At 33.3% G+C, this 57,671-nt stretch carries 53 protein-coding genes and 3 tRNA genes (1 of these 56 running past the window's edge); 19 read left to right on the forward strand and 37 right to left on the reverse strand.

Features of this window, described 5'->3' with window-relative positions:
* Positions 1 to 119 precede the first annotated feature (119 nt).
* Positions 120 to 201: transfer RNA gene (locus tag OIU80_RS15115), tRNA-Leu, on the reverse strand.
* A 109-nt stretch (positions 202 to 310) separates the two neighbouring features.
* On the opposite strand from OIU80_RS15115, the gene OIU80_RS15120 reads away from it, so the two are divergent.
* The 4 genes from OIU80_RS15120 (at position 311) to OIU80_RS15135 (ending at position 3,949) form a co-directional block, all read left to right on the forward strand.
* Positions 311 to 1,699 carry a dipeptidase gene (locus OIU80_RS15120; protein WP_264287826.1) on the forward strand — a complete coding sequence of 463 codons (1,389 nt, stop codon included), beginning with the start codon at positions 311 to 313 and terminating at the stop codon, positions 1,697 to 1,699.
* Positions 1,700 to 1,906: 207 nt separating this feature from the next.
* Entirely contained in the window at positions 1,907 to 2,329 is a 423-nt protein-coding gene (locus tag OIU80_RS15125) for a hypothetical protein (protein WP_264287827.1), read from the forward strand.
* A 25-nt stretch (positions 2,330 to 2,354) separates the two neighbouring features.
* Positions 2,355 to 2,726, forward strand: a complete 372-nt coding sequence (locus tag OIU80_RS15130) for a BlaI/MecI/CopY family transcriptional regulator (protein WP_264287828.1) — start codon at positions 2,355 to 2,357, stop codon at positions 2,724 to 2,726.
* Positions 2,723 to 3,949, forward strand: coding sequence for a M56 family metallopeptidase (locus OIU80_RS15135; protein WP_264287829.1), 1,227 nt, complete (start codon positions 2,723 to 2,725; stop codon positions 3,947 to 3,949). The genes OIU80_RS15130 and OIU80_RS15135 overlap by 4 nt, the downstream gene beginning before the upstream one ends.
* 182 nt (positions 3,950 to 4,131) lie before the next feature.
* Here OIU80_RS15135 and OIU80_RS15140 read toward each other — a convergent pair whose 3' ends face one another.
* The gene (locus OIU80_RS15140) at positions 4,132 to 5,502 is read right to left on the reverse strand and encodes a saccharopine dehydrogenase family protein (protein WP_264287830.1); all 1,371 of its coding nucleotides are present in this window, start codon (positions 5,500 to 5,502) and stop codon (positions 4,132 to 4,134) included.
* 208 nt (positions 5,503 to 5,710) lie between these two features.
* Between OIU80_RS15140 and OIU80_RS15145 the strand changes: the two genes are divergently transcribed.
* Entirely contained in the window at positions 5,711 to 6,097 is a 387-nt protein-coding gene (locus OIU80_RS15145) for a DUF423 domain-containing protein (protein ID WP_264287831.1), read from the forward strand.
* A gap of 80 nt (positions 6,098 to 6,177) precedes the next feature.
* Positions 6,178 to 7,779, forward strand: coding sequence for a phosphoenolpyruvate carboxykinase (ATP) (gene pckA / locus OIU80_RS15150; protein WP_264287832.1), 1,602 nt, complete (start codon positions 6,178 to 6,180; stop codon positions 7,777 to 7,779).
* A 182-nt stretch (positions 7,780 to 7,961) separates the two neighbouring features.
* On the opposite strand, the gene OIU80_RS15155 is transcribed toward pckA, so the two are convergent.
* Together OIU80_RS15155 and OIU80_RS15160 are read right to left on the reverse strand one after the other, a co-directional pair.
* A complete protein-coding gene (locus OIU80_RS15155) occupies positions 7,962 to 9,020 on the reverse strand; it encodes a phytase (protein WP_264287833.1) in 1,059 nt (352 codons plus the stop codon).
* Between the two features lie 77 nt (positions 9,021 to 9,097).
* Positions 9,098 to 11,905, reverse strand: coding sequence for a TonB-dependent receptor (locus tag OIU80_RS15160; RefSeq protein WP_264287834.1), 2,808 nt, complete (start codon positions 11,903 to 11,905; stop codon positions 9,098 to 9,100).
* Between the two features lie 299 nt (positions 11,906 to 12,204).
* Between OIU80_RS15160 and OIU80_RS15165 the strand changes: the two genes are divergently transcribed.
* Complete coding sequence (locus OIU80_RS15165; RefSeq protein ID WP_264287835.1) at positions 12,205 to 13,305, forward strand: DUF4407 domain-containing protein; 1,101 nt, start codon at positions 12,205 to 12,207, stop codon at positions 13,303 to 13,305.
* Positions 13,306 to 13,428: 123 nt separating this feature from the next.
* Here OIU80_RS15165 and OIU80_RS15170 read toward each other — a convergent pair whose 3' ends face one another.
* The 9 genes from OIU80_RS15170 to ruvC all read right to left on the reverse strand — a co-directional run bounded on the left by OIU80_RS15170 (position 13,429) and on the right by ruvC (position 19,950).
* Positions 13,429 to 14,133, reverse strand: a complete 705-nt coding sequence (locus tag OIU80_RS15170; RefSeq protein ID WP_264287836.1) for a PH domain-containing protein — start codon at positions 14,131 to 14,133, stop codon at positions 13,429 to 13,431.
* A gap of 70 nt (positions 14,134 to 14,203) precedes the next feature.
* Entirely contained in the window at positions 14,204 to 14,575 is a 372-nt protein-coding gene (locus OIU80_RS15175) for an MmcQ/YjbR family DNA-binding protein (RefSeq protein WP_264287837.1), read from the reverse strand.
* Between the two features lie 8 nt (positions 14,576 to 14,583).
* Positions 14,584 to 14,934 carry a DUF4260 domain-containing protein gene (locus OIU80_RS15180; RefSeq protein WP_264287838.1) on the reverse strand — a complete coding sequence of 117 codons (351 nt, stop codon included), beginning with the start codon at positions 14,932 to 14,934 and terminating at the stop codon, positions 14,584 to 14,586.
* Positions 14,931 to 15,332 carry a GNAT family N-acetyltransferase gene (locus tag OIU80_RS15185; RefSeq protein ID WP_264287839.1) on the reverse strand — a complete coding sequence of 134 codons (402 nt, stop codon included), beginning with the start codon at positions 15,330 to 15,332 and terminating at the stop codon, positions 14,931 to 14,933. Before OIU80_RS15185 ends, OIU80_RS15180 begins: the two co-directional genes overlap by 4 nt.
* A 241-nt stretch (positions 15,333 to 15,573) precedes the next feature.
* Positions 15,574 to 16,338 (reverse strand): cyclase family protein, encoded by a 765-nt coding sequence (locus OIU80_RS15190; RefSeq protein WP_264287840.1) that lies wholly within the window; start codon positions 16,336 to 16,338, stop codon positions 15,574 to 15,576.
* 115 nt (positions 16,339 to 16,453) lie between these two features.
* Entirely contained in the window at positions 16,454 to 17,419 is a 966-nt protein-coding gene (locus tag OIU80_RS15195) for a D-2-hydroxyacid dehydrogenase family protein (RefSeq protein WP_264287841.1), read from the reverse strand.
* Positions 17,420 to 17,597: 178 nt separating this feature from the next.
* A complete protein-coding gene (locus OIU80_RS15200) occupies positions 17,598 to 17,975 on the reverse strand; it encodes a GxxExxY protein (RefSeq protein WP_264287842.1) in 378 nt (125 codons plus the stop codon).
* Between the two features lie 181 nt (positions 17,976 to 18,156).
* Positions 18,157 to 19,311, reverse strand: a complete 1,155-nt coding sequence (gene hemW, locus OIU80_RS15205; RefSeq protein ID WP_264287843.1) for a radical SAM family heme chaperone HemW — start codon at positions 19,309 to 19,311, stop codon at positions 18,157 to 18,159.
* An 84-nt stretch (positions 19,312 to 19,395) separates the two neighbouring features.
* Positions 19,396 to 19,950: a crossover junction endodeoxyribonuclease RuvC gene (ruvC, locus tag OIU80_RS15210; protein WP_039116297.1), complete on the reverse strand. Its 555-nt coding sequence runs from the start codon at positions 19,948 to 19,950 to the stop codon at positions 19,396 to 19,398.
* A gap of 148 nt (positions 19,951 to 20,098) precedes the next feature.
* Between ruvC and OIU80_RS15215 the strand changes: the two genes are divergently transcribed.
* Positions 20,099 to 21,043, forward strand: a complete 945-nt coding sequence (locus OIU80_RS15215) for a hypothetical protein (protein WP_264287844.1) — start codon at positions 20,099 to 20,101, stop codon at positions 21,041 to 21,043.
* Positions 21,040 to 22,143, forward strand: a complete 1,104-nt coding sequence (locus OIU80_RS15220; RefSeq protein ID WP_264287954.1) for a glycosyltransferase family 2 protein — start codon at positions 21,040 to 21,042, stop codon at positions 22,141 to 22,143. Before OIU80_RS15215 ends, OIU80_RS15220 begins: the two co-directional genes overlap by 4 nt.
* Here OIU80_RS15220 and OIU80_RS15225 read toward each other — a convergent pair.
* From OIU80_RS15225 to OIU80_RS15235, 3 genes are read right to left on the reverse strand one after another with little or no spacing between them, the layout of a single operon-like run.
* Positions 22,136 to 22,849 carry a DUF4184 family protein gene (locus OIU80_RS15225; protein ID WP_264287845.1) on the reverse strand — a complete coding sequence of 238 codons (714 nt, stop codon included), beginning with the start codon at positions 22,847 to 22,849 and terminating at the stop codon, positions 22,136 to 22,138. The genes OIU80_RS15220 and OIU80_RS15225 overlap by 8 nt on opposite strands.
* Positions 22,850 to 22,851: 2 nt before the next feature.
* On the reverse strand, positions 22,852 to 23,328 hold the full coding sequence (locus OIU80_RS15230; RefSeq protein WP_264287846.1) for a hypothetical protein: 477 nt from the start codon (positions 23,326 to 23,328) through the stop codon (positions 22,852 to 22,854).
* A 41-nt stretch (positions 23,329 to 23,369) separates the two neighbouring features.
* On the reverse strand, positions 23,370 to 23,600 hold the full coding sequence (locus OIU80_RS15235; RefSeq protein WP_264287847.1) for a hypothetical protein: 231 nt from the start codon (positions 23,598 to 23,600) through the stop codon (positions 23,370 to 23,372).
* A gap of 201 nt (positions 23,601 to 23,801) precedes the next feature.
* On the opposite strand from OIU80_RS15235, the gene OIU80_RS15240 reads away from it, so the two are divergent.
* A complete protein-coding gene (locus tag OIU80_RS15240; protein ID WP_264287848.1) occupies positions 23,802 to 24,302 on the forward strand; it encodes a DUF456 domain-containing protein in 501 nt (166 codons plus the stop codon).
* 2 nt (positions 24,303 to 24,304) lie between these two features.
* Here OIU80_RS15240 and OIU80_RS15245 read toward each other — a convergent pair whose 3' ends face one another.
* From OIU80_RS15245 to dnaE, 11 genes are all read right to left on the reverse strand, one after another.
* Positions 24,305 to 25,894 carry an MFS transporter gene (locus OIU80_RS15245; protein WP_264287849.1) on the reverse strand — a complete coding sequence of 530 codons (1,590 nt, stop codon included), beginning with the start codon at positions 25,892 to 25,894 and terminating at the stop codon, positions 24,305 to 24,307.
* 4 nt (positions 25,895 to 25,898) lie between these two features.
* On the reverse strand, positions 25,899 to 26,951 hold the full coding sequence (locus OIU80_RS15250; RefSeq protein ID WP_264287850.1) for an HlyD family secretion protein: 1,053 nt from the start codon (positions 26,949 to 26,951) through the stop codon (positions 25,899 to 25,901).
* Between the two features lie 24 nt (positions 26,952 to 26,975).
* Positions 26,976 to 28,325: a TolC family protein gene (locus tag OIU80_RS15255; protein WP_264287851.1), complete on the reverse strand. Its 1,350-nt coding sequence runs from the start codon at positions 28,323 to 28,325 to the stop codon at positions 26,976 to 26,978.
* Between the two features lie 358 nt (positions 28,326 to 28,683).
* Positions 28,684 to 29,511, reverse strand: a complete 828-nt coding sequence (locus OIU80_RS15260) for a helix-turn-helix domain-containing protein (RefSeq protein WP_264287852.1) — start codon at positions 29,509 to 29,511, stop codon at positions 28,684 to 28,686.
* 119 nt (positions 29,512 to 29,630) lie between these two features.
* Positions 29,631 to 29,704 (reverse strand) — tRNA-Asp (locus OIU80_RS15265).
* 723 nt (positions 29,705 to 30,427) lie between these two features.
* Positions 30,428 to 30,501 (reverse strand) — tRNA-Asp (locus tag OIU80_RS15270).
* A gap of 86 nt (positions 30,502 to 30,587) precedes the next feature.
* The gene (locus OIU80_RS15275; protein ID WP_264287853.1) at positions 30,588 to 31,514 is read right to left on the reverse strand and encodes a DUF58 domain-containing protein; all 927 of its coding nucleotides are present in this window, start codon (positions 31,512 to 31,514) and stop codon (positions 30,588 to 30,590) included.
* Between the two features lie 5 nt (positions 31,515 to 31,519).
* Positions 31,520 to 34,090: a M1 family metallopeptidase gene (locus tag OIU80_RS15280; protein WP_264287854.1), complete on the reverse strand. Its 2,571-nt coding sequence runs from the start codon at positions 34,088 to 34,090 to the stop codon at positions 31,520 to 31,522.
* A 90-nt stretch (positions 34,091 to 34,180) separates the two neighbouring features.
* Positions 34,181 to 34,498 (reverse strand): thioredoxin, encoded by a 318-nt coding sequence (trxA, locus tag OIU80_RS15285; RefSeq protein WP_195737199.1) that lies wholly within the window; start codon positions 34,496 to 34,498, stop codon positions 34,181 to 34,183.
* 276 nt (positions 34,499 to 34,774) lie between these two features.
* Positions 34,775 to 35,725: a porin family protein gene (locus OIU80_RS15290; RefSeq protein WP_264287855.1), complete on the reverse strand. Its 951-nt coding sequence runs from the start codon at positions 35,723 to 35,725 to the stop codon at positions 34,775 to 34,777.
* Positions 35,726 to 35,903: 178 nt separating this feature from the next.
* Positions 35,904 to 40,439, reverse strand: a complete 4,536-nt coding sequence (gene dnaE, locus OIU80_RS15295; RefSeq protein WP_264287856.1) for a DNA polymerase III subunit alpha — start codon at positions 40,437 to 40,439, stop codon at positions 35,904 to 35,906.
* Positions 40,440 to 40,762: 323 nt separating this feature from the next.
* Here dnaE and OIU80_RS15300 point away from each other — a divergent pair, with 323 nt between their 5' ends.
* The gene (locus OIU80_RS15300; RefSeq protein WP_264287857.1) at positions 40,763 to 42,286 is read left to right on the forward strand and encodes a T9SS type A sorting domain-containing protein; all 1,524 of its coding nucleotides are present in this window, start codon (positions 40,763 to 40,765) and stop codon (positions 42,284 to 42,286) included.
* A 2-nt stretch (positions 42,287 to 42,288) separates the two neighbouring features.
* Complete coding sequence (locus tag OIU80_RS15305) at positions 42,289 to 43,059, forward strand: PorT family protein (RefSeq protein ID WP_264287858.1); 771 nt, start codon at positions 42,289 to 42,291, stop codon at positions 43,057 to 43,059.
* Positions 43,060 to 43,168: 109 nt separating this feature from the next.
* On the opposite strand, the gene OIU80_RS15310 is transcribed toward OIU80_RS15305, so the two are convergent.
* Positions 43,169 to 43,567 (reverse strand): YkgB family protein, encoded by a 399-nt coding sequence (locus OIU80_RS15310; RefSeq protein ID WP_264287859.1) that lies wholly within the window; start codon positions 43,565 to 43,567, stop codon positions 43,169 to 43,171.
* Positions 43,568 to 44,119: 552 nt separating this feature from the next.
* On the opposite strand from OIU80_RS15310, the gene leuC reads away from it, so the two are divergent.
* The 4 genes from leuC (at position 44,120) to leuB (ending at position 49,109) form a co-directional block, all read left to right on the forward strand.
* Positions 44,120 to 45,514 (forward strand): 3-isopropylmalate dehydratase large subunit, encoded by a 1,395-nt coding sequence (gene leuC, locus OIU80_RS15315; protein WP_264287860.1) that lies wholly within the window; start codon positions 44,120 to 44,122, stop codon positions 45,512 to 45,514.
* Positions 45,515 to 45,687: 173 nt separating this feature from the next.
* Positions 45,688 to 46,284, forward strand: a complete 597-nt coding sequence (gene leuD / locus OIU80_RS15320) for a 3-isopropylmalate dehydratase small subunit (protein WP_264287861.1) — start codon at positions 45,688 to 45,690, stop codon at positions 46,282 to 46,284.
* A 129-nt stretch (positions 46,285 to 46,413) separates the two neighbouring features.
* The gene (locus OIU80_RS15325) at positions 46,414 to 47,937 is read left to right on the forward strand and encodes an alpha-isopropylmalate synthase regulatory domain-containing protein (protein WP_264287862.1); all 1,524 of its coding nucleotides are present in this window, start codon (positions 46,414 to 46,416) and stop codon (positions 47,935 to 47,937) included.
* Positions 47,938 to 48,047: 110 nt separating this feature from the next.
* Positions 48,048 to 49,109 (forward strand): 3-isopropylmalate dehydrogenase, encoded by a 1,062-nt coding sequence (leuB, locus tag OIU80_RS15330; RefSeq protein WP_264287863.1) that lies wholly within the window; start codon positions 48,048 to 48,050, stop codon positions 49,107 to 49,109.
* A 112-nt stretch (positions 49,110 to 49,221) separates the two neighbouring features.
* Here the strand turns inward: leuB and OIU80_RS15335 are convergent, their stop codons facing one another.
* Together OIU80_RS15335 and OIU80_RS15340 are read right to left on the reverse strand one after the other, a co-directional pair.
* The gene (locus tag OIU80_RS15335) at positions 49,222 to 49,581 is read right to left on the reverse strand and encodes an RNA recognition motif domain-containing protein (protein WP_264287864.1); all 360 of its coding nucleotides are present in this window, start codon (positions 49,579 to 49,581) and stop codon (positions 49,222 to 49,224) included.
* Positions 49,582 to 49,721: 140 nt separating this feature from the next.
* A complete protein-coding gene (locus OIU80_RS15340; protein ID WP_264287865.1) occupies positions 49,722 to 50,219 on the reverse strand; it encodes a DUF6252 family protein in 498 nt (165 codons plus the stop codon).
* A gap of 197 nt (positions 50,220 to 50,416) precedes the next feature.
* Between OIU80_RS15340 and OIU80_RS15345 the strand changes: the two genes are divergently transcribed.
* From OIU80_RS15345 to OIU80_RS15355, 3 genes are all read left to right on the forward strand, one after another.
* Positions 50,417 to 50,980, forward strand: a complete 564-nt coding sequence (locus tag OIU80_RS15345; RefSeq protein WP_264287866.1) for a 30S ribosomal protein S16 — start codon at positions 50,417 to 50,419, stop codon at positions 50,978 to 50,980.
* 15 nt (positions 50,981 to 50,995) lie between these two features.
* Complete coding sequence (rimM, locus tag OIU80_RS15350) at positions 50,996 to 51,520, forward strand: ribosome maturation factor RimM (RefSeq protein ID WP_264287867.1); 525 nt, start codon at positions 50,996 to 50,998, stop codon at positions 51,518 to 51,520.
* Between the two features lie 129 nt (positions 51,521 to 51,649).
* Complete coding sequence (locus OIU80_RS15355; protein WP_264287868.1) at positions 51,650 to 52,357, forward strand: tRNA1(Val) (adenine(37)-N6)-methyltransferase; 708 nt, start codon at positions 51,650 to 51,652, stop codon at positions 52,355 to 52,357.
* Here OIU80_RS15355 and OIU80_RS15360 read toward each other — a convergent pair.
* From OIU80_RS15360 to OIU80_RS15390, 7 genes are all read right to left on the reverse strand, one after another.
* A complete protein-coding gene (locus OIU80_RS15360; RefSeq protein WP_264287869.1) occupies positions 52,354 to 53,649 on the reverse strand; it encodes an HlyD family secretion protein in 1,296 nt (431 codons plus the stop codon). The two genes, OIU80_RS15355 and OIU80_RS15360, sit on opposite strands and share 4 nt — an antisense overlap.
* Positions 53,650 to 53,652: 3 nt before the next feature.
* Positions 53,653 to 55,845 (reverse strand): peptidase domain-containing ABC transporter, encoded by a 2,193-nt coding sequence (locus tag OIU80_RS15365; protein ID WP_264287870.1) that lies wholly within the window; start codon positions 55,843 to 55,845, stop codon positions 53,653 to 53,655.
* Between the two features lie 475 nt (positions 55,846 to 56,320).
* Positions 56,321 to 56,479: a hypothetical protein gene (locus OIU80_RS15370; protein WP_264287871.1), complete on the reverse strand. Its 159-nt coding sequence runs from the start codon at positions 56,477 to 56,479 to the stop codon at positions 56,321 to 56,323.
* Positions 56,480 to 56,593: 114 nt separating this feature from the next.
* Entirely contained in the window at positions 56,594 to 56,746 is a 153-nt protein-coding gene (locus OIU80_RS15375; protein WP_264287872.1) for a hypothetical protein, read from the reverse strand.
* Between the two features lie 73 nt (positions 56,747 to 56,819).
* Positions 56,820 to 56,969: a hypothetical protein gene (locus tag OIU80_RS15380; RefSeq protein WP_264287873.1), complete on the reverse strand. Its 150-nt coding sequence runs from the start codon at positions 56,967 to 56,969 to the stop codon at positions 56,820 to 56,822.
* A 92-nt stretch (positions 56,970 to 57,061) separates the two neighbouring features.
* Positions 57,062 to 57,208: a hypothetical protein gene (locus OIU80_RS15385; RefSeq protein WP_264287874.1), complete on the reverse strand. Its 147-nt coding sequence runs from the start codon at positions 57,206 to 57,208 to the stop codon at positions 57,062 to 57,064.
* A gap of 318 nt (positions 57,209 to 57,526) precedes the next feature.
* A protein-coding gene (locus OIU80_RS15390) for a hypothetical protein (protein WP_264287875.1) crosses the window boundary here: on the reverse strand, positions 57,527 to 57,671 show its 3' portion. Its footprint extends 104 nt past the window's final position; 145 of the gene's 249 nt are visible here — the last part of the coding sequence; its start codon lies beyond the right edge, outside the window — the gene reads right to left on this strand; it ends in the stop codon at positions 57,527 to 57,529.

The raw sequence follows: 57,671 nt of genomic DNA on the forward strand, positions 1-57,671 counted from the left end.
GTTTTCGTATTGATCCAAAAATGAATTTATATTAGATTCTAAAAACCAAAAATCTACCTAAAATAAAGGCATAAAAAAAACCCTTAAAACATAGTTTTAAGGGTTTTTAAAGTAAGTAGTGCGGATAATAGGACTCGAACCTACACGCCTTGCGGCACCAGATCCTAAGTCTGGCATGTCTACCAATTTCACCATATCCGCTCAATTGTGGGTGCAAAGATAATCATAACTTCTAATTATCAAAGCATTTTTGAAAAAAAATATTAATTCTATTTTTCGTATTTTTGAAATTCTATAAAAATCAATTTAAATGGACACTATAAAAGCATACGTTCAAGAACACAAAGAACGCTTTATCAATGAGTTAATCGAATTATTAAAAATTCCATCTGTAAGTGCAGATACTGCATATTCTCAAGACGTAATTGACACATCCGAGGCTGTAAAAGCAAGTTTAGAGAAAGCGGGATGCGATTTTGTCGAAATTTGCGACACTCCGGGCTACCCAATTGTATATGGAGAGAAAATAATCGACCCAAATTTACCAACCGTATTAGTTTACGGACATTATGATGTTCAACCACCAGATCCAATAGAATTATGGACATCTCCTCCATTTGAACCTGTTATCAAAAAAACCGAAATTCACCCAGAAGGAGCCATATTTGCTCGCGGTGCTTGCGATGACAAAGGACAAATGTACATGCACGTAAAAGCTTTAGAATATATGGTACAAAGCAACACTTTGCCTTGTAACGTAAAATTCATGATCGAAGGTGAAGAAGAAGTAGGTTCTAAAAGTTTAGGATGGTTTGTAGAGCGCAATCAGGAAAAACTAAAGAATGATGTTATTTTAATTTCTGATACAGGAATGATTTCTAATCAGCAACCATCGATAACAACAGGATTACGTGGATTAAGTTATGTAGAAGTTGAAGTTACTGGACCAAACCGTGATTTGCATTCTGGTTTATACGGAGGTGCGGTTGCAAACCCAATTAATGTATTGGCAAAAATGATTGCTTCATTACACGACGAAAACAACCACATTACAATTCCAGGATTCTACGATAATGTCGAAGAATTATCACTAGAAGAAAGAGCCGAAATGGCAAAAGCACCTTTTAGTTTAGAAAAATATAAAAAAGCTTTAGACTTAAATGATGTTTATGGCGAAAAAGGATATGTAACCAACGAACGCAACTCAATACGACCTACACTAGATGTAAACGGAATTTGGGGCGGATACACAGGCGAAGGAGCTAAAACAGTTATTGCTAGCAAAGCTTTCGCAAAAATATCTATGCGTTTGGTTCCAAACCAAGATTGGGAGCACATTACAGAGTTATTTACAAAACATTTTACTAGCATCGCACCAGCTGGCGTTACTGTAAAAGTTAATCCACATCATGGTGGTCAAGGATATGTAACTCCTATTGATAGCATTGGTTACAAAGCAGCAAATATGGCATATACAGAAACTTTTGGAGTGCCTGCAATTCCGGTTCGTTCAGGCGGAAGTATTCCGATTGTGGCATTATTCGAAAAAGAATTAAAAAGCAAAACAATCCTTATGGGATTCGGACTTGATAGCGATGCAATTCACTCACCAAACGAACATTTCGGAATCTTCAATTACCTAAAAGGAATTGAAACTATTCCGTTGTTTTACAAATATTTTGTAGAGCTTTCTAAATAGTTCATACAGCAACATACATTAAAATCCGTTCAGCAATGAGCGGATTTTTTTTTATGACGTTCCATGCTAAAGCGAGCGCAAGAAACATTTAATAAAAAACCACAGAACCTCAACCACTTAGTAACTCAGTAACTTTATTAAAAAATAGTTGCACATTAAAAAATTAACTCTACATTTGTAGAACACAATCTATAAACGTAGAGCAAAATGAATCAAAAAATAGTTCTCCTAATACTACTTTTATCCTGTTTAGGTTGTAAAACCGAACAGATCAATCAAAAAATCGACAAGAAAAAAGAAGGCAAATGGATTGATATCTACGTACAAGATAACATTCAATACAAATCAATAGAATACTATAAACATAATGAGCCCGTTAAAAAATGGAAATCATACATAAACGGAAAAATACACAAAATAGAAAAATACAAAAACGGAATCTGTTATGTAAAAAACTATTATGAAAACGGAAAAATCGAATCAAAAGGAAAAACAAAAATCGATTCCGAAGCTAAACTAACACATTGGTATTATTTCGGAGACTGGAAATACTATTCAGACAAAGGAAAATATATAGCGATTAAAGAATACTATGATGGAAAATTAATTTCAGAACAATTCAATCCTTAAGAACAACACAATAAACAGATACAAAATGCAACTTACAAACTCCGAAGAACAATTAATGCAACACCTTTGGCAACTAAAAAAGGCGTTTATGAAGGATTTGCTCGAAGCATATCCTGAACCAAAACCAGCAACCACAACTGTAGCAACGTTATTAAAAAGAATGATTGATAAAAAATTCGTCGCATACAACGAATTTGGAAACTCAAGAGAATATTACCCATTGGTAAAAAAAACAGATTACTTCTCAAAACACGTAAACGGATTGATTAGTAATTTCTTCAACAATTCGGCATCACAATTTGCTTCGTTCTTTACAACCGAAACCAATTTATCAACTTCGGAATTAGAAGAACTCAAAAAAATAATTGACTCACAAATTCAAAAAAAGAAAAAATGATAACGTACATCCTAAAATCGTCATTACTACTTCTGATTCTCTTTGTAGTATATAAATTATGGTTAGAAAATGAAAAAATGTTCCGTTTTAATCGGGGTTATTTATTAGGAAGCTTACTTTTTAGTTTAATTATCCCATTGCAACTATTCGCATTTGATACAAAAATAGCAAAAGCACTAAATGCAATTCAATTACCAGAAATGGTGTTGAATAATTCACAAAATTCAAACATAATAACCAACAGCCAAATAATAACAAATAGTCTATTAGCACTTTATCTAATCATTACTACATTGCTAATCATCCGATTTGCTATGAATTTGTATTCCTTTCATAAAAAAATAAAATACAGCGAATCGTTAATTATCAATAATCAAAAAGCAGTTTTAATTCAGGAACCTGTATTGCCACATTCTTTTTTAAATACCATTTTTATAAACGAAAATGATCTAAAAAATGATTTAATCGATCCGCAGCTTATCACACACGAAACAGCTCATATCGAGCAGAAACATTCCTTCGATATCATTTTTATCGAGCTAATCCAAATTCTATTATGGTTTAATCCAATCATTTTACTTTACAAAAAAGCAATCAAACTAAATCATGAATTCCTAGCCGATGAAGCTGTAATAACCCAATTAGACTCTGTTTCATACTATCAAAACTTGCTATTAAAAATGGCTTCTAACCAAAGTCAGATTGCGCTTGCCAGTTCTATTAATTTTCAAATAACCAAAAAACGACTACTTATGATGACAAAACAAGAATCCCGATTAAGAATACTATTAAAAACGGCAGCAGTAGGCTTTGTACTCGCTATATTATTTTTCGCTTTTAGCAATACTACAATTGCACAAGCAAACAACAGAAAAGCAGAAAACGAACCTCCAAAATTTCTTTCTAATTCAATTCAAGACACAACACAACCAGAATATCCGGGTGGAATGAACGAATTTTACAAATTCATTGGAAAGAATTTCAAAGTTCCCGAAGAAGTTACAAAAAACAAAATCAAAGGTAAAGTGTACGTACAATTTTTTATTGAAAAGGACGGCTCTTTATCCGATTTTACAATCACACAAGATTTAGGCTACGGCTTAGGCGATGAAGCTATTCGTGTAATAAAACTTTCTCCTAAATGGAAACCAGGTACAATAAATAACGAACCAGCAAAAGTAATGTACAATTTACCGATAACAGTTCAATCAGCACCAGAATAAATAGACTGCTTTTATTAGAGAATAATTTTTAAATTATAATCATAAAATTCTTCTAAAACCATCTCATAGCATTTCTCTATTTAAAGCATAAAATATTGACAAATAAAAAAATCCGCTTCTGTTCTAGAAGCGGATCAAATAAAAAACTAAAAAAAATTCTAAAAAAAAATTTCAAAAAACTACTAATTAAGAAGTTTATCAGGATTATATCCAAAATAAGGCATAGCCTGCTCATGAAATACAACACCATATTCTTCTAATTCTTTTAAAATTGGCAGATACACCTCTTTATTTATTGGCAATTGAACCCCAGGAGTTGTAATCTTTCCATTTAATATCAATAATGTAGCCATAGCAACAGGCAATCCCACCGTTTTTGCCATTGCTGTATAGGTTTGATCATCACCAATACAAACCATTTTGGAATCTATTTGTGTATCTACACCATTTAATACATATCCAAACTTATGATACATCACTATCATATCTTTATCATGAGGCTGTAATGTCCAATTATCCGAAAGTATTTTTTCTAATATCTGAGCTGGAGTAGCATCTTTTAACCCAACAAGTTTATTAGGATTAAACAAATCAAGCTCAACAAGCTTATCCCACATAATGTCATCTTGATCTATTTTAAGAATCAAACGCATTTTTATTTCAACTGAATCTGTAGGATGATAAGGCAAGAAAGAATTCACAAACTGACGGTAACTCATGTTCTCAGAATTTTCCATAACATAGCTATCATCCGTCATTCCTAATTGCACAAACATATTCCATGCTTTGGAGAATCCAACCCTTCTTATCGTTCCACGATATAAAGTAAGTATATCCTCGAGACCATAAATAGATCTGTATTTTAAAGAATCTCTATTAGAATAAGCTTCAAATTTGCCGTAGCCCTCTACTTCTAAAAACTCAGTTCTACGAAACAAGTTGCAATACGGTATGTACTTATAAGTTCCTTCCTGAATAAATTTAGCAGCACCACCCTGCCCTGCCAAAACAACATTTCGCGGAGCCCAAGTAAATTTATAATTCCATAAGTTGTTATCCGACTCCGGAGCCACAAGTCCACCGCAAAAAGATTCAAACAATAGCATATCGCCACCTTTATCTCTAATTTCGTCGATTACCTTCATGGCACTCATATGATCAATACCAGGATCTAGCCCAATTTCATTCATAAAAATTAGATTATTGGCTTTTGCCTCCTCGTCTAATTCCTGCATCGCGTCACTTATATATGATGCGGTAACCATATGTTTTTTATAAAGCAAACAATCTCTGGCAACTTCTATATGCAAATGAGCTGGTAACATTGATACAACAATGTTTGCTTGCTGTATAGCCAGCCTTCGCTGTTCTTTATCAAAAATATCCAACGCAATTGGAGTAGCATTAGGGTGACCATTGGTTTTCTTTTCAGCAAGAGCCAAAGACAAATCTCCTATAATAAGATGAAGGTTTTCTTTTACGGACTTGTCCAATAAATACCGTATTAATGACGACGCCGATCTACCTGCTCCAATGACCAAAACTACTCTCATATTTTACATATATAACACAAACATACAATATTGTTATATTCATAACAATAAAATAATGTTAAAATGTTGAACTAAATATTATTTTAAAGCAAAAATAAACAGAATTTATCTATTTAAAACGACTTAAAATATTTCAAAAAGTTGTCTTAATTTTTTCCCAGATTGAAAGTATTAAACCTATTTTTGTAAACACTAATCTATTTTTGTGATGAATAAAAAAATAATTGCAACAGCTGCTTTATTAGGAATGATAGCTATCATTTTGGGAGCGTTTGGAGCGCATGCTCTAAAAAAAGTTTTATCTGTAGAAGAACTAGTTACCTTCGAAACTGGGGTTCGCTACCAAATGTATCATGCATTCTTTTTGTTTTTTGTAGCTACACGAAATGAACTTTCTCAAAAAACACTTAGAGTTATTTACAATCTAGCTGTAGCTGGAGTGATATTATTCTCAGGTTCTATTTACTTACTTTCGACGAATAACCTTACATCATTTGATTTTAAAATTATTGGATTCGTAACTCCGATAGGCGGACTCCTATTAATTCTTGCTTGGAGTGTTCTTTTTGTTAAAATTATCAAACAAAAGTCATAAAATTCGTTATATAAAACTATATCTAAAATATAATATCTAATTTTACAGTCTATAAAATAAAACACAACAACTTAAAGTTTATGGACAATCAAACGTTATCTACGCAATCGATTTCGCTAAATGAGTTAGGGATTAAAAATGCAACAATACATTATCAGTTATCGGCTGACGAATTACACAACATCACGATACAGTCTGGTCAAGGTGTAGAGGACTCAACAGGTGCATTAGCAATTAACACTGGTACATTTACAGGACGTTCGCCTCAAGATCGTTTTATTGTAAAAGATAGTGTTACAGAAGACCAAGTTTGGTGGGGAAAAGTGAACATTCCTTTTGAACCAGCTGCCTTCGAAAAATTATACAACAAGGTCACTCAATATCTATCTAACAAAGAAGTTTTTGTTAGAGATTCATACGTTTGTTCAGATCCAAATTACAGATTAAATGTACGTGTTGTAACTGAAACAGCATGGTCTAATTTATTCTGTTACAATATGTTCTTGAGACCAGAAGCAAATGAATTAGCAAACTTTACTCCTGAATGGACCGTAATTTGTGCTCCAAGCTTCATGGCTGATCCAGCTGTAGATGGAACAAGACAAAGCAATTTTGCAATCTTAGATTTTACAAAAAAAATAGCTCTTATTGGCGGAACAGGTTATACTGGAGAAATGAAAAAAGGAATTTTTTCAGCTTTAAATTTCATCTTGCCTGTATTTAAAAACACATTACCAATGCACTGTAGTGCTAATGTTGGTAAAGATGGAGATACAGCTATTTTCTTTGGTTTATCTGGAACAGGAAAAACAACTTTATCTGCAGATCCAGACCGCAAATTAATCGGTGATGATGAACACGGTTGGACAAATGAAAACACTGTATTCAATTTTGAAGGTGGTTGTTACGCTAAAGTAATCAACCTAACGGAAGAAAATGAACCAGACATTTTTAGAGCTATTAAAAAAGGAGCCTTACTAGAAAATGTAGTTTTTAAACCAGGTACAAATGAGGTAGATTATGATGATATCTCAATTACGCCAAACACAAGAGTTAGTTACCCTATTACCCATATTGATAATATTCAACCAGGTTCTATAGGTAAAAACCCTAAAAACATTTTCTTCTTAACAGCCGATTCATTTGGTATTTTGCCTCCAATATCGAGACTTACACCTGGACAAGCTGCATACCACTTTATTTCTGGATACACTGCTAAAGTTGCTGGAACAGAAGCTGGTATAGACGAACCTCAACCAAATTTCTCAGCTTGTTTTGGAGCGCCATTCATGCCGTTGCACCCAACTCGTTATGCAGAAATGTTGAGCAAAAAAATGAAAGATGCCGATGTAAAAGTTTGGCTTATTAATACAGGATGGACTGGTGGAGCATACGGAACAGGAACTCGTATGAAACTAAAATACACTCGTGCTATGATTACTGCCGCTTTAAACGGAGAATTAGACAACGTAGCTTACGAAAATCATGTTGTTTTTGGAATTGCAAAACCACAGACTTGTCCTAATGTACCTAACGAGATTCTAAATCCTAGAAACACTTGGGCAGATCCAAAATTATACGATATTAAAGCAGTAGAATTAGCGGAGAAATTCAAAGCTAATTTTGCGAAATTTGAAGAGTTTGCCAATGCCGAGATTATGGCAGGAGCACCATTAGCATAATAAACGTCTTACTTACTAATTCAAAAAAAGAGCTGTTCAATTGAACAGCTCTTTTTTGTATTTATACTCGTTTTTAGTATCAGTTTTTAGTATCAGTATACAGTGTCAGCCTTCACCATCGGTGTACTTACAGTATTTATAAAGGAAACCGTAACTTATGACTGGAACTGAAAACTAAATACTTATTTTTTCACTTGCTCATCAATACGTTTCTGCACAGAATCCCAGCTATAATAATGAAAAGTCATACCATTACTCATTGCCACAAAAAGACCGTTTTTATAAGCACCTCCTAAATTCACATTCGTCACATCGGCTCCATCGCACTCTATTGTCGAAGTGGGAATTTCAGCAAGCAAAGGATAACTATTTAAATCTCCATTAGCTCCTTCACGTGGATAAACCATGAAGGTATTTGCTTGTTGGTTAGAAACCAATATATATCCTGTAGTTGCCGTTTTTTTGTAAATGGCAATTCCTTCATTATCTGCTTTAAAATCACCTTTCCCAAAGACAGCAAGTTCTACATCGCTATGATTACTCGCAGGATCGGCTACATATTTCCTTATTCCAAATTGCTCATCACAATAATAAACTACTCCTAACTCGTTATCTACAGCAATAGCTTCAATTTCTTTTTTCCCACTATAAGAACCAAACTTACGTACTACTTTAGCACCAACTATTCCGTTACCTATATCTGACAATTGATATTGCCACAAATAACTACCCGAAGGTCCTGATTTTCTTCCTACAATAGCAAATATTGCATGATCGCTAGGTCGGGTATATAATGCAATTCCCATTGGATCACGTAATAACTCTCCTTCAAAAACAGCAATCCCTCCATTATCTATAGGCTTTAAATCGGGCAAGCTAAAAACCCTTATTTTATTACTCTCTCTTTCAGTAGTAACTGCTACATCTATTTTTTTCCCATTAACAATTAACCCATAAGCAATATCAACATTGTTTGGTCTTTTTAACGGCTCCGATTTAACTAAGATTTTACCATTTAAATCAAAAGCATACAATCCGCCATCGGTATCTTTATCTGTTCCTACAATAATACTTTTTGATGGATCTGTAGGATGTATCCAAATTGACGGATCATCTGTATCATGCGGAAGTGGCTCGGTTACAGTTATTGGTTTAAGGGCATCTTTACGAACTGGAGCTAACTTACTTCCACAAGAAACCAAAAAAGCACTCACTATGAGTAGTATAAATTTATTTTTCATGTTATTGTTGTTTTTAAAAGAATTGACAGGAATGTATTATTCCTGTCAATCATAACTAAATTCATTGTAATTAAATATTAAAAATCAAATTTCAATCCTAAATTGTATCGAGCTTGGTAATATTCTACCTGCTTAGTATGCGATTTTACACCTTGGTAATAACGTAATGGTTGATTAGTCAAATTATTTGCTTCTGCAAAAACACGAATCTTTGGCGTAATTTTAAATGAAGCATTTGCATCTACAAAAAGCTGTTTATCATAATAACTATCATTGTATTCATCAGAACCTAACTCATCTAAATAATCTGAAGTAAAATTAGTCGAAACTCTAGCAGAAAAACGTTTGTTTTCCCATGATAACGAACCATTAAACATATGTGGTGATGTTCCCGGAAGACTTATATTGCGTCTTTCATTTCCTTCGGCATCAGCAATACCTTTGGCGGTTGACTTTGTATATGTATAGTTTAAATAAATTCCGAATCCTTTTAAAAATGGGCTTGTAAAGAAATCCAATTGACGCTGAAATGCTACTTCAAAACCAAAAACATCTACATTATCTCCATTTCTTTGTTGGATAAGTGTCCAATTATCTCCTGCTGGAATTGGATTTTGCTGATTGGGAAAATCCGTTGCAAATTTTGCTGTCGTGTATTGATTATCACTATAGGTATAAATAAAATCATTTAAATTTTTATAGAAAAATCCTCCTGAAATCAAACCAACAGATTTAAAATAATTCTCAGCCATGAAATCATAATTATAAGAATAGGTTGCTTTAAGATCAGGATTACCAGCTAAAATTTGCGAATCGGCAGCAATATTATTGATATATGGAGCCAATGCATAATAATCAGGTCGTGCCAATGCAGTGGTTGCAGCAGCTCTTAATACCAAGTCTTTTGTCGCATTATATTTAAATGAAATTCCAGGCATTACGTTTGTATATGAATTGGTTGTATTGATCTTCCCTTCTAATTCTTCTTCGTCCAAAACGCGATTTCCTGTATAATCAATATGCGTATTCTCTAAACGGAAACCTAAAATCATAGACAATTTATCATTAAAATCCTGATCCCATCTTACATAAGCAGCATAAATATTTTCTTTGGCATTATAATTTACAGTCAAAAATTCAGCAGGATTCAATTCTTTGTTAAACAAAGCAGGATTATTTAACTCTAAACCTCCTAAATAAGAATTTGAAACAAATGTACCTGGTACATATTTACTACCTGCATTAAAATCGGCCCCATCATAATGACTGGTTCCAACATTGGCGAGAGTTTCCATTCCGCTTAGTGGCTCATAAGAGTAAAAAATATTATCTCTCGATTTCTCTTTCATTCTTAATCTAAGTCCTGTTCTCAATCTTCCTTTCTCAGAAGGAATTATTGTAAAAGGAAATCTAATATTTATTTTAGCACCAAATTCACTCTCTTTAGTCTCATCTGTATTTTCTGTTGCCGAATCAAACTTAAACTTATCCAAAGCCTCACCTGTTGTTGTAACCAAAGGAAACTCTAAATCCGATAAATTCTGAGCTGTATTCAGTCCTTTCTGACGGTATTCGATATAACGCTCTTGTGGACGATATTCTCTTGCAGTCGAATAATTTGCAGACCAATCTAAATCTAAATTAGAATTTATTAAATGCTCTCCACGTAATGCATAATTCTGTACTCGCTGATCTTCGAGTCTTCTATTTTTATTACGATTATTATCAACCCCACCTTTTGTCTGGCGTTTTACTCTTCCTGTAAAACCTGTAATTTGTTCGCCATTATAAATAGGTTTCATATCGTCATAAGTAGTTCTATAGCGATTTTCTCTATCATCTCTCCAATTATAAATCCCATTAGCAAAAATGGTGTTATTTTCATCAAATTTATAATCCAATGCTATTGCTCCACTCCTTCTAATACGTTGCACATCGTATTTTCTAATTTCTGATTTACTCAAAAATTCATTCCCGAACTTATCCTTAGTCCAAGCAGCCTCGATGTTATCTGAACCGTAATCTACATTATTATAAGAACCACTTACCACTGCTCCAAGCTTACCATCAAAAAAACGATTTCCATAAACTAATCCTGCTGTATAAATAAGTTTATCACGAATTGGCGCATACCCTCCCGCTACTGTTGCCGAGATTCTTTCACCATTAGGCGTTGCTCTCGTAATCAAGTTTACAGAACCCCCGATAGCATCGGCATCCATATCTGGCGTAAGTGTTTTATTTACTTCAATAGTCGAAATCATATCTGATGGAATAAGATCCATTTGTACATTTCTATTGTCCCCTTCTGCAGATGGAATACGATCCCCATTTAAAGTTACAGAGTTTAAGGAAGGTGCTAAACCTCTAATAATGATATTTCTAGCTTCCCCTTGGTCATTCTGCATTGTAATTCCAGGTACACGTTTTAAAGCATCACCAACATTTGCATCAGGAAAACGCCCCATTTGATCAGCAGAAATAACATTACCTATATTCTTATTCGTTTTTTGTTGATTTAAAGCTTTTGCTTGCCCTTTCAGTATATCACCTACAACAACTTCATTTAATTCTGTTCCTGAAGATTTGAGAGCAAAATCTATCACTGCATTCTTACCATCACTAATAACTACATCTTGAATATTCTCAGTATATCCCATGTATTTTACTTTTACCTGATAAGATCCAGACATTACATTAAGCAATTCATATCTTCCGTTATAATCAGAAATAGTATATTTATTCTGACCTACAATTTCAATCATTGCTCCTGGTAAAGGCAGCTTATCATCTGCATCCAATACTTTTCCAGAAACGATTCCTTTTTGAGCATAACCAACTAAGGTTATTAAAAAGAGAACTAATACTAAACAATTTTTTTTCATCTTGGTTTTGGTTGTTTTTTCTATGATGCGAAACTAGTTCCTGCATATTAACTCTACCTCTTGAAAAATTTAACATATCGTTATGCTTCTTCTTTTTAAGCATATTTTTTTTACTTTAAAATAACACAAGCCCTTAAAAAGATTGAGTAGAGTTAACATTATTACAATTTAAAAACTCTAATAAAATCCTATTTTAAAAACGAAAACAAAACTCTAATCAAAAACATATCAACTATTTACCTCAATATTAATTTTTTGGCGCTAAATTTGCCTTATCAATCAATCAAAAACAATCAATCATGTTGAAACAATTTTTTATCCTTTGCTCAGGAGCAGATAAAAATCTCCTCGAGGACTGTTCTGGAAGCGAACAAACCAAATACGTAGGTATTGGAGCTACCGTTTTCTTTACCGCAGTAATGGCATTTATTGCAAGTGCATATGCCTTATTTACCGTTTTTGACTCTATATATCCAGCCATGGCTTTTGGATTTGTTTGGAGTTTACTTATTTTTAATCTGGACCGCTTTATTGTATCTACAATAAAAAAAAGAGACCGTTTTTGGGATGAATTTCTACAGGCAACACCACGAATTATTCTAGCAGTTATTATTGCAATCGTAATTTCAAAACCTTTAGAAATTAAAATTTTTGAAAAGGAAATCAACACCGTTTTATTAAAAGAGAAAAATGCGATGGCTCTTGCCAATAAAAAAGAAGTTGGCAACTACTACAAATCCGATTTAGACAAAAACAAAGCCGAAATAGCCGGATTAAAAGATGATATTCTTAAAAAGGAAAAAGAGGTAAATGCATTATACTCGACCTACATTACCGAAGCTGAAGGAACAGCCGGTTCAAAACGTTTAGGCAAAGGACCTGTTTATAAAGAGAAACGTGACAAACACGATGCTGCTTTAAAAGAATTTGCTACGCTAAAAACTGAGAATGAGGCCAAAATAGCCGTAAAAGAAAAAGCAGCACTAGTACTTCAAGCCGATGTAGACAAAAAAGTATCCGAAACACAACCTATAATTGATGGATTTGATGGCTTAATGGCTAGAATAAATGCTCTAAACAAACTACCTTGGGTTCCTTCTTTCTTTATTATGTTATTGTTTCTTGCCATAGAAACATCGCCTATTATAGCCAAATTATTATCTCCAAGAGGAGAATATGATTTTAAACAAGAAGAACTAGAAACAGCCTTAAAAGCTACTTTGGAACAGAATAAATACCAACGTAGTTTATTAGTAAAAACTAGCGCTGCAATGCATGACAAAGTTTATGCTGATATTGCCGAAGATAAAGACATCTACAACTTACAGCGACAAAAAGCAAAAGAATTGCTCGAATTACAAGCGCATCGCTTTGTAGAAAAACAGAAAGCGACTCTATAAGTCTTAAAGTGACCAATATTATTTAAAAGAAAAAGTCGAAAATAGAAACTTTACTATTTTCGACTTTTTTATTTATAACCTAAATGGCTTTAAGACTTTTGACTTTAGGACATTCAGACTTACTTACATATAACTCAAAATCTCTTTTTTGAATGCATCGTACTCCCCTTGCATAATCAATCCGTTGTCTAATAACTTCTTGTAATTCTGTAGTTTTTCAAAAAGCTCATCTTGTGACATATCACTTAACCTTCTTTCGCCTGTAGCAAATGAAGTTTCTTGAATCGGTTCGTTATAAATTGGAGTCGCTGGTATAATTTCAGCATAATTCGTTACTTCTTCAGTTTCAATTTCTTCAATTTCTTCTTCCTCTATCGGCTCAATTACCTCAGGTTCTGCAATCTCAGGAGCAGGAACAGTTGCAAGAATTGGATTTTTAAGTATATCTAGCTGTTCTTTTGCGTAAGTAAAAATCTTTCTTGCCTGAATTTTAGGAATATAATCTATTGAAAACTGAATATCGGTTTTGGTAGAAAAAGAAAACTCTGAACCTAGAATATTTTCTTTTACAAATGTACCAACAATATCATCCCACGTATAATCAGTAAAATCCATCGAAAGACCTAAGTTTTTAGGCTTACATATTATAATTCTTTTGTTTGTTACAACAATGCTATCAGGAAAAACAGTGATTGCCGGTTTTTTTTGAACTGCAATATATCCAATTTCTTCACCTCTCATCAATAAATCATTGAGTTTTGAAGTAATTTTTTCAATCGCTTTTGGATCTTGTTCCTCGTTTAAAAACTTTTTAAATTGTTCTTTCATATTTTATAAGTTGCTAAGTTACAAAGTAACTGAGTTGCTAGTTTTTTGTCTTACGTTGCAAATGTAATGCCTAATTTTTTAATTCAATAATTTCATTCTGAATTTTCTTTGTCAAACTTTTGAAAACCAAATCATACGAATGATCAATAAGTTCTTTTATAAAAGCTGTAGGCAAATCTCCATTTATAGTAATAGTGTTCCAGTGTACTTTACTCATATGGAAACCTGGTTTTATATCATCATATTCAGCACGTAATTCCTGAGCACGCTCTGGATCACATTTTAAATTTACCGAAGGAATGTTTTTTTCCCATTGGGTCAAAGATGATAATGCAAACATTTTTCCGCCAACCTTGAATACCAATGTTTCTTCATCAAAAGGAAAATGCTCTGTAACTCCTTTTTTAGAAAGACAATATTCATAATACGTTTCTAAATTCATATCATTTCTTATTTACCAATTTCACCTAAATGCGTGTATTTAAATCCTGTTTCATACTTTAATCCATAACCAAAAATGCGGTCCATTGAAGAATGAGAAAACAAAATAACTCCAATAAACTGTACTGCTTCTAATTTTAAATAACATCCTAAAATATAAACCAAAACAGCAATTCCTCTATGATGGAATATATTATATAAAAAAGCACCAACTTTAGCATTAATTACATAACCAAGCATGGAGAAATCGGGTACTAATATCCAAACCAGAAACCACCACCATTGATAATCTAACTGGCTAAACAAGTATATTCCCAGAACAAATAAACCTAACTCTTCTAGTTTAATAACTGTTTTCATTTTACTACTTTTTCCATCATTTTCTCTGGACTTTTTAATGCTGTAAAGCCAAATTTGCGATATAAGAAATGCGCATCACTTGTTGCTAATCTCCATATTTTAACGTCTTTTAATGCAGGTTCATTTATCATTCTTTCAATTAGAATCGACGAATAACCTTTCCCTCGATGTTCTTCAGTAATAAAAACATCCATTACATAAGCAAAAACTACATAATCAGTAATTACACGTGCAAAGCCAATTTGTTTATCGTCCAGAAAAATTCCAAAGCAAAACGAATTGTCAATAGTAATTTGTACTTCTTCTATTGTACGACCCGCAGCCCAATAAATATCTTTTAGGAAATGCTGAATAAACGGGACATCTAATTTATTTTTATCAGTGCTAACTGTAATCATCTTGATTGTCGATTTTAGAAGGATAAAAAAACTTTGATCCTTAGTCAAAAGTATTAAATTAACCAATTAGATGTAATTCATGAAATTTTTATTTAACACATAGGAACATAGATTTTATGTATAAAAGAAAGCAAAAAGAAATACATTTCTTTCACATAACTAGCTTTGTGCATTTAAACAAGTGAAACGTCTTTTTTTGAGAGTACAAAACTATGTTCCTATGTGTTAAAATTAATTACAATCAACGGATTAAATTATACAAAATAGGTTTTGATGGACTCGCGTCATTTTCAAACGATGCAATTTGCAAGTTCAGTATATAACTTCCATCTTTTATTTCATCAGTAACATAAATCATTTCGGTAATTGTTGCGCTTAATCTTGCATCAGCATTAAGATTATTTACATCTTTTACATTCCAAAACGCTTTGTGTGCCAATAATTTTCCTTCGTCATGTTCCTTATCTACACTTGGCAAATCAATTAATAAATGCTGAATTCCGCTTTCGCGAATGAAAATCGCCGCATCCTCAGACAAATACGGTGGATTCGTATTTGAATATTTTGCTGATTTCTTAGATTTTTGATTTGGAAGGGTTCTGATAATTATTGCTTCTGGAAAAGTTGAAGTAGTCAATCCATCTTGAATTTGCTCTCTAGTAATCACCAAATCTTCTCCTTGAACTTCTGCTTCAACAGAAACTAATTCGGCCAAAAAGAAAAATGTTTTCAGCGATTGATTAATACTATAAAATTCTCGTGTAATATGCCCAAGACATTCGGTATGTGTACCATGTCCATGCGGATTAAAGAATATATTATTAAAATTGGTAGATGATTTCCCTTCGGAAACCTTCCCTATCCAATCACCAAAAACTACAGGTTCAATTACTGGTTTTTCGATATACCAAGCAATCGGATTTTCATCTGTATTCGTAAGCGGAATAGAAATATCGATAGGTTTTGATAAGTCAATTTCGAATTCATTATTAATTTTTGCTTTCATATTCTTAAGCCCTTTTTTTTAACCGCAAAGGTCGTTAAGTTTTGTTTCTCAGCGCTCATATCGTATAACGACGCTTCGAGATTGCGAACTTTGCGGTTAAACTTATGATCCAAATTTAAAGTAATGCTTCGGGATTTGCAATATTTGTTGGATTACTATTGATATAATTAATTACATTCTCAAAAGCTTTCTCAAAATAGAGTTCGTAGCTGTTTTTCTCGACATAACCTATATGAGGTGTACAAACAACATTTGGCATTTTTAGCAATTCAAAATCCACATCGTAAATAGGTTCTTCTTCATAAACATCTATTCCTGCAAATCCTGGTTTTCCGTTTTTAAGCGATTTTAATAAAGCTCCTTTTTCTATTAATTCGGCTCTCGCGGTATTAATTAAAGCTGCGGTTGGCTTCATCAAACTTAAATCGGCTTCTTTTACAATCCCGAAGGTTCTTTCATTAAGCCTAAGATGCAATGTGATGATATCACTTTGAGAGAAGAATTCTGCTTTAGAATTTGCTTTTTGAAATCCATCAAAAACAGCTTGGTTCCTCGAATTTTCACTTCCCCAAACCAAAACCGTTGCTCCAAACACATTTGCATATTTAGCAATTTGTTGCCCTATTTTTCCATAGCCCCAAATACCAATTATTTTGCCTCGAATAGTAGAACCAATATTAGTTTGCCATTTTCCTTCTTTCATTCCCTGAATGGCTTGAGGAATTTGGCGAGCTGTATTCATGATTAATGCCCACGCAAGTTCAGACGGAGCTACAGGCGAACCGATACCTTCGGCAACTGCAACTTTATATTTTGTACACGCAGCAATATCAAGGTGATTCGATTTTTTTCCTGTCTGGCTTATAAGTTTCAATTTAGGCAATCTCGAAAGCAAGTCATCTGAAATCTCTGTTCTTTCTCTAATTAAAACAATAATTTCCGAGTCTTGTAATAGCTCTGCTAATTTTGAATTGTCTTTTTCAGTATGGTTCAGAATAGTAACATCCAATCCTTTCAGCATTTTGAAAGATTCTAGTTTTGCAACTGCATTTTGATAATCATCTAATATGGTAATTCTCATAATACTTTCGTTTTTAACCGCAAAGTTTTTAATTTGTACTAATTCACTAACTTTTTTAAATCCATTTAATCTGTGGCTAAAAAAATTAACCGCAAGGTTCGCAAGGGTTTTACGCTAAGGTCGCAAAGTTTTCTCTTAGCGATGTTGTAGTTAATGGTTTAATTCCTTTTAATAATAATTATAGATTATTTACAACTCTTCGAATTCCGTTTTTTATTAAAACAACATTAAAATTTATTAGTAAACCTAATTTACAATTTGTCAATTTTAAATAAGTCAATAACTGCGCAAAATGAATATCATTTAAGGCATCTACCGATTTTATTTCCAAAATTAATTTATTTTCTACTACAATATCCAGACGATAGCCAATATCCAACCTCACTTCCTCATAAATTAAAGGTAATGCTTTTTGTTTTTCAACTACTAAACCTCTTTTTTTCAATTCATAAAACAAACACTCTTCATAAGCACTTTCTAAAAGTCCAGAGCCCAATGATTGATGTACTTTTAATGCGCAATCGAATACAATTTTAGACAATTCATTCTCAGTCATAAGTTTTTATTTAACCGAAAAAAGCGCAATCCAGAAGCCTCAGAATACACAATTTTCTTAATATTTAGACAAAGTAAATCTAATATTAAAACAATTAAAAATAAAACTATTCCTACATTAAAAATAAACTAAAACTTTGCGCCTTTGCGTAAAACCCTTGCGAACCTTGCGGTTAATCCCATTATTCCAAATTTAAATAAAATAAATCTGATGCAATCCCATCAGTCAGGAATTTTCCTTTTGCAGTTGGTCTTAAAATATTATTCTCGATATAAACCAATTCATCATTCAGAAACTTCTCTGTTTGTTTTTTTAGATAAACTAGATAATCGGTTCCAAATTCTTTTTCGATTCTATCTAATGAAACTCCCCATATTGTTCGTAATCCGGTCATAATATATTCGTTATAACGGTCGGATACCGAAAGGACTTCCACTTCATTTGGCAATTGATTACCCTGAATTGATTTTAGATAAAGTGAATTATTCGAGATATTCCAACTTCTAGAAACACCATCATAACTATGTGCCGAAGGTCCGACTCCAATATATTTTTTCCCCAGCCAATATGCCGAATTGTTTTTAGAAAAATAATTCTCTTTTCCGAAATTCGATAATTCGTAATGAATAAAACCGTTTGCTTCAAGGGTTTCTACCAAAATCATAAAATGAGCCGAAGCCACCTCGTCGTTTGGTTTAGCTACTTTTCCTGTTTGTATTAATTTACTCAAAGCAGTTTTGGGTTCCACTGTCAATGCGTAACTCGAAATATGCGGGATTCCGAAACTCAATGCTGTTTCGATATTATGCTTCCATTTTTCGTTACTCATTCCCGGAACTCCGTATATCAAATCCAAAGAAATATTATCAAAGTATTTGGTTGCTTCTTCCAGACATTTTTTGGCTTCCATCGAATTATGGGCGCGATTCATCATCTTCAAATCATCTTCAAAAAAAGACTGAATTCCAATACTCAAGCGATTTATTGAACTTTTTGACAACTCAAAAATTCGTTCTGCAGATAAATCATCAGGGTTTGCTTCGAGTGTAATTTCAGGATTTTCTACAACATTATAATTCTTGTAAACTTCTGAAATTAAAAAATTTATTTCATCATTTGTTAGTACCGAAGGAGTTCCGCCACCAAAATAAATGGTTTCAATTTGGCTGTCACTTCCTGCAGAGTCGAGAAGTTTAAACTCATTTTTGCGCATGGCAATTTCTTTGGCAATAGCCAATACCATGTCTTCCTTCTTCTTCATCGAAGTCGAAAAATGAAAGTCGCAATAATTACACGCTTGCTTGCAAAAAGGGATATGGATGTAGATTCCGCTCATTATCTAGTTTTTAGTTCCGGTCTCAGTTTTCAGTCTCAATCTCAGTCTCAGTTAATAACTGTAAACCGTTACTGTGACTGCAGACTATTTTTTAACTCGTTCCTCATTTTGTTTTACAAATGCATCCCAACCTGTGTAGCTCTTTGTTCCGATTACTTTTCCAGAATTAAAAAAATGACAAACGGCTGCTGCCAATCCATCTGTTGAATCTAAGTTTTTAGGTAATTCTTTCAATCCTAAAAGTTGTTGAAGCATTTTGGCAACTTGTTCTTTACTGGCGTTTCCGTTTCCGGTAATTGCCATTTTTATCTTTTTGGGTTCATATTCGGTAATCGGAATATCTCTCGAAAGTCCTGCTGCCATTGCAACTCCTTGCGCTCTTCCTAACTTAAGCATCGACTGAACGTTTTTACCAAAGAAAGGAGCCTCAATCGCAATTTCATCTGGATGATGTGTTTCGATTAATTCGATAGTACGCTCAAAAATGATTTTTAGTTTCTGATAATGATTGTCATATTTGGACAATTGCAATTCGTTGAGTTGCAAAAATTCCATTTTTTTATTGACGATTTTAATCAATCCAAAACCCATAATGGTTGTTCCAGGGTCGATTCCTAATATGATGCGTTCTTTTGTCATTATTTTTTGTTGCGCTAAGTTTCACAAAGTAGACAAGAGACACGAAGAATTATTTATCCTCATTTAAATCTTTGCATTTCTTTGTGATTTTCTTTGTGAGTCTTTGCGAAATAGCTTTTTTACAATAGTTTTTCCTTTACTTTGCAGCATGATTTCAATTCCTCACAAAGCTAAACAATTCCTTGTTCTTGTAGTCAAACTTTTGATTGTAGGTGGTGCATTTTACTTTATTTATAACCAACTGGCACAAAACGACAAACTCGACTGGCAAAAATTCATTGTTTTGTTCAAAAAGAACCAATCAGTATCTGGGATTACATTCATTTTATTATTTAGTGTTTTAAATCGGTATTTCGAAATCTTAAAATGGCAGAATCTAGCTCAGGTTATCCACAAAATATCAGTATCTGAAGCTACAAAACAAGTCCTAGGTGCTTTAACAGCTGGACTTTTTACGCCAAACGGTATCGGAGAATATGCTGGAAAAGCATTATTCTTTGAAAAAAAAGATACTAAAAAAGTAGTATTTTTAAACCTGATTTGTAACGGAATACAAATGGTACTAACCATTATCTTTGGTGTTTTTGGTTTGATGTATTTTAACTCTAAATACAATGTGATTACTCCAACAACGGTTACATTACTTTTTGGAGCTCTTCTCGTTTTATTTCTTGTGGTTTTTCTAGTAAAAAAAATCACCATCAAAGGATATTCTATCGAGAAACTAATTCATAAGATTAACGAAATTCCAAAATCAATTCATCAAAAAAACATCCTTTTAGGAATTTGTCGTTATCTTGTTTTTTCACATCAATATTATTTTCTGTTTTTGGCTTTTGATGTCGACTTACCATATTTCACATTAATAGCAACAATTTCAGCTGTTTATTTCTTGGCTTCATCTTTACCTACTTTTCAGTTTTTAGATTTTGCTGTAAAAGGAAGTGTTGCCGTTTATTTCTTTGGAATTCTTGGCGTGAACGAATGGATTGTGATTTTTATATCTACATTAATGTGGTTCTTAAATGTGGTTTTACCTGTTCTTATTGGAAGTTATTATGTTTTAAATTTCAAAACTAAAACTGCTAAATAATGCTAATTCTGTATACCATAACACTCATTTATTGTCTTGTTATCGCTTGGCTTAGTTATGGTTTTACCAAAATAAAAAAATATCAATCTAGCGAATTACCTCCTAAAACCCATTTTACGATTGTAGTTCCTTTTAGAAACGAAGTAGAAAATTTACCCATTCTATTAAATAGTATTTCAAGATTAAATTACCCAATAGAATTCTTCGAAGTGATTTTAGTCGATGATGATTCTGAGGAAGCCTTTTGTATTCTTTCTCAGAAACTCAATATTCAAATCATGAAAAACATTCGTGTTTCGAACTCTCCTAAAAAAGATGCGATCACAACAGCGATGCAACATGCCACAAATGAATGGATTATTACAACCGATGCTGATTGTATTGTTCCTAAAAACTGGTTGCAAACACTAGACAATTACATTCAGCTTAATGATGTCTCTATGATTGCAGGTGCTGTTACTTACGAATGTGATACTTCCTTTTTACATCATTTTCAGCAATTGGATTTAACGAGTTTGCAAGGCGCAACAATTGGAAGCTTTGGTCTAAATAAAGGTTTTATGTGCAATGGCGCCAATTTTGCCTATACCAAATCATTATTTAAAAAACTAAATGGCTTTGATGGAAATAATAAAATTGCCAGCGGAGATGATGTTTTTTTGTTGCAAAAAGCGATTGCAATATTCCCCGAACAAGTACATTACTTAAAAGCGGATGAGAATATTATCATTACAAAACCAACTCCAGATTGGAGAAGCTTATTTCATCAACGAATCCGTTGGGCTGCCAAAACAGGCTCGTATCAAAGTGCGTTCGGAAAATTATTAGGTATTCTTGTTTTCCTTGCAAATTTAAGTGTGGTAGCAACTTGGATTCTATTTTTTACACTGCAAACAAACTATATTAATCTGTTAAGTATTCTAATCCTGAAGTTCATTCTGGACTCAGTAATACTTTACCAAACCAATTCTTTTTTGACCAAGAAACAAATGCGTTTCTTTATTCTATCAAACTTATGGTATCCTTTTTTCAGTACCAGCGTTGCTATATATAGCCTATTAGGAAGTTATGAATGGAAAGGAAGACAGTTTTCTAAGTAGCTTTTCTATTTCTAAAAATTAATCCTGCAAAGATTAGCGCCAAAAATAGTGAGGAAATTGCACTTACAACTACACTTCCTATTTGTTTAAATGTCATTCCAAATGCAAATCGTACACTCAAAATTATTACTGAAATACCTATTACTGAAAACCAATAGTTTAGATTAATCTTATTCCGTTCTTCAATTCGTATAGGTAATTTATAGCTATAAAAAAGAATTAATCCCATCCCTATTAAAGAGCTTAAATGTTGGGTGATTTTATAAACAGGAATTGAATATAGCTCTCCTCCCAAGAAAGATATTCTCTCTACAAAATATCCATTTATATGTGTAAATGAGTCCCAAAATGTATGAGAAAGAATACCAAATATAAATGAGACGATAACGATCCAAATATTAGACTTAAAGTAATTTAACCAATTACTTTCTTTAAGAACAAATAGTCTTTGTTTAAAAAAGTCAGGTAAATTATCTATTAATGGTCTTTTTATTATTTGATGAAAGAGAAATGCAATTAAAATTCCTAAAGGAATATCTACCAAAAACACCCCTAAAAAAGTATGTCCGATATCGCCTTGCATTTTCATTCTAAAAAAATATTCTAAATCAGGAGACATTGACCCAATTACCAAACCTGTTGCTGAAAGTTTTTTATTCTTTAAAAATGGTAAAACAATAGCTGGGTGCGAAAAAGTAAATGGCATCGTTACTCAACCTTAAGAATCACGGGTAATATAAATTGAGTTTTAACCGGAATTCCGCGTTTAATAGCTGGATTAACTTTTGGGAAGTCGACTAAACGTGCACGCAAAATACTATCAATCTTTACAGTATCGTAAGCCACCGAATCTTTTGGGAATTGTGGTTCGAACTTCATTGTGGCATTTGGAAATATTGTTACTTTTACTTCGATAGTATCCAGTTCTGGATAAAGAATCGCAAGTGTATCACTACTAAGTTTTTGCTGAATGAGCTGTGTCATTATCTCGAAAAAACACTGTTGACGTTGTTTTTTATTTTCAATTTTTTCACACTCAACCACCGATGGAAACTCATCCACTTCTTTCCAATTAATTGATTTTAATTCTTTTTGCAGTAATTCTTTTTCAGAAGGTACCTGCTTCTCAAAATATTGACAAGAGTTAAACAAAAAAATTACTAATAAAAGAGAAAATTGCTTCAAGGGTTTTGTTTTGAATTGAACTATAATTTATAAAAATACAATTATTTTTTTTGAGAAGCTTTGAATAACAAATAATCCTCATAACTTTCTGAAAGCCATTGTTCTTTATTTTTTGCTGCTACTTCTTTTTGAGCAGGATACAGACTTGATAATCGGTCTGAAAAAGTGGCAATCTGAACTGTATAATTATAAAACTGCGTTTTAGTTAAAATAACATCAGGATTACTTTTATCTTTAAAGAAATCAAAAAAAAGTGCATCAAAATCTTTCATTGAAAAATTTAATACTTTTTTCTTATTACTTTTATAAATGCTATCCTGAAGCAGTCGATCGTCTATTGAAAGTTTTTTAGTCTGCGCATATGTAGTTGTATTGATTAAAAAAATCAAAGAACAAAACAACATTAATTGCAAAATTCTAGACATAGACGATTTTACTAAAGGCTTGTATGCGCAAAATTACAAAAAAATTATATGGATTCACTATTATTGTTACTCGGTTTTATATGTATGATTATTGGTATTTTAGGTAGTTTCCTGCCTGTTTTACCCGGAATAAGTTTAAGTTGGCTGGGCTTATTGTTGCTTTATTTAACAAAAGCTGTCCCAATGAATTATTGGGTTCTAGGAATTACACTAGCAATTACAATTATCATTTCAATTTTAAATTATATCATACCAGCCAAAGGTACCAAGCGATTTGGAGGAAGCTCTTACGGTATTTGGGGAACTAATATTGGCTTAATTGTAGGGATCTTTGCTCCAATTCCTTTTGGATTCATTATTGGTCCATTTGCAGGTGCTTTTATTGGAGAATTACTTTACGACTACAAAGATCATAATCGCGCATTAAAAGCAGCCACGGGTTCATTTATTGGTTTTCTGGCTTCGAGCTTCATAAACTTTATGCTTTGTATTATATTCTTCGGCTTATTCCTTACAATTGTATGGCAAAATCGTGCTGGATTATTTTAATTTTAAAAACTATTCCAAACCCTATTTTTAAACACATCAAATGTTTGCTTTAAATGCTGATTAATTCCTAAAAGAACCACCACAATTAATAACCCATATCCAACAAGGGTAAAAATCTCCATATTAGACAGCAAAATAGATTGCTTGGTAACTGAACCCAAAATTTGTTTCATTGCCAAAAGATTAGCTTCATCAGGATTAAAACCTTTGCTCACAAAACTTTGTGTCGTTTGTGCAATTCTGTTTTGTGTTTCAGGATTTTCGGGCGCAATAAACTGAGTTAGCTTTGTAAAATGCGATTTCTGGAAAAACTTTTCAGCATTTTGCATGATACAAAAACCTATCGTGCTTCCCCAAAAACGACCAGAAACTCCTATTGCTCCAGAATAGGGCGCCAAACCTGTTGGAACTGATGACATTGTAAATAAAACCAATGGCACAAACAAAACTCCTACTGCAACTCCTTGTAAAACATACGGTATTGCCATTGCCGATAATGAAATATCGGGCACAAAAAGAAAGGTAAACCATAAATGAAATACCGCAAGAATAAAAAACCCAAGCATAAAAATATATCTGGATGCTACCGTTTTTGCTAAAAAAACTGCAGCCAAAACCATTCCTACTATATTCCCTATCACATTAAGAAACTGAACATTAGCAACACGTGATGGTTCCCAATTCCAAACACTAAACATCGTACTATGACAAATAGCAAGTGTTGCCCTCCCTATGTAGAAAAGAAAAAATAATAGGAACCCGATTCTTAGATTAGCATATCTAAAAACATTTAAATCAAAACAAGGTCGTTTTACATGTAACTGCCTAAAGATAAATAAGCCCGTCGAAATTAGTGATGCAATTAGTGCAAATTGGATTTCGGAAGATTCAAACCAATATTTTTTCTCTGCATACACAAAGAAATACGCTCCACATAATATGGCTACCAGCAATAAAACAAAACTTGTCCAATCTATTTGATACAACGGAATTTTTCGATGAAGACGACTATCATTGAATGTAATCATTATTAATAAAACACAAATAATCTGGAACAATGCCGAACCATACGCCATATATTTCCAATCGTAATTTTCTAAAAGCCAAACGGCAATATTCATTATAAAAGGCGACGATAATAGCAATGCTCCATAATTGAATGTGAAACCAATTATAATTGCATTTTTAGATTTAAATCGAGTAATCAATAATTGCCTTAACGGAACCCCAGGTAATGCCATCAGAAAACCTTCGGCCATTCTTATCATAATAAACAACGAAAAGTTCTTTACATAAGCCGATAACATTATAGTAATAGCAACCAAACAAAATACTGCTATCAAGTATTTTTTTGTTGGAAAAAATTTAGAGAATCGACTCTCTATTAATATCGTAGCAAGCAGAGTTCCATAAGTTACACACATCGAAAATTGTAAATCCTCTGGTTCTATATCTAAAAAACTGGATGCATAAGTAACATTCGAAGAGTAAACTCCCAACAAAATCATAGAATGCAACATGCAAAAAAACAAGATTACAATGATTGCCCAATTAGGAACCCATGACTTAAAAACGCTTGTATTGTCTAACATTATATTATTTGTGTTCGGCTACAACAGTTATATTCATTCCGGCACGAAGGAAGTCAGCTTGTTCACTTGTGTCTTTTAATTTTATTCGCACTGGGATTCTTTGTTCAATTTTGATAAAGTTACCAGTAGCATTATCTGGTGGCAATAATGAAAATCGAGCACCACTTGCTGGCGATAATGAAGCTATTACTCCTATAAATTTTTTATTGTTAAGCGCATCAGCATGTATTTCGACTTCCTGACCGATAGTTAAAAACTGCACTTGAGTTTCTTTAAAGTTTGCTGTAATCCATTTTTCTTTACTAACCATCGAAAGTAAAGTTTGCCCTTCTTTTATCATTTGCCCTGGCTGAATTGTTTTTTTGGCAACCCATCCATCATAAGGCGCAGTAATTACTGTGTACGAAAGAAATAAAGCAGCATTATCAGCCAAAGCTTGTTTAGACTGAATTACTGTTTGTGCAGTAGGAACACCCGCAGCTGCCTGAGATGTGTTTAAAGTCGATGTTTCGATTCGATTACTCATTTCTTGATAATGAGCCTGAGCCGATTCGTAATCTGCTTTTACTTTCTCCAATTGTTGTTCAGTTGCAGCTTCTTCTTTTACCAAAGCTTTATAACGTTGGTATTCTAATTGTGTTTTCCACAAATTTGTTTTAGCTGCAGCCAATTGAGACTTTCCAATTGTAGTTGCACTTGCAGTTGTTGCCACATTTTTTTCGATAACAACACTATTTTTTTTAGCACTTTCTACATCTGCCAAAGCCACATCTAATCTTGATTTATATTCACGATTATCTATAACCAACAGCGTATCTCCTTTATGAACAAATTGATTTTCTTCATAACGAACTTCCTGAACATAACCAGTAATTCTTGACATAATAGGCGTAACATATTGCTCAACCTGAGCATCATTTGTTTCTTCGTGGTTTTTATTAAAAATATAAAACCAAATTCCCAAAACTATTCCACTTACAACAAGCACAAACGCAATAATAGTTATCAATGTATGAAACGACTTGCTAGCTCTTGTTTCATTTTTAATCTTTACCATAAAAATTTATTCTCTTTTTAAAATTCAATTATTTAACAATCCTGCAGTATGAAGCAATTCATAATGTTTCATTTCGGCATCAATTCTAGTTGCTATTTTATTATATTTTGCTTGCAACAATGCATTATCAGCATCAACCATTTCGGTTATAAGAACCAATTGATTCAGGTATTTTAACTTTACAATGCGATAATTTTCCGTTGCTAATTCTAGTGCTTTATCAACAACTATAATCTTCTCGACTACTTCCTGATATTGAGTATGATTTCTAAATAATTCATCTTGAACTTTATTCTTTACAATCTCCGATTGTGTTTCCTGCCATTCAATCCTAGAGTTTGCAATACGTACTTTGGTTTTGTTTTTATACAATCCTGACAAACTAAATGTTGCTTCGATTCCTACTTGCCCTAAACTATACAAATAAGGATTTGGCGGGAAAAACATATAATTGGGATATTTCAAATTATAATCCCCAAAGAAATTTATGGTTGGATAATAATTCCCTTTTGCTAATTTCAGTTCTGTTTTCTTAACTTCGACTTCCTGATTTGCAATTCGCATTTCTTCATTTTGAAGCGTATTATTTAAATAGAAATTATAGTTATCCAGATTTATATTTTCATTTAAACTTGCCGTTGTATCAATAGCAATTTCTTGCTCTTCGGGTAGCTGAAGCATTGTTTTTAATTCATGAAGTGCAATTTTGATATTTTTCGAATTTGTCAAAGAATTTAACTCCCGATCCGAAAGCTGCAATTCGGCTCTCAAAACTTCATTTTTCGTAATTGTTCCATGATTCTTTAAGGACTGAACTTCTTTAAGTCGGCTTTGCTCTTCTTTAATATTCTCGTCAATGATTTTTTGAAGTTCCATCATTTTCTGAATTCCCAAATAAGTAGCTATTACTTCTAGCTGAATATCATTTTCAGTTTTTTCGCTTTTTACCTGAGCAATTTTACTTTCCTGATTAGCGATTGCAATAGCATTGTTTATTTTATTTCCAGCATATAGAGGCACTTTAATTACTGTCCCTATGTTATACATCTCAGGAATAGTATGTGTTACTTCTTTATCTTTTAGAAAACCTCCTTTAAATTCTGTTAAGTTCGTAACACGAGAGTAACCTCCGTTAAAATCTATCTCAGGTAAACGAAGTTCTTTGGTTTCTTTGATGTTTTCTTTAGAAATGTCAACCTCGATACGAGATTTAAGAATGTTTTTGTTGTTTTCTTTTGCAATTTTTCTCGCTTCTTGTAATGAAATCGGATTTATTTGCTGAGCTTGTAGTGTATTTATCCCAAATGTAATCAGGATTAAAGCTATTTTTTTTGGACGATAACGCAGTATCGAAAGCCTTTTTTTAAGGAACATGAAAGTAGTGTGATTTATTCACTGCAAAGTTCTTTCATTTTATAATTGCCTGATAATTCTAAAAAGTCAATAACATATTCATTTCGGACAAATTTTAACAATTAGATTTTTTATGCAGATTTCTCAAAAAACTACCAAGAGTCTTACTATCTATTATATTCCAAATGCTTTTACTCTCGCGGACTCAGCAAATTTAGCAGATAAAATTTTTGATAAATCATTTAGGAATATAGAATTAACACTAAAAACGACAAACAAAATCCTTTTATAATCTCAAAAAAAATCTGCTGAATCTGCTAAATCTGCGGGAAAAAGCTTTACTCACACAGATAATTAATACATTATAAGTAGATTACTTTTACAACTTCCCTTTTTTCAAAATATTCTCTCCATTCAGATAATCCGAAGGTCGTTGTCCTAAAATCTTAAAAAACGTATTGCTAAATGTTGGCACACTACTATACCCAACTTCCTGCGCTACTTCTTTTACAGATAATTTTCGATCAAGCAGCAATTCAATCGCTTTTAATACTCTTCTGATTGTATAATATTGAATAAATGACATTCCTAAATCTTTTTGAAACAAACGATATAAAGATTTCTCGCTATATCCAAATTGATGTGCAACTTCTCCAAACAGAATCGTTTCTCCTAAATTATTTTCGATATAACGCAAAATTTTACTCAAGCGAGCATCTTTAGGCAAGGGCAATTCCAGCGGTAAATTGGTTAAACAAATCTGAGGTAATATGGCTTTAATCGCTTTAGCAATCACAAAATTCGGACTACCTTTTTTAAGATCACCATTCCATTGATTGGTAAAAAGCATCATTTGGAGCAATAAATTATTAACCGGATAGATTCCTTCATTTTGATAAAAAACGTCTTCCTCTTTTTCAACAGGAAAATATAAGTTTCGCATCATCACGTTTTCAGACTTTGGATGAATACTGTGTTCAATTCCTGCCGGAATCCATATAAAATGTCGTGCTGGTAAGAAATAGGTTTTAGTTTCTGTCGTTACAAATACAACATCACCTTCAGTATAAAGAAATTGTGCTTTATTGTGTTTGTGTGTAGGAACATATAATTCCCCCATCAAATCATGGTAACAATAAATGCTCTTTTTATCAGCATCTACCGTTTTAATATAATACTTGTGCTCTTTATGAATTGAATGTTCCATTGAAGTAATTAAATGTAAACAGCTTTTGTGATATATAAATATAAGGAAGAAAATTACACAAAGTGAAGTTACCTAAAATAAAAAAGCCTTTCCGTTAAGAAAGGCTTTTTCCAATATTGCGGTCTGGACGGGACTCGAACCCGCGACCCCATGCGTGACAGGCATGTATTCTAACCAACTGAACTACCAAACCTACTTGCTTTATTGTGGGGCAAAAGTACAATAGAAGTTGTGATTCCACAAGCTTTTTCGTGTTTTTTAAACAAAAAAAAACGTTATTTTTTTAACACATTGATTTCTATCAAAGTAGAAAAACGAAAAAAGCTACAACTCCAAACAATTTAAACCAGAATGAGTAATTTAAGAACAGTTAAGCTATTTTATACCTTTAATTAAAATAAACTTATAGGATCAAAAATTGGAATTTGAGGTTTCTATAAAAATTTAAATTGCGTCTTATTCAGATTATCTAATCTTTTTGCTTAATCTCCAACTTTTAAAACTGATCTAATTTAACCGCAAAGGAAACAAAGAGAAAAAAACGCAAAAGTTCGCAAAGCTATTGATTGAACTTTGCGAACCTTTATGTAATCCTTTGCAGTCTTTGCGGTAATCTTTTTTTCGTAGCCCCAACTTTTGCACTTGATTCAATTTAACTGAAAAGTCCGCAAAGCTTAATTAAAACTTTGCGGACTTTGCGTAAATCTTAGCGTCCTTTGCGGTTAATTTTCAAGTTAAATCTACAAACCAAAAAGGTCTTAAATCAAAAAAGCCATCCACAAAAGTGGAAAGCTTTTCATTGGTCTAACTACTAAACCCGGTCAGCTTACAAGGCCGACCAAACAACACAACTAATCTTAGATACCGTATTTGGGCAAAAAAGCCTTTCTATAAAGAAAGGCTTTTCCCAATATTGCGGTCTGGACGGGACTCGAACCCGCGACCCCATGCGTGACAGGCATGTATTCTAACCAACTGAACTACCAAACCTCTGCGTTATTGCGGTTGCAAAGATAGTATAGAATTTCATTTCTGCAAGCCTTTTTGTAAAAAAATTTAATTTATTTTTTTACTTATTATCCAAAGTTTTGTTTTTCAACCAAGTATGTCGTTAAAATTTTTTCAAAATTATCACCTACTGCGACCGGAACGTACTTAATTCGGTTCTGAGCACAAGTTAAAGCCAACCTCTTAAAATAACTTTCCACCTCTTTTTCATATTCTACTTTCACATTATCTGCAAAAACAGCTACTTCTTCACCAGTTTCCAGATCGATAAATTTACGTGGTGCATTATCAAAATCAAATTTCACTTCTGTTTCCTTATCTATTACATGAAACAAAACCACTTTATGCTTATTATGTTTAAGATGCTGCAATGCATTAAATAATAATTCTTCATTTTCAGATTGAAACATATCTGTAAAAAGGATAATCATCGAACGCCTATGAATTTTCTCCGCAATTTGATGCAGATAGGTAATCGTATCCGTTTTTTTACTCGTCTTAGGTTTCTCTAAAAGCTCTTCTAATTTATTAAGTAACATTCTATGATGACGATCACTCCCTTTTTCAGGCGCATAATACTCATAACTATCCGAAAACACACTCAAGCCTACCGCATCACGTTGTTTCTTTAAGATATTCATTAAAACTGCAGAAGCCAAAACAGAAAAGCCTATTTTATTCTCATAAAAAGATTGATTTGATTTTAAATCTGGATAATGCATCGATGCTGAATTATCTATGATTAAATGACAACGCAAATTAGTTTCCTCTTCAAATCGCTTTGCATACAATCGATCCGTCTTAGCAAACAACTTCCAATCGATATGCTTTGTGCTTTCGCCAACATTATAAACCTTATGTTCAGCAAATTCCGCCGAAAAACCATGAAACGGACTTTTATGCATTCCCGAAATAAAACCTTCCACAACCTGGTTGGCCAACATCTCAAGATGCTGAAAACTAGAAATCTTCTCTATTTGCGATTCAATTTTCATTCGGTTTATTTTTTTATTTTTTGCGCACGGTACAAATCATCCGTCGCTTGCAATAATTTTCTTTTTAGTATCGGACTAAAGTTAGGATTCTCTTTCAAGAACGTTTCCACCACATCATAAGCATAGCTTGACGAATATCTTCCAACCGTACCATTAAGCCAATCTTTTGGAAAAAATATATCTCCTGTACGCTGAATTTCTGTTACTAAATCCAAACAAAAACGAAGATGTTTTTTAGCACTTTCCTGACGCAATGGATGGTGAATATTTGCTAAAGCCGATGAAACCCAAGTCTCTTTTTCCCTGTTTTTATCCTCTTTTAAAGACAACATAAACGCATCTCTAACTGAATCATCTTTTGATAAAGATGGAAGCAAGAACTCAAATCTCTTTTGTTTATCTGGATTACTAATAGCCAACTTTGCTTTACTTAGAATCTCATCTGCATTTTGATGTTTAAATATAGCCAAATTCATAGCTATACTCGTATAGTCATCTTCATTTAATTTTAAATTAGCAATAACATCTTCTTTATTCCATATTCGGTATAACTTTTCTTTCCCTGAATCTGAATAAGCAACAGAACTAAACAAACCAAATAGCGTTTTCTTAATATTTTTTGGCAAATCCAGCTGCAAGCGCATATAAACAGCCTCTTCAAGTTGTTTTTGACCACTATTTTGCTCTTTTTCTGTTAGAAATTTCCAAAAAATGGTATTTAACTGATTCGACAAAATCTTAATAACCAATTCATTCTGTTCTACTTTAATTCCTTCGAGACAAGAATCAAATACCTCTACAGGCACAACAACCCCAGCTAACATATTCTCATAAAGATTAATATAACTATACGCTCTTGCTACCTCATCTTTTATTGTTGGAATATAATTTAGACTATTCACATCTACTGGAAAAACGCCATATCCAAAACCATTATAATTGTATATAATTGTAGTCGGCTTAGACAAGCCTAAAACATTTTCTACTTTGGTCACTCTATCCTTCACAGAAACCTTAATCACCTTAACTCCATCAGGATATACTAATCCGATATCAAATTTTTGTGGCCAAAGATTCTTAGATTTATCTTCCGCCTGTTGCTCAATTTCAAAATTCTTTATATTGTTTTTAGAATCATATTCGATATGACTAGTTAGAATTGGTCTTCCTGATTTATTAACCCATACATCACTCCATTTTTTCATATCTAATGGAGTTTCTGCATCCAGAATTTCAACTAAATTCTCCCAGTTTGCATTATCATTTGCATACTTCTGAATATATTTCTGAATACCTTTTCTAAACGCCTCCTCACCCATTGAAGCCTCTAACTGACGCATCATGATTGGTGCTTTGTTATAAATAATGCTCCCATAAAGCGATCCTGCATTTTTAAGATTTCCTAATTTTTGTTTGATCGGATGCGCTCCTGCAGATCGATCTTCTGCATAAGCACTAGGATAATGAGCCGTCAAAAACTGTAAACCATGATTTACCTTTGGAAAAATTGGATTCATAATTTTATCTGCCATGAAATTTGCAAAAACTTCTTTCATCCAAACATCATCAAACCATTTCATAGTTACCAAATCGCCAAACCACATATGAGCCGTTTCATGAGCAATTAATTTAGCTCTATTTAACTTTTCACTATCTGTAGCACTATTATCCAAAAACAAAGAAGCCTCTCTATATTGAATAGCTCCAACATGTTCCATTCCTCCGTATTGAAACACAGGAATTGAGGCAAAATCTAATTTTTGAAATGGAAACAAGTACTGCGTATAGTTCTCTAAAAAATTCAAAGACTGCTGATGCAAATTAAAAATAGTATCTGTACTCGCTTTTATTTTATCTGGATTATTCTCCCGATACAGCATTGTCATTTGCCTATTACCACTAGGATTCTCAGTAACACGTTTAAACTCACCTGCTACAAACGAGAACAAATAGGTACTCATTTTATCCGACTTTCCAAACTTATAAGTAACCGCTTCCCCACCTTCAATCCGCTCTTTTACCGGTGCACCCGCCAAAACCGCCCAATCTTTTGGCACAGTAAGAGTGAGCACATAAGTAGCCTTAATATCGGGTTGATCAAAACATGGAAACAATGTACTAGCTCTATCCGGGACTAACAATGTATAAAGAAAGTCATCATTTCTATTCAATGATAAATCTCCTGCTATAAACGAAATTTCAACTTTATTATCACCCAAAACCAAGTTCTTGTCAGAAATAACGATATGCTCTTTCTCATGTACAACAGCTACATTTTTACCGTTTACGAGAATTGTTTTTAAATTTTGAGATTTCTCATTAAAATCCAAATACAACGGCCTACTTAAATCAGACAATTTAAACTCCACAATAAGATTTGAAACAATTTCCTTTGCCTTTTTATCAGGAATTACAAATAACAAATTATAAGATACGTTAGAAATTTGTTGTTTTCTAAAAATTGCCAATTCCTCCGAAACTCCTCTTTCTAATAAAAAATCATTCTTTTTTACAGACTGAGACCAAGAAGAACCAGATAAAATAAAGAAACTAAGTAAGCAATAAATAATTTTCATTTTTTAAAATAGGTATAGATATTCGTTAAAAATAAAAAAAGGTTTGACTTTCGCCAAACCTTTTTTATATAAATTAATAATCGGAATCGATTACAACAATGCGTCTAAACTATCTGCGTAAGTTTGTTTCGGAGCAACTCCTACTTGTTTACCTACTACTTCTCCGTTATGAAAAACTAAAACAGTTGGAATATTACGTACACCGTATTTTGCAGCAAATTCTTGGTTTGCATCTACGTCTACTTTTCCTATTACTACTTTTCCAGCATATTCAGTGCTTAATTCGTCGATGATTGGACCAACCATTCTACAAGGCCCGCACCATGCTGCCCAAAAGTCAACCATAACTGGTTTATCTGATTTCAAAACTACTTCTTCAAAAGTAGCATCTGTTATTGCTAAAGCCATTTTCTTTTTTGTTTAAAGTTTAACCCTCAGACATCTCTTCGGGGGACAATTTTTAATGAGTTTCGAACTCGAGTACAAATTTAGAAATTTAAAATCAATTCATCTCTATTTCCAAATTAGTTTTCATTATAAACGTATCGTAAATCTTTATACTTGTCTTATTTTTTAATTACTTCTTGAAGTAACCTTCTGTTTTCTGATACCTATCGAATTACAAACAAAAAAGAGGACATTCTTTCGAACATCCTCTTTTCTAAAAACTAAAAAAGCAAAATATTATAAGCTATATTTAAGACCTAAAGTCAAGCCTAATCCGCTAATACCAACATAAGAGCTTAACTCGTCCATTGCATCATTAGGTCTAGTTGTATCTTTAGTATCTGCCGTAGCCGTATTAGGATTAAACAAAGGATTATTAGAATTAACATCTAATTTACTTCTATAATTTGTATGAATCTGTGCAGTAGTTCTTGTTGCTAAAGCATCGTTACCATTAACAGTAAACTCTGTAGTTTCTTTGGTTTTTCCGTGTACTGTAAAGTTACGATACTCTAATTCTGCAAAAACAGAAATATTTTTTCCTAATTTATAAGATGTTCCTAAAGCTGCAACAAAACCAACAGTTGGATTTGGTTTTACCTTATCAACACTACGAACATTTCCAAAAGCAGTCGGAGCACCAGTCGGAGCAAATGCAATTGGAGCATATGCATCAGTAGTTATCTCTAAATCTCCGTGAATTGGTACTAAAATACCAACTTTTGTATATGGTTCAAAACCTTTGTGCTCTCCTAAGAACAATACCAATGCAGGTGCTAAATCAAAAGCAGTAATTTGCCCTACTGATTTAAAGCTATACACACCAGCTGGTGTAATAGGCACATCAGATCTAGTTTGAGCCATTGTCTTATCATTACTACTATAATAATTAACTCCTAACTCAACCCCTAAACGAGCATTAAATCTATAACCTGCTGTTATACCAGTTCTAAAACCTTCACCAAAAGACCCTGTAACACTTTCTTCTGAAACTAATTTCCCTCCTACATAAGTTCTATCCAAAGGAAGATTCCCTCCTACGGTTGGAAACTCAGTAGCTGCTGTTTGCAAGAAATAAGATCCGCCTAATTTAAAATACCAGCTTTCTGGCTTTTCTGCTTTTTCAGTTTGAGCTACCATAGTCATAGAACAAACCATCATTCCTAATAAAAAAAGACTCTTTTTCATAATTTTTTTCTTAAAATAATTTATACAGTGTAAAATAATTTAACAGAATGTTCTCGTTTGCTTTGGGGCAATTGGAGCGCAATCGTTGTAATTGAGAACAATAATAGTGAAAAAATAGTATGCATGCATAATTTTACCGTTAAAAAAATACATTAATTAAAATTTTAACTATAAATCTTTAATTTAACTTGAAATTTATCTGCATTTTCTCTAATTCTTGCAATAGCTCAGTACAAATATTTACTTTTAACCTTCTACTCGGCATAGTTAATTTGGTTACTACGTTTATTTCCTCAACCTCAGTAACTTCTGCCGTTTTTGTACTCAAGACATCATCCTGATCATCACCTTCATCTACAAAAACTGCATCATCAGCTTCCTCAAACTCAGCTGTAGTTTCAACTTGAACCAAGCGCTTTATCTTTTCTAACTCCATGATTTCAAAAGTCACGGTATTATCTCCTTTATTCTCATTAAATAAATGGCTCAACTTATGAATAAACTCCGCTTGTAAATCTTTTATATTCAACAATAAAATCAATTTTCTAGCAAAGACTTCCAGAATATCCTGCAGCTGTCTTATTTCAACAAACTGCAATCTTGGGTCTGATTTCTTACCTGTATCATGATTCACCCATCCATCTTTAATTAATACCTTCAGGAAAGCAAAATTATTCTGAATCAGGAAATGACGAAATTTCAAGTATTCTTCACCAAAAATTTTGAATTCATAACTTTCATCGTATCCTTCTAAATTAAATATTGCCCAACCTTTCCCGTTTTTGGCTACACGATGTTGCACGTTATTTATTATTCCCGCAAAATTTAGATTTTTACCTACATACTCATTCATGCTTTTCAAAGCCTCCAATCTGGCATTACAGAAGTATTTCATTTCAAATCTAAAATCGTCTAGAGGATGTCCTGAAATATAAATTCCAACAACTTCTTTCTCCTTAGCCAGTTTTTCCATCGTACTCCAATCTTCACAAGGTGGTACAATTGGCTCAGCAATCTGAACTTCGCTTGTTTCTCCGAACAAACTCACTTGCGATGAATTTTCATTTTCCTGAAACTTTGATCCATAACGAATTGCTTTTTCATAAAACGTAATTCCATCACCATCATCATGAAAATATTGCGCTCTGGTAGTTCCTTCAAACGAGTCAAAACCACCTGCAAGCGCTAAGTTTTCGATTGCCTTTTTATTGGCTGCACGCAAATCAATTCGTTTAGCCAAATCAAAAATCGATTTATACTTGCCATCTTTTCTACTTTCTACAATGGTTGCCACTGCTCCCGAACCAACTCCTTTAATAGCTCCCATCCCGAAACGTACTGCATATTCATCATTTACAGTAAACTTATAAAACGACTCATTTACATCTGGCCCTAAAACCTGTAATCCCATTCGTTTACATTCTTCCATAAAAAATGACACTTGTTTAATATCATTCATATTATTAGAAAGTACCGCAGCCATATATTCTGCAGGATAATGCGCTTTTAAGTAAGCGGTTTGATATGCAATCCACGCATAACAAGTGGAGTGCGACTTATTAAAGGCGTAACTCGCAAATGCCTCCCAGTCTTTCCAGATTTTCTCTAAAACCTTAGCATCATGACCTTTTTTTGCAGCTTGTTCCACAAATTTAGGCTTCATCTTATCTAGAACGTCCTTTTGTTTCTTACCCATCGCTTTACGCAAAACATCGGCCTCACCTTTTGTAAAGTCAGCCAGCGATTGCGACAGAAGCATTACCTGCTCTTGATAAACTGTAATTCCGTATGTTTCTCCTAAATATTCTTCACAGGCATCTAAATCGTATTTGATTTCCTCTTCTCCATTTTTTCTTCTTACGAAAGACGGAATATATTCTAAAGGTCCCGGACGATATAAGGCATTCATGGCAATTAAATCCCCAAAAACAGTCGGTTTCAGATCCTTCATGTATTTCTGCATTCCGGGCGACTCATATTGGAAGATTCCTACCGTTTCTCCTCTCTGGAAAAGTGCATACGTCTCAACATCATCAATCGGGAATGTATCCGGATCTAAATCAATTCCGTTTCTATATTTTACCAGCTTAACAGTATCTTTTATCAGCGTAAGGGTCTTCAGACCCAAGAAGTCCATCTTCAGCAATCCTGCACTTTCTGCAACCGAGTTATCAAACTGTGTTACATATAAATCAGAATCTTTTGCTGTAGTAACAGGTACGAAATTCGTAATATCCGATGGTGTAATAATTACACCACAGGCGTGAATTCCGGTATTTCGCATCGATCCTTCAAGGATTTTTGCTTGTTGAATTGTTTCACCTGCCAAATCATCTTCATTTGCAATGGCAATCAATTCTTTTACATTATCAAATTCATCTGAACGAAGCGCTTTTTTAACCTCCTCTTCGCTTTCAGAAATAAAACGCGCTAAATTCCATTTAGACGGCATCATTCCCGGAATCAGTTTTGCAATTCTATCGGCTTCAAATAATGGTAAATCCAATACACGAGCTGTATCACGAATCGCTGATTTGGTTGCCATTTTACCGTAGGTAATAATTTGCGCAACCTGATTTTTACCGTATTTATTGATTACGTAATCCATAACTCGACCACGACCCTCATCATCAAAGTCAATATCAATATCGGGCATGGATACACGATCCGGATTAAGGAAACGCTCAAAAAGCAAATCGTACTTAATTGGGTCAATGTTCGTAATCCCTAAACAATAAGCAACGGCTGAACCTGCAGCAGATCCACGCCCTGGTCCTACCGAAACATCCATTTTTCTAGCTTCGGCAATGAAATCCTGACAAATCAAAAAGTAACCTGGATACCCAGAATTCGAAATCGTTAGTAACTCAAAATCTAAACGTTCCTGAATAGATTCTGTAATTTCTCCATATCGTCTCTTAGCCCCCGTCATGGTAAGGTGTCGTAAATATTTATTTTCACCACGTACACCTCCATCAGCTTCGTCTTCAACCACTAAGAATTCCTCTGGAATATCAAACTTAGGAAGCAATACATCACGGTAAAGCGAGTAAATTTCGACCTTATCTACAATTTCCTGAATGTTAATAATCGCATCCGGCAAATCAGCGAAGAGTTTTTTCATCTCTTCTTGCGACTTGTAATAATATTCCTGATTGGGTAATCCGTAACGATATCCTCGACCACGACCAATTGGCGTAGCTTGTTTTTCACCATCTTTCACACACAACAAAATGTCGTGCGCGTTGGCATCTTCTTTATTTAAATAGTAAGTATTATTTGTCGCAATTAATTTGACATTGTGTTTTTGAGAAAACTCAATCAGGGTTTTATTCACACGATTTTCGTCTTCCTGATTGTGACGCATGACTTCAAGATAGAAATCTTCTCCGAATTGCTCTTTCCACCAAATTAAAGCTTCTTCGGCTTGGTTTTCACCAACATTCAGAATTTTACTCTGGATTTCTCCGTATAAATTCCCGGACAAAACCATGATATCTTCTTTATATTGCTCGACAATTTTTCGATCAATTCTCGGAACATAATAAAATCCATCTGTAAAAGCAATCGATGACATTTTAGCCAAATTATGATACCCTTTTTTGTTTTTAGCCAACAAAACAACCTGATTACCATTGTCTTTTTTACTTTTATCCAAGTGATTATCACAAACATTAAATTCGCAACCCACAATTGGTTTTATTTCTGTTTCTGTCGGCTCTTCACCAGCTTCAACCAAAGCTTTATTTTTACCTGATGCCGCTTTATTATGATTCATAACAGCGCTCACAAAATGAAAAGCCCCCATCATATTTCCAGTATCTGTCATAGCAACTGCTGGCATACCGTTTTTGGCTGTAGCCGAAACGATATTTCCTATCCCTATAGTTGATTGTAAAACTGAAAACTGTGTATGATTATGCAAATGCGAATATTTCGCTGCTTTAAAACCCTCTAAGTCTGACTCTGAAACTGTTGTCTGCTTATCATCCGATTCTAAAGCTCTTAATTGCTCTCTGATTTTATCAGAAGCTGCTTTTAAATTGATATGCTTTAAACCTATCAGCTTGATTTCCTGAGGGTTTTTATTTTGGAATTCTCCAAAATAATCCTTCGGAACATCTAATTCTTCTTTAGTAAAAACCTCTCTTCTTATTAACTCCAGAAAACAACGTGTTGTCGCTTCAACGTCGGCAGTAGCATTGTGTGCTTCTGCAAATGGTTTATTAAAAAGATAACTATGTAATTCGGTCAATGTAGGCAATTTAAATCTTCCTCCACGACCTCCCGGTAATTGCAATAACGAAGCGGTAACTTCTGTACAAGTATCAAGAACAGGCATAGTGCTCATAGGCGAATCAACACCCATTCGATGAAACTCAGCCCCCATAATATTAACATCAAAACCTAAATTTTGACCTACAATAAATTTGGTTTTGCTTAAAGCAATATTAAATTTCTCTAAAACTTCTTGCAATGAAATTCCATCGGCTTCAGCCAATTCAGTAGAAATTCCGTGAATACGCTCTGCATCATACGGGATATTAAATCCCTCAGGTTTTACCAAATAATCCTGATGTTCGATGAGTTTCCCCATATCGTCATGCAACTGCCAAGCGATCTGAATACAGCGAGGCCAGTTATCAGAATCGGTTATTGGAGCATCCCAACGTTTTGGTAATCCAGTAGTTTCGGTATCGAATATTAAATACATAGTTTTCTTTAAAAGACAATTTTTAAAATTCCAAATTCCAATTATCTTTATTCTAAATCCCTGATAACAAGAACTAAATAAAAGCACTGGATGGAAAATGGAGGAACTTCAAATTTAGTCTTTTTTTGAGCTATTAAAAAAGGAAGTTATCAACAAGGAAGAACAAAATGACAACTTAAAAATAAAAATACACATCGCTACAAAGACAGATTTTTCTGTCCAAAAAAGATAATATAGTATTGAAATAGAGTAAGAAAATACAACAAAAATAATGCAACACAAGTTACTTTTGACCCTTTAATCTCTAAAAGAAATTAATTTATATGAAAAAAACTTTAGGTTTATGTTTTAGTGTATTAATCACTAATTTTTTAATTGCTCAGCAATCAGTTACTATAAGTGGGCCAGCGTCTGTAGAAGTAGGAGTTCCTTATAATTATACCTTTGAATTTAAACCTATTTACCCTTGGTTAAATGCTGTTCAAGCAGATGGTTATATTATTACAAATTGGATTGTTTCAACAGGAACAAATGGTAGTACAGGCTCTATTCCTGGATACATTGGAAACCCTAGTAATCAAAGTAGTTATCTTAATGATGGTACTTATAACAATTCAAACCCAAAAACAATCCCAATCCAATGGGGAAACAGTACTTATATGAGTAGCGATAAGATAACTGTAAAGTTAAGTGGTATCTATATAAAAAAAAGCACTGGTCAACATATTGGGTATTTTAATTTCCAGCCACAAGCTGAACAATCGGTAACTGTGCAAAGGTTAATAAATCCTATTATTAGTGGAAATACATCTATATTAAACTGTAACCAAGCTCCTGTAACATATCTGGTGTCTAATGCAACCAATGGGAATAGTTTCCAATGGGAAGTAACAAATGGCGCCGAAATTTCGGGTTCTAGTACGGCTACATCGGTGATAGTAAAACCTCCTTTAACTGGAGATTTTAATGTAGGGTGTATAGTTAAAAGAACAGCTGGAAACATCAATTATTATGTCGGTTCTGGTAACAAAATAACAAGAACATCACGTTCAGTAGTATGGTCAACTAATCCTGTTAATCAAACCTTTTTATGTAAAAGTTCTGGATTAATATTTTCAATCGACAATCAAACTGATATTGATAATGTGTTTTGGAATGCGCCAAATTGCGCCATTTCAGTAGAAACTATTGTTAATGGTAAGCGACAAGTTACCATCACACCAAATAGCTCTATAACTACTGGTTCAACATTGACAGTAAATGCAGTAGTTAATTTTGCAGGTGGATGTTCGGTAACAACATCGTCTAAAACATTTAATATTTCTGACAGTACGGCTCCCCCAATACCCGACGGGTATATTGAAGTTGAAGATTGGGACTGTTATAGTGATTCTGGTTTAAAGTTAACATTTGTACCTACAACTCCCTTCACCAATGGAAGCATAAGAGTTTATCCGCCTATAATGGCGCATCCTACCGTGCCAAGAAACGTTAATGTTACTGTCACTTATACTAACTCCTGTACTGGAGCTACAGCTAGAGAAATATACTCCTTAGACACACCAACTCCTTGTTATGAAGCAAGATTAGCTCCAGAAAGTGAGATTTCAGAAATTATAATTTCACCAAATCCTACAAACGGAAATATTACAATAAAACTTCCAGAAATACTTTCTGGCAATTATCAGATTTTTAATCAAAATCAGAAATTAGTTCAAGAATCTAAATTCTACAATCAAGATGAATTGCAAATTGAGCTTTCAAGCAAACTAAAAGGAGGGATTTATATTTTAAAAGTAATAACTGAAAAGAATGTCTTAACGGGCAAAATAATCTTAAACAATTAAACATGAAAAACTTAGTAATTGCCATGATCTTGAGTATTTCCTTTGCGGGAAATGCTCAAGATATAACTGATTGGCAAGTTGGAATAAATTTGAATCCTTTCTTTTTCACTAGAATAAATTCAAACTTCCCTTATAATAAAGACAAACAAGATTTGCCAAATGGTTTTGGTTTTGGACTCACAATCGAAAAAAACTGGAATGACAGTTGGGGTGTAAAAACTGGGTTTGAATATTCGAAACAAAACGAAAAATACTTTTTTGATGTCGTTGGAGACAATACAAGTATAAAATCAAGTTTTGAGTATTATAAAACTCCCATAACTGTTCAATATTATTATCGCTTAAAAGAGAAATTATTTTTAACATTTAATCAAGGAATACAGTTTTCTTTTCTGAAATATTATAAAACAATTGCAGAAGATGAATATGAAATAAGAACACAAACTTCAGATTATAGTGAATATATTTCTTATCAACATCCAGAAAGAAATCAATATTATAGTGACGAAGGAAAAATGCACAAAAAAACTTTATTTGGTATAATTGGTTCAATTGGTTTAAAAGGTTTTCTGTCAGATAAAATTTCCTATTCTACAAATTTAAGATATGAATATGATTTCACTTCTGCAGATAATTTCCCTTACTATTCCGATACATCTGATTGGAATGATTCTGAAAAAACTACACATAATTTACGAATTGGGTTAGAATTGGGTCTGCAATATCATTTTTCAATAAATGATCGTTTTGATAAAAGCCCACATCGATTGTAACGATTGGTAGCTATAATAATCAATCCAAATTATTAAAACTCATTATGTTTTTGATAATTTGGATTGATTATTTTCTTTTATATTGAATGGTAGGTAAAATTTCTTTTATTTACTCCTTGCTTTTCGTATACACCATCAAAGAAATTGCCAAATAAGGAATATCTTTCAAAATAAAAAAGTCTGTTACAGGAAAACCTTCACCCATTTTAAAAACGCCTGGAGTTGTAATAAATATAACAGCCGAAGCTGCTCCTGCGTAGATTCCAATTTTTCTATAAAATAAAGAAAACAATAGACCAACCCCAGTAAAGACTTCAAAAACTCCAATAACATTAGAAACAACTTCCACCGACATTACTTTGTACATCCAACTCATTGCAAAATGATTTTCGACTAAGCCTTTTATTGCTCCAGCTTCGGCAGTTGTAAACTTAAAAAGTCCAACCCAAACTAAAATAATTACGGTTCCAATAACTCCAATTCTGTAAGCAATTTGATTTAAATTCATGACATTATTTTTTTAAAATTAGAATTTTCAATATTAAGAGCTTATTCATAAAGCAAATGTCAGCTAACTGTCATTACTGCTTATTTTACATTCCGAACTAGTATTCTCTTTTATTTTCATTCTAAAAGAAAGATTTTTTTTCTTTTGGATGCCGTAGTATTTGAACAAGAAATACATCTACAAAAACCTCAGTTTATTCATTTAAAAAAAAGTCTTATTAGTAGTTTAAAAAAGAAAAACAAGCTAATAATAATTACGATTTAATCTTATAATTAACACACAAAAAGTCTTAAAACCAACGAAATAGAACAAAACTACTAAATTATAAATACCAAAAACTATTAGAAGATTTTCAATTAAAAAAGAAAACAAAACACAAGTACAAAACACAAGTACAAAACCAAAAAACTATAAAACCAATTGGCTAGCAATGAGTAAAACAGTTTGGGCATCGTATATAATCAAATATGCTAATTCTTGCTTTTATTTCTTTTTCTAATTTTGTTATCCTCTTATGATTACATGGAAATTACAATTAAAAAATAGTTAAAAATGAGTACTACATTATTCGACAAAGTATGGGATTCGCACGTGGTGCGTAAAATTGAAGATGGACCAGATGTGTTTTTCATTGACCGTCATTTCATTCATGAAGTTACAAGTCCTGTTGCTTTTTTAGGATTAAAATCCAGAGGCATCTCGGTTTTATACCCAGAACGCACTTTTGCAACTGCCGATCACAACACACCAACTATAAATCAACATTTACCTGTACAAGATGCTCTGTCTGCCAACCAGTTAAAAGCCTTGGAAGATAATGCAGCCGAATATGGAATCTCTCACTGGGGATTAGGCCACATAAAAAATGGAATTGTTCACGTTGTAGGTCCTGAAAATGGAATTACATTACCTGGCGCAACTATTGTTTGTGGAGATTCACACACTTCTACCCATGGTGCTTTTGGAGCAATTGCTTTTGGAATTGGAACTTCAGAGGTTGAAATGGTTTTATCCACTCAATGTATCATGCAACCTAAGCCAAAAAAAATGCGTATCAACGTAAATGGCGAATTAAGTAAAGGTGTTGGTCCAAAAGATGTTGCTCTTTATATTATTGCTCAACTAACTACTTCTGGAGGTACAGGATATTTTGTTGAATATGCTGGAGATGTTTTTGAAAACATGTCTATGGAAGGCCGTATGACCGTTTGTAATTTAAGTATCGAAATGGGTGCTCGTGGAGGAATGATTGCTCCAGACCAAAAAACATTCGATTTCCTTGAAGGAAGATTATATGCTCCAAAAGGAGAAGCTTGGGACAAAGCAGTAGCTTATTGGAAAACTTTAAAAACCGATGCTGATGCAGTTTTTGATGCTGAATTAAACATTAACGCTGCGGACATTGAACCTATGATTACCTATGGTACTAACCCAGGAATGGGAATTGGTATCTCTGCAACTATTCCGAATGCCAACCAAGTTGAAGGTGGTGAGGAAACCTATAAAAAGTCTTTAGCTTATATGGGCTTTCACGAAAATGATGTAATGATTGGAAAACCAATCGACTATGTATTCTTAGGAAGTTGTACTAATGGTCGTATTGAAGATTTTAGAGCTTTTACAGAAATCGTAAAAGGAAGAAAAAAAGCAGAAAATGTTACCGCTTGGCTAGTTCCAGGTTCTCACGTTGTTGAAGCTCAAATTAAAGAAGAAGGTCTTTTGGAAATTCTTACCGAAGCTGGTTTTGTATTACGTCAGCCCGGTTGTTCAGCTTGTTTAGCGATGAATGACGATAAAGTTCCTGCTGGAAAATATGCAGTAAGTACATCCAACAGAAACTTCGAAGGTCGTCAAGGCCCTGGCTCAAGAACACTTTTGGCTAGCCCGATTATGGCAGCAGCAGCAGCTGTAACAGGAAAGCTAACAGATCCAAGGGAGTTATTTTAGATTGAAGATTTTAGATTTTAGAATTTTCACTTTACAAATAACTCTGATGCTTTAAAATCCAAAACCTTCAAATAAAACTCACTTACATTATTAACACTAAACATTTTAGCCTTTAGTATTTAGTTTTCAAAAAAAAATCTAAAATCTAAAATCTAAAATCTAAAATTTCAAAAATGGCATACGATAAATTTAATATACTTACCAGCAGTGCAGTGCCGCTGCCAATTGAGAACGTAGACACAGATCAAATCATTCCTGCTCGTTTCCTGAAAGCTACGAAACGTGAAGGTTTTGGAGACAATCTTTTTAGAGACTGGAGATATAATGGAGATGACACTCCAAAAGCAGATTTCGTTTTAAACGATTCAACTTATAGTGGAAAAATCCTTGTTGGAGGAAAAAACTTTGGCTCAGGATCTTCTAGAGAGCATGCAGCTTGGGCTGTTTATGATTACGGATTTCGTGCTGTAGTTTCAAGTTTCTTTGCAGATATCTTTAAAGGAAACTGTTTAAACATTGGAGTTCTTCCTGTACAAGTTAGCCCAGAATTTGCTGATACAATTTTTAAAGCAATTGAAGCTGACCCAAAAACAGAATTAGAAATCAACTTACCAAATCAAACCATTACATTGTTAGCAACTGGTCAGCAAGAATCTTTTGCCATCAATGGATACAAAAAGAACAATATGGTCAATGGTTTTGATGATATTGATTATCTACAAAACATCAAAGAAGATATTGTGACTTTCGCTGATAAACTTCCTTATTAATACAACATATAAAATGCAGCTACACTAGCTTTAACTTTAATGTTGAACTAAAGTAGCTGCTTTATAATTTTTATTTCAACCCACTATACTATTTCAAACAGATGAAATAGTATTAGCATCAAGTTTATAATGGAAAAAAGAAAAATTGAAATAATGGATACGACGCTCCGTGATGGTGAACAAACATCGGGAGTATCTTTTTCTGCTGCAGAAAAACTAACCATTGCGCAATTACTGTTAGAAGAATTAAATATTGATCGAATAGAAATCGCTTCTGCTCGCGTAAGTGAAGGAGAATTTCAGGCCGTAAAAGGCATTACTGCTTGGGCAGAAGAAAGAGGCTACATTCAAAGAATTGAAGTACTATCTTTTGTCGACGGAGGTGTTTCTATCGAATGGATGAAAAAAGCGGGTGCTAAAGTTCAGAATTTATTAACCAAAGGTTCAATGAATCACCTTACGCATCAGTTAAAAAAAACACCTGCGCAACATTTTGCAGAAATAGCAACGAGTATTGCTTTGGCAAAAGAAAATGACATTGAAACAAATGTGTATCTGGAAGACTGGAGTAACGGAATGCGCAATTCTCCCGAATATGTTTTTGACTTTCTTGCTTTTTTAGCAACACAACCAATCAAAAGAATTTTACTTCCTGATACTTTGGGTGTCTTAATCCCCGCTCAAACTTTTGAATTCATCTCTAAAATTACTGCAAAATATCCCGATATCCATTTTGATTTTCATGCGCACAATGATTACGATTTGAGCATTGCCAACGTCATGGAAGCTATAAAAGCAGGCATAAAAGGGCTTCATGTAACTGTAAACGGAATGGGAGAACGCGCAGGAAATGCACCTCTCGAAAGTACTGTTGCAGTAATCAATGATTATTTACCTGAAGTAAGTATCAACATCAAGGAAACCTCTTTATACTCTGTGAGTAAATTAGTCGAGACTTTTACTGGTTACAGAATACCTGCCAATAAACCAATTGTTGGAGACAATGTATTTACTCAAACAGCAGGAATTCATGCTGACGGTGACAATAAAAACAACTTATATTTCAGTGATTTACTTCCAGAACGTTTTGGAAGAAAACGAAAATATGCTCTTGGAAAAACTTCTGGAAAAGCTAATATCGAGAAAAACCTTCAGGAATTAGGATTAAAACTAAATCAGGAAGATTTAAAATTGGTTACCCAACGAATTATCGAATTGGGTGATAAAAAAGAAACTGTCACCAAAGAAGATTTGCCATACATCATTTCAGACGTTTTAAACAGCCATACCTATCAAGACAAAATCACGATTGACTCCTATATGCTAGTTCATTCTAAAGGAATGCGCCCATCAACGACTTTATCTTTAAATCTTAATGGCGAAATAATAGAAGAAAATGCTCAAGGCGATGGCCAGTTTGATGCTTTTATGAATGCACTAACTAAAATCTACAAAAGCAAAAAAATGACTTTGCCAAAACTAATTGATTATGCTGTTCGAATTCCACCAGGAAGTAGTTCTGATGCATTATGCGAAACTATCATTACCTGGATTAATAACGGAAAAGAATTTAAAACCAGAGGATTAGATTCCGACCAAACAGTTGCCGCAATTATCGCAACTCAAAAAATGCTTAATGTAGCTATACAATAAATCAAGGTACAAAGACTCAAAGTTACAGAGAAACAAAGGTTTCCAATCTATGTCTTTTTAGAACTTTGAACCTTTGAACCTTTTCCACTTTGAACCTTAAAAAAACAATAATGAAATTTAACATAGCCCTTTTAGCAGGAGACGGAATAGGTCCTGAGGTAATTAATGAAGCTGTAAAATTATCTGATGCTATTGCAAAAAAATTCAATCACGAAATAACATGGACACCAGCACTTACGGGTGCTTGTGCAATTGACGCTGTTGGAGTTCCTTACCCAGATGAAACTCACGAAATTTGTATGGCTGCCGATGCCGTTTTATTTGGCGCAATTGGACACCCAAAATACGATAACGACCCAAGCGCACCTGTTCGACCTGAACAAGGTTTATTATTAATGCGTAAAAAACTAGGGTTATTTGCCAATGTTCGACCAACATTTACTTTCCCTTCACTGATAGATAATTCTCCTCTAAAAAGAGAAAGAATTGAAGGAACTGACTTAGTTTTCTTAAGAGAACTAACTGGTGGTATTTACTTTGGAGAAAAAGGAAGAAGAGACGGTGGCGAAACTGCCTTTGACAATTGCGTTTACACTAGAGCCGAAGTGCAGCGTTTAGCTAAAAAAGGTTTTGAACTCGCAATGACACGTAGCAAAAAATTATGCTGCGTTGATAAAGCTAACGTACTAGAAACATCTCGTTTATGGAGAGAAACAGTACAAGCAATGGAAAAAGATTATCCTGAGGTTACTGTTTCATATGAATTTGTGGATGCTGTTGCCATGCGATTGGTACAATGGCCAAATTCATATGATGTATTAATTACTGAAAATTTATTCGGAGACATCTTAACTGACGAAGCATCGGTAATTTCGGGCTCGATGGGATTAATGCCTTCTGCATCTGTTGGAGAGCATACTTCATTATACGAACCAATACACGGTTCTTACCCACAAGCAACTGGATTAAATATTGCTAATCCATTAGCCACTGTATTATCTGCTGCAATGATGTTTGAAGATGCTTTTGGATTAAAAGATGAAGCCGAAGCAATTAGAGCAGTAGTTAACAAATCATTGGAACAAGGAATTGTTACAGAGGATTTAGCTCCAAAAGGAACCAAAGCATACAAAACCAGCGAAGTTGGAGATTGGTTAGTTGCTAATTTATAATTTTTTTGTTTCATGTTTCACGTTCTAACAACTTGAAACTTGAAACAAAAAAACTTGAAACAAAAAAGGTGTCAATAAATTGACACCTTTTTTTATATCTTAGAAAAAAATATTAATATCCTCCTCTGTTTCCACCACCACGGTTGTCTCCACCACGGCTGTTTCCACCATAACCACCACGAGAATCATTTCCTCCACGGTTGTTATTAAAACTTCTTCTTTCGCCTTCTGGTTTTGGCTCAGATTTGTTTACAACAATTGCACGTCCTTGAACAGTAGCTCCGTTCAATTCGTCAATCGCTTTTTGAGCCTCATCATCATTTGTCATTTCAACAAAACCGAATCCTTTACTTCTTCCTGTAAATTTATCAGTAATGATTTTAACTGAATCAACTGCTCCATAAGCCTCGAAAGACTCTCTTAAATCTGCTTCCTCAATACTGAATGGAAGGCTTCCAACAAAAATATTCATATGTACTTATTTATAATATGCAACAAATGTAATCTTATTTTTTTCTAATCTACTATAAATTAGCTTATTTATGTTTTTATTATCAATTAAAAAAAGTAAGAAGACTCGCAAATAGATTTTTTATCTATCTATAAAATTATCTATTCCGATGAGCTAACCAATATTACTGGCACTTTATAAAAAACACCTTCTTTAAAACGAATCGCTTTTTCTACCGACATAACATCTCCACTATCTGGAGCAACAAATGAAAATGTTCCCGAAACAGTATTTGTAACCTTATTATACTCAGTTATAACAATTTGACCACTTCCTAATTCTTTACCTGTTTTATACAAAACTTCCTTTTTTGAGAGTGAATTTATATATGTAGCAGTAGAAACATCATCGACTCCCAAGGTATAAGTCTGAGCATTTACAGAAGCTGTTTGTAATACAACCTTATCATTATTCAAACCTCCTATAATTACAAGTTTCCCCTCACCATCAACACTTGCGCTATAACTTGTCGCTTTCCAGAAAGTTTCATTTCTTAAAGATTGAAAAGCTGTATTTATTACATTATTAGTCTCGACTCCTTCTTTATCACATGAAAAAAGCAATAAAACTAACGGCAGCAATAAGAACCATTTCTTCATATTTGATTTAAATTTTGGCAAAATTATCAATTAAAAAACAAAACGGCGGAATCTCACTCTTAAAAGAACCATAAAAAACTAGCAAATAAGGCCTTAAACATTAAATTATAAAATACAAATTGTAATTCAGAATTAAATTATATCTTTGCACCCTTAATTAATCGAGGTCGAGTACCTCAAAATTTAATCATACGATTATGTCAGTAAAAATTAGATTACAAAGACACGGTAAAAAAGGAAAACCTTTTTACTGGGTTGTAGCTGCAGATGCACGCTCAAAAAGAGATGGTAAATACTTAGAGAAAATCGGTACTTACAATCCAAACACAAACCCAGCAACTATCGACTTAAACCTTGATAGTGCAGTTAAATGGTTAAACAATGGTGCACAACCAACTGATACTGCTAAAGCAATTCTTTCTTACAAAGGAGCTTTGTTGAAACATCACCTTGAAGGTGGTATTCGCAAAGGTGCTTTAACTCAAGAACAAGCTGATGCAAAATTAGCTACTTGGTTAGAAGCTAAATCTGGAAAAGTTGACGCTAAGAAAGATGGTTTAACAAAAGCGCAAGCTGATGCTAAAGCAAAAGCTTTCAAAGCAGAACAAGATGTAAATGCAAAACGTTTAGCTGCTGCTGCTAAAGCTGAAGCAGACGCTATTGCTGCTGCTACTCCTGCTGTAGAAGAAGTTGCTGAAGTTGAAGCATCAACTGAAGAAGCTCCTGCTACTGAAGAAAATAACGAAACAACTGAAGCATAATTATATTTAGCGGGAATGCGTAAAGAAGATTGTTTTTATTTAGGTAAAATCGCTAAAAAATTTAGTTTCAAAGGTGAAGTCTTGGCTTATTTAGACACGGACGAACCTGAGTTATACGAAAACTTGGAATCAGTGTTTGTCGAATGCGACAAACACTTGGTTCCTTTTTTTATTGAAACTAGCTCATTACACAAAAATGATTTCTTACGAATTCGTTTTGAAGATATGACTACCGAAGAAGATGCTGATGCTATTATGGGCAACGCCATTTATCTTCCTTTAAGTATGTTACCAAAACTTACAGGTAACAAATTTTATTTCCACGAAGTTATCGGTTTCGAAATAGAAGACCAACGCTTAGGTATTTTTGGAAAAATAGCTTCCATAAACGACAGCACTGCACAACCTCTTTTTGAAGTTATTAATGGTGAAGTAGAAATGCTAATCCCTATGATTGACCATTTCTTGGTGAAAATTGACCGCGATAACAAAAAAGTTATCATGAATCTACCTGAAGGTTTAGTCGAAATGTACTTGTAAAAAAGTTTATTCGGCTATTTGATTATTTATTCAACCGAAAAAATAATACTACTATATTCGTTATGATTCTGAGCTGAATCTAGAATTCCTCTGAAATCAAAATTCATTAATCTACAATCATAAATTACTATGTTCCAATTCAAGCAATTTTCTATTCTACAAGATAAAACGGCTATGAAAGTTGGCACTGATGGTGTTTTATTAGGCGCATGGACTCCTATAAATAACCATCCTTTTAGTATTTTAGATATTGGAGCCGGAACTGGACTTATAGCTTTAATGCTAGCACAAAGAACCTCTGCTGAACAAATTGATGCTTTAGAGATTGATGAAACCGCCTACGAACAAGCTGTAGATAATTTTGAAAATGCTCCTTGGAACGACAGACTATTCTGCTATCATGCCGGATTAGATGAATTCATGGAAGAACCGGAAGACGAATACGATATTATTGTATCAAATCCTCCTTTTTATAGTGAAGATTACAAAACTGACAACGAACAGAGAGATTTAGCTCGTTTTCAAGATGCTATGCCCTTTGAGGACTTAGTTGAAGCAGCAGATTTATTACTTTCGGAAAAAGGTGTCTTTTCAGTAATCATTCCATTTAAGGAAGAAGAGCGATTTATTACATTAGCCAAAGAATTCGAATTGTACCCTTTTAAAATTACTCGTGTAAAAGGAACTCCTACAAGCGATATAAAACGCAGCTTATTAGCCTTTAATCGCATTGAAAATGTAGACATTTCTATCGATGAATTAATTATCGAAACTGAAAGACACGTTTACACTCCTGAATATATAGATCTTACAAAAGATTTTTATTTAAAATTCTAATTCTGTCTAAACAGACTTTTGAATTGATATAATATTCTTTCTAACAATCGAAGATCTTCAGTAACAATTTCTGCACTACCTTTCATTTCCTGTTGAAAAGGAATCTTCTTATTATATGATGTCTCTAATCCCTTAGGAAGCGAGATATCCAACAACAGAACTCCATCCTTATCTGGAATAAGTGAAATATTTTCAACCTTACCTCTAATAACTCCAAATTCCCTATCTGGAAAATTAAACAATCGTATATTAACTTGTTGTCCTAATTTAATTTTTCCTGAATTCTGAGCTTTAGCTTTGGCTTTGCCGATATATCCCTTTTCGGTATCTGGAATAATCGAGAAAACATTCTCTCCCGAAGTGATTGTCTGATTTTCAGTCCATATTTGCAAAAAAGTAACAACTCCCGGAATTGATGATCTTAATGTATATGCCAATTCCCAGTCTTTAATCCCCTTCTTCAACTGATAATAGGATTGCATCAGATTACGCTCTAAATTCACCTCTTCTTTTGTTCCGCTTATTCGAGTTCCCTGACTTGATCTTGTATTCTCTATCAGTGTTGATTTTAACTGCGATATTGACGAAAGTAAGCCTTTATAGTTCTTATCTGCCTGAAGGTAACTTAATTTTTTACTCTCCAAATCTTGTGTCGAGATAACGCCTTTCGCATAAAGTCCTTCAAAACGGTTCACATCATTTTTTTGAAGTTGCAATTCGCTTTCATTAATACTTTTTTGCTGTTGCAAAATAGTCAATCGCTCTTTAATCTGAACATACTCCGAGGTTTGAGCATTATTTTCCACCTGAAATGGCTGTAACCTTTCATTCAGGCTCCAAGCCGTATAATCCTTTTGAAAAACCCCATACAAGCTTTCCAATTCTCCTAATTGCATATTATTTAAGCTAGCAAAAGGAAATTCTTTATTCTTTTCATTTATATTAAAGCTATCTACTGTATTCTTTAAAACAAAGACATCTTTATAATTTGCTGAATTTTCTATAATTGCAAGTGGAGTGTTTTTTGACACTTTCTCTTTATCCTTTACTAAAATTGCCTCAATCCGACCTGTTGTTTTGGCCATTAGTTTCTCGGGTGGTACAGATGTCGTTATACTTATTTCTGTACTTACTACATCTGGATATTTAAGAAACCAGGAAACAAAAAACAACATGCATATTATAGCAAAGATCAAAACTGTTCCCCATCGTATCATCCAATGTGGTACGCGCGTGAGAATATCCTGCACTTCTTCGCTTCTTAATTCAAATTTTGTATTGTCTTCTGCCATGTTTTAATTTCCTAATTGCAATTGATTACGAACCAATTCAAAATAATTCCCTTTTTGTTCTACTAATGCTGAATGACTGCCAATTTCAATAATTTTTCCTTTATCCAAAACAACTATTTGATCTGCATTCATGACCGTACTTAATCGGTGTGCAATTACTACAACTGTTTTGTTTTTGAAGAAAATATCTAATTTTCCCATAATAGCTTTTTCATTATTGGCATCTAATGCTGAAGTTGCTTCATCAAAAAATAACATTTCTGGATTTTTATAAACCGCTCTTGCTATTAACAATCGTTGTTTTTGCCCTGTACTCATACCTACACCTTCTGATCCTATTTTGGTATTATATCCTAATGGCAATCCGGTGATATACTCTTTTATATTTGCCACATCTGCTGCATACACCAATCGTTCTTTATCTATTTTATCGACTCCAATAGCTATATTATTAGCAATTGTATCACTAAAAACAAACCCTTCTTGCATTACTGCCCCAATATTATTACGCCAAGCTTTTTGCGAAATGTTTTTAAGCTGTGTGTTACCTATATTAACTTCTCCATTATTTGGTTCATAAAATTTCAATAACAACTTCATTAAAGTAGTTTTTCCGCTTCCGCTAACTCCCACTATTGCAGTTACTTTATGCGCAGGAATAATTAGATTCAAGTTATCTAAAACCGGAATATCAGAACCTAAATATCGATACGACAGCTCTTTTATAATTATATCACTATCTTGTGGAATATCTTGCGTTTGGTGTTCTTCTTGTTGTACCTCATCTTCTTTATCATGGATTTCGGATAATCGAGCTAATGATATTTTTGCATCTTGTACTTCTCGCACAAACTCAATAAGTTGAGTAATCGGTCCATTTAAACTTCCTACGATTGAACTTATAGCTAGCATCATCCCAAGAGTTATCTGTCCATCAATTACCAATTTTGCCGAAAGAAAAATGATGAATATATTCTTTAATTCATTAATTACTGACGATCCTATTGTTTGTGTTTGCTCTAAGACCAATCCTTTTATAGAAACTCGAAATAGTCTTGCCTGTACATACTCCCATCCCCATCTTTTTTGCTTTTCGGCATTATGCAGTTTTATTTCCTGCATTCCGTTTATAAGCTCCATAACTTTACTTTGCTCCTGACTAACTTCAGAAAATCGCTTATAATCAAGTTCTTCTCGTCGTTTTAAGAATAGGGTGATCCATCCGAAATACAATATGCTTCCTGCAAAAAACACAAGAAATATCTGAAGATTGTAATAAGCCAAGACACCTCCCATTATAATCATGTTAATAACCGAAAATAACACATTCAACGATGAAGTGGTAAGGATTCTTTCTATACGACGATGATCATTTATTCGCTGCATGATATCTCCTGTCATCCTCACATCAAAAAATGAAATAGGTAAGTTCATTAATTTAATAAAGAAATCCGAAATTAATGAGATGTTTATTCGTGTAGATAGATGCAACAGTATCCAGCTCCTGATCAGCTCTAATCCAGTTCTTCCAGCGAAAAGAAACAGTTGCGCAAACAGAATTAAATAAATAAAATGTATGTTTTGGTTTTGTATTCCAACATCAACAATACTCTGAGTAAGAAAAGGGAAAATAAGCTGTAATAAACTACTAGCCAGTAAACTTATACTCAATTGAACCAGGAACGATTTATATCGCAGTACATATTGAGACAACAATCCAAATCCTAAACCTTTTTTATCTTCTTTATCAAAATCGGACTGAAAAAATCTAGGGGTCGCTTCTAATAATAGAGCAATTCCTTCCTGAGTAGAATCATCGGCATTGTTTCCAATCCAAAACTTAATAAAATCCTTCTTACTATACTCTATTAACCCAAAGGCTGGATCTGAAATATAATAAATGTTCTTTTTTATTTTATGAAGCACTACATAGTGTTCTTTATTCCAATGTAAAACACAAGGTAATGGAGCTTCTTCTAAACTTTGCACACTAAGTTTTACTCCTAAAGTCCGAAATCCGATTTTCTCTGCTGCATCACTTAAGAACAACAAATTACTTCCTTCTCGTGTAGTTTCACTAAAGTCACGCAGCTCTTGAATATTTATGGTTTTACCATAATGCTTGGCTATGATTTTCAAACAGGTAGGCCCACAGTCCTTAAAATCTGCTTGTATATAATTTGGGAATTTTTTCAATTTTTAATCTTGTTTTACTAAGCCAATATAATGCAATTATCTCACATACTAATATAAAATAATAAAGAGGAAATTACATCCTCTTTATCATTTTTTCCAATAACCATGAACAAACTCCTAACAAATTATAATTTTATCTAGGAATATATTTAATAACAAATTCCTAATACAATTTTTACTAGTGATCCAGGTAAAACCTTAATTATTATTTTTAAGGCTCTATCGGTGGATCTATTAGATCTATACGACAAGGAGGAGCACAAGACCGACTGTGACTCTTACATCTATTGGTAGCAGGATCAATACAATCGATTAAACCTCCTTTGATACTTTTTTGCTCATTTTTAGTTAATTTATGAGCACCTTCTAAATTCAAAATTTGTTTTAACATAAGTATATTTTTATTAATTGTTACCTCAGACACTTAAAAGTCCTCGTAGCTTGGGTTAAAGTTTGCAAAATCTAACATTAATAATTACCTAGAGCATTCAATATATGTACAGTCTGGATATGCAATGTTATTATCTTCAGGACAACAAACAATAAATTCTCCTGGTCCGCTTCCTCGTACTACTTTTTGCTCATTAATTGTCAATTCTTCAGCACCTTTTATTTTAGAAATATTTTTTAACATAATTATAGTTTTTTAATTGTTGAACAAATATGCTTTACTCTTTCTACAAATCTCCTCAAATAGCTAAACTGAAGTTAACTTCAGAGCTCGAAGTCCAATGTGATATAGAAAAAACTATACTTGACACTCAATATACCTACAATCTGGATATGCAATACCGTCTTCTGGACAACAAACTTCCCAATGTGGTTGTCCTCCCTTAATTGCTTTTTGCTCTTTTTCTGTTAATTCTTGAGCTCCATCTATTTTAGAAATATTTTTCAACATAATTGATATTTTTTTTTAAATTAAGAAATACCCCAATCATCAACAAATGATTATCAGGACTTAAACTAATTATCTAACTTATGGAGCAAACTACTCCTGGAGGAACACACAAACATGGTAAATCTGGACAGCAAACAACAACACATCTTCCTCCATTAACATTTTTCTGCTCACTTATAGTTAATTTTTGAGTTCCTTTTAGTTTTAAAATATTTTTTAACATAATATAAGTTTTAAAAATTAAGAAATGCCCCAATCATCAACAAATGATTATCAGGGCTGGAATATTAGTTTAGCTAATTATCAAACAATTAACTAGAGCATACAAGCTACTCCTTTAGGAACACACAAGCATCCTACATCTGGACAACAAAGAATAACACATGCTCCTCCATTGATGTTTTTTTGCTCACTACTAGTTAATTTTTGAGCACCTTCTAATTTTAAAATGTTTTTTAACATAATTGATATTTTTAAAAATTGATTATTACTTTGGACACCAGTCCGAAAATTTTATTACTCAGGTCTGCAATCTCCATCATTTCCATTCTCGACATCCCTACCTACACACACTGTGTTATCAGGACAATACCCATCTGCACTACAACGCAATCCATCCTTAATGGTCTTTTTCGCATTTTTCGTTAATTAATGAGCTCCTTCTAAATCCAATATATTTTTTAATATGATAGCTGTTTTAAATACTTGGATAATTTTTTAATTATATCAATTAGACAATAAAAAAATAATGTTAATTGAACTATTTACATCACATAACTCTTAACAAGGAGCCGTCATTATTGAACATTGATTATCTCCAATGTACACCGGTCTATAATTACGATTATATCTCTTGCAAGATTCTTCATCTAGACTCAGAATTACGTAAGAATTACATTCTCCATCTGGCGGAATTTGCCCACCA

This window comes from Flavobacterium frigoritolerans (assembly GCF_025847275.1).
Classification (GTDB): domain Bacteria; phylum Bacteroidota; class Bacteroidia; order Flavobacteriales; family Flavobacteriaceae; genus Flavobacterium; species Flavobacterium frigoritolerans.

Bases quoted from the DNA above. Each gene is read 5' to 3' on its own strand.
- OIU80_RS15375 (WP_264287872.1), bottom strand. From the start codon at position 56,746: ATGTTGAAAAATATTTCTAAAATAGATGGAGCTCAAGAATTAACAGAA.
- OIU80_RS15345 (WP_264287866.1), top strand. From the start codon at position 50,417: ATGTCAGTAAAAATTAGATTACAAAGACACGGTAAAAAAGGAAAACCT.
- OIU80_RS15175 (WP_264287837.1), bottom strand. From the start codon at position 14,575: ATGAATTTAGAAACGTATTATGAATATTGTCTTTCTAAAAAAGGAGTT.
- OIU80_RS15260 (WP_264287852.1), bottom strand. From the start codon at position 29,511: ATGGAACATTCAATTCATAAAGAGCACAAGTATTATATTAAAACGGTA.
- dnaE (WP_264287856.1), bottom strand. From the start codon at position 40,439: ATGTATTTAATATTCGATACCGAAACTACTGGATTACCAAAACGTTGG.
- hemW (WP_264287843.1), bottom strand. From the start codon at position 19,311: ATGAGCGGAATCTACATCCATATCCCTTTTTGCAAGCAAGCGTGTAAT.
- pckA (WP_264287832.1), top strand. From the start codon at position 6,178: ATGGACAATCAAACGTTATCTACGCAATCGATTTCGCTAAATGAGTTA.
- OIU80_RS15255 (WP_264287851.1), bottom strand. From the start codon at position 28,325: ATGTTCCTTAAAAAAAGGCTTTCGATACTGCGTTATCGTCCAAAAAAA.
- OIU80_RS15340 (WP_264287865.1), bottom strand. From the start codon at position 50,219: ATGAAGAAATGGTTCTTATTGCTGCCGTTAGTTTTATTGCTTTTTTCA.
- rimM (WP_264287867.1), top strand. From the start codon at position 50,996: ATGCGTAAAGAAGATTGTTTTTATTTAGGTAAAATCGCTAAAAAATTT.
- OIU80_RS15130 (WP_264287828.1), top strand. From the start codon at position 2,355: ATGCAACTTACAAACTCCGAAGAACAATTAATGCAACACCTTTGGCAA.
- OIU80_RS15160 (WP_264287834.1), bottom strand. From the start codon at position 11,905: ATGAAAAAAAATTGTTTAGTATTAGTTCTCTTTTTAATAACCTTAGTT.
- OIU80_RS15145 (WP_264287831.1), top strand. From the start codon at position 5,711: ATGAATAAAAAAATAATTGCAACAGCTGCTTTATTAGGAATGATAGCT.
- OIU80_RS15125 (WP_264287827.1), top strand. From the start codon at position 1,907: ATGAATCAAAAAATAGTTCTCCTAATACTACTTTTATCCTGTTTAGGT.
- OIU80_RS15155 (WP_264287833.1), bottom strand. From the start codon at position 9,020: ATGAAAAATAAATTTATACTACTCATAGTGAGTGCTTTTTTGGTTTCT.
- OIU80_RS15250 (WP_264287850.1), bottom strand. From the start codon at position 26,951: ATGGTAAAGATTAAAAATGAAACAAGAGCTAGCAAGTCGTTTCATACA.
- OIU80_RS15290 (WP_264287855.1), bottom strand. From the start codon at position 35,725: ATGAAAAAGAGTCTTTTTTTATTAGGAATGATGGTTTGTTCTATGACT.
- OIU80_RS15335 (WP_264287864.1), bottom strand. From the start codon at position 49,581: ATGAATATTTTTGTTGGAAGCCTTCCATTCAGTATTGAGGAAGCAGAT.
- OIU80_RS15225 (WP_264287845.1), bottom strand. From the start codon at position 22,849: ATGCCATTTACTTTTTCGCACCCAGCTATTGTTTTACCATTTTTAAAG.
- OIU80_RS15360 (WP_264287869.1), bottom strand. From the start codon at position 53,649: ATGGCAGAAGACAATACAAAATTTGAATTAAGAAGCGAAGAAGTGCAG.
- OIU80_RS15200 (WP_264287842.1), bottom strand. From the start codon at position 17,975: ATGACTGAGAATGAATTGTCTAAAATTGTATTCGATTGCGCATTAAAA.
- OIU80_RS15385 (WP_264287874.1), bottom strand. From the start codon at position 57,208: ATGTTAAAAAACATTTTAAAATTAGAAGGTGCTCAAAAATTAACTAGT.
- OIU80_RS15305 (WP_264287858.1), top strand. From the start codon at position 42,289: ATGAAAAACTTAGTAATTGCCATGATCTTGAGTATTTCCTTTGCGGGA.
- OIU80_RS15245 (WP_264287849.1), bottom strand. From the start codon at position 25,894: ATGTTAGACAATACAAGCGTTTTTAAGTCATGGGTTCCTAATTGGGCA.
- OIU80_RS15135 (WP_264287829.1), top strand. From the start codon at position 2,723: ATGATAACGTACATCCTAAAATCGTCATTACTACTTCTGATTCTCTTT.
- OIU80_RS15380 (WP_264287873.1), bottom strand. From the start codon at position 56,969: ATGTTAAAAAATATTTTAAAACTAAAAGGAACTCAAAAATTAACTATA.
- OIU80_RS15325 (WP_264287862.1), top strand. From the start codon at position 46,414: ATGGAAAAAAGAAAAATTGAAATAATGGATACGACGCTCCGTGATGGT.
- ruvC (WP_039116297.1), bottom strand. From the start codon at position 19,950: ATGACAAAAGAACGCATCATATTAGGAATCGACCCTGGAACAACCATT.
- OIU80_RS15180 (WP_264287838.1), bottom strand. From the start codon at position 14,934: ATGAAAACAGTTATTAAACTAGAAGAGTTAGGTTTATTTGTTCTGGGA.
- OIU80_RS15280 (WP_264287854.1), bottom strand. From the start codon at position 34,090: ATGAAAATTATTTATTGCTTACTTAGTTTCTTTATTTTATCTGGTTCT.
- OIU80_RS15235 (WP_264287847.1), bottom strand. From the start codon at position 23,600: ATGAAAGATTTTGATGCACTTTTTTTTGATTTCTTTAAAGATAAAAGT.
- leuB (WP_264287863.1), top strand. From the start codon at position 48,048: ATGAAATTTAACATAGCCCTTTTAGCAGGAGACGGAATAGGTCCTGAG.
- OIU80_RS15190 (WP_264287840.1), bottom strand. From the start codon at position 16,338: ATGAAAGCAAAAATTAATAATGAATTCGAAATTGACTTATCAAAACCT.
- OIU80_RS15215 (WP_264287844.1), top strand. From the start codon at position 20,099: ATGATTTCAATTCCTCACAAAGCTAAACAATTCCTTGTTCTTGTAGTC.
- OIU80_RS15165 (WP_264287835.1), top strand. From the start codon at position 12,205: ATGTTGAAACAATTTTTTATCCTTTGCTCAGGAGCAGATAAAAATCTC.
- leuD (WP_264287861.1), top strand. From the start codon at position 45,688: ATGGCATACGATAAATTTAATATACTTACCAGCAGTGCAGTGCCGCTG.
- OIU80_RS15300 (WP_264287857.1), top strand. From the start codon at position 40,763: ATGAAAAAAACTTTAGGTTTATGTTTTAGTGTATTAATCACTAATTTT.
- OIU80_RS15140 (WP_264287830.1), bottom strand. From the start codon at position 5,502: ATGAGAGTAGTTTTGGTCATTGGAGCAGGTAGATCGGCGTCGTCATTA.
- OIU80_RS15240 (WP_264287848.1), top strand. From the start codon at position 23,802: ATGGATTCACTATTATTGTTACTCGGTTTTATATGTATGATTATTGGT.
- trxA (WP_195737199.1), bottom strand. From the start codon at position 34,498: ATGGCTTTAGCAATAACAGATGCTACTTTTGAAGAAGTAGTTTTGAAA.
- OIU80_RS15120 (WP_264287826.1), top strand. From the start codon at position 311: ATGGACACTATAAAAGCATACGTTCAAGAACACAAAGAACGCTTTATC.
- OIU80_RS15275 (WP_264287853.1), bottom strand. From the start codon at position 31,514: ATGAAAATTGAATCGCAAATAGAGAAGATTTCTAGTTTTCAGCATCTT.
- OIU80_RS15370 (WP_264287871.1), bottom strand. From the start codon at position 56,479: ATGTTAAAAAATATTTCTAAAATAAAAGGTGCTGAAGAATTGACAATT.
- OIU80_RS15195 (WP_264287841.1), bottom strand. From the start codon at position 17,419: ATGAGAATTACCATATTAGATGATTATCAAAATGCAGTTGCAAAACTA.
- OIU80_RS15310 (WP_264287859.1), bottom strand. From the start codon at position 43,567: ATGAATTTAAATCAAATTGCTTACAGAATTGGAGTTATTGGAACCGTA.
- leuC (WP_264287860.1), top strand. From the start codon at position 44,120: ATGAGTACTACATTATTCGACAAAGTATGGGATTCGCACGTGGTGCGT.
- OIU80_RS15185 (WP_264287839.1), bottom strand. From the start codon at position 15,332: ATGATTACAGTTAGCACTGATAAAAATAAATTAGATGTCCCGTTTATT.
- OIU80_RS15170 (WP_264287836.1), bottom strand. From the start codon at position 14,133: ATGAAAGAACAATTTAAAAAGTTTTTAAACGAGGAACAAGATCCAAAA.
- OIU80_RS15355 (WP_264287868.1), top strand. From the start codon at position 51,650: ATGTTCCAATTCAAGCAATTTTCTATTCTACAAGATAAAACGGCTATG.